Annotated in this window: 56 protein-coding genes and 1 pseudogene (1 of these 57 running past the window's edge); 15 read left to right on the top strand and 42 right to left on the bottom strand. The window is 62.4% G+C overall.

Features of this window, described 5'->3' with window-relative positions; all coding sequences use genetic code 11:
- From G3O06_RS14420 to urtB, 16 genes are all read right to left on the bottom strand, one after another.
- Positions 1-172 carry the 5' portion of a VirB3 family type IV secretion system protein gene (locus tag G3O06_RS14420; RefSeq protein WP_205816475.1) on the bottom strand. Its footprint begins 149 nt before the window's first position, so 172 of the gene's 321 nt are visible here — the first part of the coding sequence; the start codon lies at positions 170-172; its stop codon lies beyond the left edge, outside the window.
- Positions 173-189: 17 nt separating this feature from the next.
- Positions 190-531: a TrbC/VirB2 family protein gene (locus G3O06_RS14415; RefSeq protein ID WP_205816474.1), complete on the bottom strand. Its 342-nt coding sequence runs from the start codon at positions 529-531 to the stop codon at positions 190-192.
- Between the two features lie 47 nt (positions 532-578).
- A complete protein-coding gene (locus tag G3O06_RS14410; protein WP_205816473.1) occupies positions 579-1256 on the bottom strand; it encodes a lytic transglycosylase domain-containing protein in 678 nt (225 codons plus the stop codon).
- Positions 1256-1621, bottom strand: coding sequence for a hypothetical protein (locus G3O06_RS14405; protein ID WP_205816495.1), 366 nt, complete (start codon positions 1619-1621; stop codon positions 1256-1258). Before G3O06_RS14405 ends, G3O06_RS14410 begins: the two co-directional genes overlap by 1 nt.
- Entirely contained in the window at positions 1614-2459 is an 846-nt protein-coding gene (locus G3O06_RS14400) for a ParA family protein (protein ID WP_205816472.1), read from the bottom strand. Before G3O06_RS14400 ends, G3O06_RS14405 begins: the two co-directional genes overlap by 8 nt.
- A gap of 473 nt (positions 2460-2932) precedes the next feature.
- Positions 2933-3226 carry a hypothetical protein gene (locus tag G3O06_RS14395; RefSeq protein WP_205816471.1) on the bottom strand — a complete coding sequence of 98 codons (294 nt, stop codon included), beginning with the start codon at positions 3224-3226 and terminating at the stop codon, positions 2933-2935.
- Entirely contained in the window at positions 3213-3464 is a 252-nt protein-coding gene (locus G3O06_RS14390) for an AlpA family phage regulatory protein (RefSeq protein ID WP_205816470.1), read from the bottom strand. Before G3O06_RS14390 ends, G3O06_RS14395 begins: the two co-directional genes overlap by 14 nt.
- A gap of 264 nt (positions 3465-3728) precedes the next feature.
- Positions 3729-4187, bottom strand: a complete 459-nt coding sequence (locus G3O06_RS14385; RefSeq protein WP_205816469.1) for a hypothetical protein — start codon at positions 4185-4187, stop codon at positions 3729-3731.
- Between the two features lie 152 nt (positions 4188-4339).
- Entirely contained in the window at positions 4340-5377 is a 1038-nt protein-coding gene (locus G3O06_RS14380) for a porin (RefSeq protein ID WP_205816468.1), read from the bottom strand.
- 61 nt (positions 5378-5438) lie between these two features.
- Complete coding sequence (locus G3O06_RS14375) at positions 5439-5993, bottom strand: amino acid synthesis family protein (RefSeq protein WP_205816467.1); 555 nt, start codon at positions 5991-5993, stop codon at positions 5439-5441.
- A complete protein-coding gene (locus tag G3O06_RS14370) occupies positions 5990-7402 on the bottom strand; it encodes an amidase family protein (RefSeq protein WP_205816466.1) in 1413 nt (470 codons plus the stop codon). Before G3O06_RS14370 ends, G3O06_RS14375 begins: the two co-directional genes overlap by 4 nt.
- A 52-nt stretch (positions 7403-7454) precedes the next feature.
- Positions 7455-8633 carry an ABC transporter substrate-binding protein gene (locus G3O06_RS14365; RefSeq protein ID WP_205816494.1) on the bottom strand — a complete coding sequence of 393 codons (1179 nt, stop codon included), beginning with the start codon at positions 8631-8633 and terminating at the stop codon, positions 7455-7457.
- Positions 8634-8641: 8 nt separating this feature from the next.
- The gene (locus tag G3O06_RS14360) at positions 8642-9412 is read right to left on the bottom strand and encodes an ABC transporter ATP-binding protein (protein WP_205816493.1); all 771 of its coding nucleotides are present in this window, start codon (positions 9410-9412) and stop codon (positions 8642-8644) included.
- A complete protein-coding gene (locus tag G3O06_RS14355) occupies positions 9399-10133 on the bottom strand; it encodes an ATP-binding cassette domain-containing protein (RefSeq protein ID WP_205816465.1) in 735 nt (244 codons plus the stop codon). Before G3O06_RS14355 ends, G3O06_RS14360 begins: the two co-directional genes overlap by 14 nt.
- Positions 10133-11206: a branched-chain amino acid ABC transporter permease gene (locus G3O06_RS14350; RefSeq protein WP_205816464.1), complete on the bottom strand. Its 1074-nt coding sequence runs from the start codon at positions 11204-11206 to the stop codon at positions 10133-10135. Before G3O06_RS14350 ends, G3O06_RS14355 begins: the two co-directional genes overlap by 1 nt.
- A 3-nt stretch (positions 11207-11209) precedes the next feature.
- Positions 11210-12085, bottom strand: coding sequence for an urea ABC transporter permease subunit UrtB (gene urtB, locus G3O06_RS14345; protein WP_205816463.1), 876 nt, complete (start codon positions 12083-12085; stop codon positions 11210-11212).
- A gap of 251 nt (positions 12086-12336) precedes the next feature.
- Between urtB and G3O06_RS14340 the strand changes: the two genes are divergently transcribed.
- Positions 12337-12576 carry a helix-turn-helix transcriptional regulator gene (locus tag G3O06_RS14340; protein ID WP_205816462.1) on the top strand — a complete coding sequence of 80 codons (240 nt, stop codon included), beginning with the start codon at positions 12337-12339 and terminating at the stop codon, positions 12574-12576.
- A 343-nt stretch (positions 12577-12919) separates the two neighbouring features.
- Positions 12920-14344 (top strand): amidase family protein, encoded by a 1425-nt coding sequence (locus tag G3O06_RS14335; protein WP_205816461.1) that lies wholly within the window; start codon positions 12920-12922, stop codon positions 14342-14344.
- A gap of 212 nt (positions 14345-14556) precedes the next feature.
- Here G3O06_RS14335 and G3O06_RS14330 read toward each other — a convergent pair whose 3' ends face one another.
- The gene (locus G3O06_RS14330; protein WP_205816492.1) at positions 14557-15390 is read right to left on the bottom strand and encodes an FCD domain-containing protein; all 834 of its coding nucleotides are present in this window, start codon (positions 15388-15390) and stop codon (positions 14557-14559) included.
- Between the two features lie 231 nt (positions 15391-15621).
- On the opposite strand from G3O06_RS14330, the gene G3O06_RS14325 reads away from it, so the two are divergent.
- The 12 genes from G3O06_RS14325 to G3O06_RS14270 all read left to right on the top strand — a co-directional run bounded on the left by G3O06_RS14325 (position 15622) and on the right by G3O06_RS14270 (position 27739).
- The gene (locus G3O06_RS14325; RefSeq protein WP_205816460.1) at positions 15622-16881 is read left to right on the top strand and encodes an acyl-CoA dehydrogenase; all 1260 of its coding nucleotides are present in this window, start codon (positions 15622-15624) and stop codon (positions 16879-16881) included.
- A gap of 31 nt (positions 16882-16912) precedes the next feature.
- On the top strand, positions 16913-17191 hold the full coding sequence (locus tag G3O06_RS14320) for an acyl carrier protein (RefSeq protein ID WP_205816459.1): 279 nt from the start codon (positions 16913-16915) through the stop codon (positions 17189-17191).
- 121 nt (positions 17192-17312) lie between these two features.
- A complete protein-coding gene (locus tag G3O06_RS14315; protein WP_241019969.1) occupies positions 17313-18212 on the top strand; it encodes a 3-oxoacyl-[acyl-carrier-protein] synthase III C-terminal domain-containing protein in 900 nt (299 codons plus the stop codon).
- Entirely contained in the window at positions 18209-19156 is a 948-nt protein-coding gene (locus G3O06_RS14310; protein ID WP_205816457.1) for a 3-oxoacyl-[acyl-carrier-protein] synthase III C-terminal domain-containing protein, read from the top strand. Before G3O06_RS14315 ends, G3O06_RS14310 begins: the two co-directional genes overlap by 4 nt.
- Before the next feature lie 50 nt (positions 19157-19206).
- The gene (locus G3O06_RS14305) at positions 19207-20826 is read left to right on the top strand and encodes an acyl-CoA ligase (AMP-forming), exosortase A system-associated (protein WP_205816456.1); all 1620 of its coding nucleotides are present in this window, start codon (positions 19207-19209) and stop codon (positions 20824-20826) included.
- A complete protein-coding gene (locus tag G3O06_RS14300) occupies positions 20823-22031 on the top strand; it encodes a pyridoxal-dependent decarboxylase, exosortase A system-associated (RefSeq protein WP_205816455.1) in 1209 nt (402 codons plus the stop codon). Before G3O06_RS14305 ends, G3O06_RS14300 begins: the two co-directional genes overlap by 4 nt.
- Before the next feature lie 28 nt (positions 22032-22059).
- The gene (locus G3O06_RS14295; RefSeq protein WP_205816454.1) at positions 22060-23169 is read left to right on the top strand and encodes an acyl-CoA dehydrogenase family protein; all 1110 of its coding nucleotides are present in this window, start codon (positions 22060-22062) and stop codon (positions 23167-23169) included.
- On the top strand, positions 23166-23759 hold the full coding sequence (locus G3O06_RS14290) for a GNAT family protein (protein WP_205816453.1): 594 nt from the start codon (positions 23166-23168) through the stop codon (positions 23757-23759). Before G3O06_RS14295 ends, G3O06_RS14290 begins: the two co-directional genes overlap by 4 nt.
- Positions 23760-23956: 197 nt before the next feature.
- A complete protein-coding gene (locus tag G3O06_RS14285) occupies positions 23957-24796 on the top strand; it encodes a 3-oxoacyl-ACP synthase (RefSeq protein ID WP_205816452.1) in 840 nt (279 codons plus the stop codon).
- Positions 24793-25719, top strand: a complete 927-nt coding sequence (locus tag G3O06_RS14280) for a 3-oxoacyl-ACP synthase (RefSeq protein ID WP_205816451.1) — start codon at positions 24793-24795, stop codon at positions 25717-25719. Before G3O06_RS14285 ends, G3O06_RS14280 begins: the two co-directional genes overlap by 4 nt.
- Positions 25720-26061: 342 nt before the next feature.
- The gene (locus G3O06_RS14275; protein WP_205816450.1) at positions 26062-26880 is read left to right on the top strand and encodes an autoinducer binding domain-containing protein; all 819 of its coding nucleotides are present in this window, start codon (positions 26062-26064) and stop codon (positions 26878-26880) included.
- Positions 26881-27088: 208 nt separating this feature from the next.
- Entirely contained in the window at positions 27089-27739 is a 651-nt protein-coding gene (locus G3O06_RS14270) for an acyl-homoserine-lactone synthase (RefSeq protein WP_205816449.1), read from the top strand.
- 64 nt (positions 27740-27803) lie between these two features.
- On the opposite strand, the gene G3O06_RS14265 is transcribed toward G3O06_RS14270, so the two are convergent.
- Positions 27804-28370, bottom strand: coding sequence for a hypothetical protein (locus G3O06_RS14265; protein ID WP_205816448.1), 567 nt, complete (start codon positions 28368-28370; stop codon positions 27804-27806).
- A 672-nt stretch (positions 28371-29042) separates the two neighbouring features.
- On the opposite strand from G3O06_RS14265, the gene G3O06_RS14260 reads away from it, so the two are divergent.
- Complete coding sequence (locus tag G3O06_RS14260) at positions 29043-29336, top strand: H-NS histone family protein (protein WP_205816447.1); 294 nt, start codon at positions 29043-29045, stop codon at positions 29334-29336.
- A gap of 346 nt (positions 29337-29682) precedes the next feature.
- On the opposite strand, the pseudogene G3O06_RS14255 reads toward G3O06_RS14260, so the two are convergent.
- From G3O06_RS14255 to G3O06_RS14140, 24 genes and pseudogenes are all read right to left on the bottom strand, one after another.
- Positions 29683-30936: pseudogene (locus G3O06_RS14255) on the bottom strand (integrase arm-type DNA-binding domain-containing protein).
- 416 nt (positions 30937-31352) lie between these two features.
- Positions 31353-32735 (bottom strand): NtaA/DmoA family FMN-dependent monooxygenase, encoded by a 1383-nt coding sequence (locus G3O06_RS14250; RefSeq protein ID WP_205816446.1) that lies wholly within the window; start codon positions 32733-32735, stop codon positions 31353-31355.
- 26 nt (positions 32736-32761) lie between these two features.
- Positions 32762-33529, bottom strand: a complete 768-nt coding sequence (locus tag G3O06_RS14245; protein WP_205816445.1) for an ABC transporter permease subunit — start codon at positions 33527-33529, stop codon at positions 32762-32764.
- Positions 33526-34260 carry an ABC transporter permease subunit gene (locus G3O06_RS14240; protein ID WP_205816444.1) on the bottom strand — a complete coding sequence of 245 codons (735 nt, stop codon included), beginning with the start codon at positions 34258-34260 and terminating at the stop codon, positions 33526-33528. The genes G3O06_RS14245 and G3O06_RS14240 overlap by 4 nt, the downstream gene beginning before the upstream one ends.
- 4 nt (positions 34261-34264) lie before the next feature.
- On the bottom strand, positions 34265-35068 hold the full coding sequence (locus G3O06_RS14235) for a transporter substrate-binding domain-containing protein (RefSeq protein ID WP_205816443.1): 804 nt from the start codon (positions 35066-35068) through the stop codon (positions 34265-34267).
- Between the two features lie 230 nt (positions 35069-35298).
- The gene (locus G3O06_RS14230) at positions 35299-36642 is read right to left on the bottom strand and encodes an LLM class flavin-dependent oxidoreductase (RefSeq protein ID WP_205816442.1); all 1344 of its coding nucleotides are present in this window, start codon (positions 36640-36642) and stop codon (positions 35299-35301) included.
- A gap of 162 nt (positions 36643-36804) precedes the next feature.
- Positions 36805-37236 carry a biopolymer transporter ExbD gene (locus tag G3O06_RS14225; RefSeq protein ID WP_205816441.1) on the bottom strand — a complete coding sequence of 144 codons (432 nt, stop codon included), beginning with the start codon at positions 37234-37236 and terminating at the stop codon, positions 36805-36807.
- A gap of 12 nt (positions 37237-37248) precedes the next feature.
- Entirely contained in the window at positions 37249-37671 is a 423-nt protein-coding gene (locus G3O06_RS14220; protein WP_205816440.1) for a biopolymer transporter ExbD, read from the bottom strand.
- Between the two features lie 12 nt (positions 37672-37683).
- Entirely contained in the window at positions 37684-38622 is a 939-nt protein-coding gene (locus tag G3O06_RS14215; RefSeq protein WP_205816439.1) for a MotA/TolQ/ExbB proton channel family protein, read from the bottom strand.
- 73 nt (positions 38623-38695) lie between these two features.
- Entirely contained in the window at positions 38696-39391 is a 696-nt protein-coding gene (locus G3O06_RS14210; protein ID WP_205816438.1) for an energy transducer TonB, read from the bottom strand.
- Positions 39392-39594: 203 nt separating this feature from the next.
- The gene (locus tag G3O06_RS14205; protein WP_241019941.1) at positions 39595-40644 is read right to left on the bottom strand and encodes an LLM class flavin-dependent oxidoreductase; all 1050 of its coding nucleotides are present in this window, start codon (positions 40642-40644) and stop codon (positions 39595-39597) included.
- 67 nt (positions 40645-40711) lie between these two features.
- Positions 40712-42523: an amino acid ABC transporter permease/ATP-binding protein gene (locus G3O06_RS14200; RefSeq protein WP_205816437.1), complete on the bottom strand. Its 1812-nt coding sequence runs from the start codon at positions 42521-42523 to the stop codon at positions 40712-40714.
- 32 nt (positions 42524-42555) lie between these two features.
- Positions 42556-43878: an LLM class flavin-dependent oxidoreductase gene (locus G3O06_RS14195; protein WP_205816436.1), complete on the bottom strand. Its 1323-nt coding sequence runs from the start codon at positions 43876-43878 to the stop codon at positions 42556-42558.
- Between the two features lie 42 nt (positions 43879-43920).
- Positions 43921-44922 (bottom strand): LLM class flavin-dependent oxidoreductase, encoded by a 1002-nt coding sequence (locus G3O06_RS14190; RefSeq protein WP_205816435.1) that lies wholly within the window; start codon positions 44920-44922, stop codon positions 43921-43923.
- Between the two features lie 151 nt (positions 44923-45073).
- Positions 45074-47503, bottom strand: coding sequence for a TonB-dependent receptor (locus G3O06_RS14185; RefSeq protein WP_205816434.1), 2430 nt, complete (start codon positions 47501-47503; stop codon positions 45074-45076).
- Between the two features lie 114 nt (positions 47504-47617).
- The gene (locus G3O06_RS14180) at positions 47618-48502 is read right to left on the bottom strand and encodes an ABC transporter substrate-binding protein (RefSeq protein WP_241019956.1); all 885 of its coding nucleotides are present in this window, start codon (positions 48500-48502) and stop codon (positions 47618-47620) included.
- 87 nt (positions 48503-48589) lie between these two features.
- Positions 48590-49147 carry a GNAT family N-acetyltransferase gene (locus G3O06_RS14175; RefSeq protein ID WP_205816433.1) on the bottom strand — a complete coding sequence of 186 codons (558 nt, stop codon included), beginning with the start codon at positions 49145-49147 and terminating at the stop codon, positions 48590-48592.
- A 219-nt stretch (positions 49148-49366) separates the two neighbouring features.
- Complete coding sequence (locus tag G3O06_RS14170) at positions 49367-50815, bottom strand: MFS transporter (protein ID WP_346779523.1); 1449 nt, start codon at positions 50813-50815, stop codon at positions 49367-49369.
- Positions 50816-50909: 94 nt separating this feature from the next.
- Entirely contained in the window at positions 50910-51449 is a 540-nt protein-coding gene (locus tag G3O06_RS14165; RefSeq protein WP_205816431.1) for a GNAT family N-acetyltransferase, read from the bottom strand.
- A gap of 67 nt (positions 51450-51516) precedes the next feature.
- Positions 51517-52401 (bottom strand): alpha/beta hydrolase, encoded by an 885-nt coding sequence (locus tag G3O06_RS14160; RefSeq protein ID WP_205816430.1) that lies wholly within the window; start codon positions 52399-52401, stop codon positions 51517-51519.
- Positions 52398-54095, bottom strand: coding sequence for an ABC transporter ATP-binding protein (locus G3O06_RS14155; protein WP_205816429.1), 1698 nt, complete (start codon positions 54093-54095; stop codon positions 52398-52400). Before G3O06_RS14155 ends, G3O06_RS14160 begins: the two co-directional genes overlap by 4 nt.
- Positions 54092-54925 (bottom strand): ABC transporter permease, encoded by an 834-nt coding sequence (locus G3O06_RS14150; RefSeq protein ID WP_205816428.1) that lies wholly within the window; start codon positions 54923-54925, stop codon positions 54092-54094. Before G3O06_RS14150 ends, G3O06_RS14155 begins: the two co-directional genes overlap by 4 nt.
- Positions 54922-55923, bottom strand: a complete 1002-nt coding sequence (locus tag G3O06_RS14145; RefSeq protein ID WP_205816427.1) for an ABC transporter permease — start codon at positions 55921-55923, stop codon at positions 54922-54924. The genes G3O06_RS14150 and G3O06_RS14145 overlap by 4 nt, the downstream gene beginning before the upstream one ends.
- A gap of 4 nt (positions 55924-55927) precedes the next feature.
- A partial coding sequence (locus G3O06_RS14140; RefSeq protein ID WP_346779522.1) for an ABC transporter substrate-binding protein occupies positions 55928-57671 on the bottom strand: 1744 nt, incomplete at its 5' end.

Here is a 57671-nt window from a genome sequence, read left to right as displayed (position 1 = left end):
CCGGGATCATCAAAAGGAGGATCGCGACACCCAGCGCAGGGCTGGCCAGCAGTGCCCAGATCGCCGGGATCAGCATGCCGCCGCCGACCATCAGGAAGGGCACCAGTGGCACACCCCAGAGCATCGCGGGACGCGTGCAGCCTTTGAATACGGGATCCTTGAGCGAATACATGGTTCGGCGCCCCCGGATCAGCTCGACGGAATCAGCATGCCGGCGATGACGGTCGCGCAACCGACGAATAGACCGCCGATAAACACGTTCGCGATATCACCGAACCGGGCGTGCTGGAACATCATCCGAAAGCCCGCCCAGATGATGGAAATCGAACAGATCACGCCCCCGACGCTCAGCAGCGTCGTCTGGATCGTGTTGAGCAGCGTATTGACCTGTGAGAGTTGTGCGCAGGCCGGAGACGCGAACATCAGGGACGATGTGACGAGAATGATCGTCAGCGCCATCTTTCGGTCAGACAGCAATCGCATCGTCATTCCGACCAATCGCCGGCATTTAAATCGTATTCCTAAGTACATTTTAGAATCCTGTTCGATATATCGCTGTCTGTTTCGTCAATGGCGAGTTAAAACACCACCGCGCTACTGTTCGGTTTGAGCCGCTCCTGGGTGTCAGGCGAAGCGGTGTTCACACCATCCCGATCCCGCCGCGATAGCTTCCGAACCTCAGGTTCAGAACCGGGAGCGCGAATCGGCGCTGCAGAATCCATCGGTACGACCGGAATAGGTGTAATTGCGGGAACGAACGAATCCGAGGAGGCTTGCGCCGCTGCGCTCTCCACGACACGCTGGACGTACCCCGTCTGGTAGCCGGTCGAGAAATTTCCGCTCTCATAGCAGGAAAGGCTCGCGCGTAGTGCAGCCTGTACATCAGCCTGATAATGGGCGCGTGCGTCGAACTTTCCGGTCGTCACGGCCGCTGTAAAGCAGCGGTGGAGAATGGCGGCGCCTGCTGCCAGGTTGCGACAAGGCTCGAATGCGTTCTCGGCGGTCAGGCCAAAGGTCGGCCAGTTCGCTCGATTCACCTGCGCGAGCCCGACACTGAAATTCCAGCCGCCCGCCTCCAACGCGCGCACTGTCGCGACCGCTTCGGCCATATTCGATGGCTGTCGACGAAGCCGCCCGTGAACGATGCCGATCGCGTAGGGATTGAATCCCGATTCGGTGCGCACGATCGCCGCCATCGTGGCCGGAGCGATCTGCGGCGCGCAGTCGTGCGCGAGCGACAAGAAATCGAGCGGCATTATCGATTCCCCTCTCCTGGGCGGACGACCTGCTGCAGGAGATGCACTGCTGACGTCGCAGGATAGCGGGCGGCATGTGCGTTGTTGCCTGCCGCTTCGTTCAACGTCCCACTTGTAGCAAGATCACAGGTTGGAACAGGATCGCCGTCTCGCAGCGCGGCCCATAGTCTTTCGATCGGCGGCACGCATTCGGCGTACTGCTCCGGGCCATCGGGATTAGACAGACACAAACTCACCTGACAACCCCAATCATCCCCTTGTGCAACGTCGGACCACGCCATCGACATGCCAAGCACGACCGCAATCGCCAGCACGCGACGCCACGCGATTTGTTGCACGTCCGAAAGCAACGCGGAATTACGCATGGCATACCTCGGCTATTTCCGACTGCAATGCCGGTTCATGCGCAGAGCCGAGTCGCCGAGCGAGCACATCGAAACACGCGCGCATGGCTTGCCATTCTCGATTGGCTGCCAAATCGGCTGAGCTGAAGTCCATAATCGAGACCCCGTTCGCCTGCGCCAGCGAGATGGTGTCGAGCCGAGGTAGCAATAGATGGCCGCTTGGGCTCTGATCATGCGGAACAAGCCAGGCAGCCATGCAGGCCTCGAGCCGCTTGAATCGAGTCTCCTGACGCAGGCTCGTCTCGACGCAGTTGGGCAGGATGCCGATAAAGCACAAGGAGGGATTGAGCCGGGCTCGGACGCTACGCACGCCATTGCTGCCATTGACGAATTCGACCACCTGCTCGAGCGTGTCAGGCGACAACAGAACGGGACTGATCAGCGCATCCACGAGCGCCGCTGCACAAATGGCTCGCGAATCAGGCCACGGCGAACTATCGATCAGACATACGTCAAACAACGGCGCGACTTGGGACAGTAGATGTCGCAAGTTGGCGTAGCAACGCGCGCCGACCGGATCGTCTCGATACGCAATACCCGCAATGGCGTCCGCAGCAAGCACGCCAATGCAGGATCCAGTCGAATCGGGCAGTCTCTCAGACCTAACATTGAGCGCCCCGCACTTCATCAACCGTGCGCTTGCGCCGCGTGTAAGCGAAATAGCACTACGCGCCGGCTCGGCCAGATCAAGCACCAACACACGATATCCACATACAAGGCGAAGATAATGGGCGAACTGACACACCACTGTCGTTCTGCCTGTACCACCATGGGCCGAAGCCACCAGAAGCGATTTCATGGTCGTCATTCCTCGGATGGGGCTCCGAGCATCGACGTCCCTGCATGGAAAAGAGGGCTCGCGGCATGTGGAAGGGTCGCGACGTGTTCAACCGGCATTGTCGATACCACGTCGGAAAACAAAAAAGCCTGCGATTGCAGGCTCTCACACGAGCGCTACGGCACATTACGCCATCACACAGACATCAATGCTGCGGGGCCGCTAACGCGTACTCGGTCGTGCTGCGCACGTTGACCGGATCAGATTGTTGGCTTCACTGTAGGCCAGCCGGCACGCCGATTCAAGAGCCGACATGCGTCGACGAGATGGCACGATATCCCTATCATTCCGCGGAGCTTCTCGCTATTCCTATATTTATTTCGCGGTCGGGGTGAACGCGATCTTACCCACGGCTGACCTACACGAGGCGAGCGCGACTCATGCCGCACAAGCGCCCGTACGATGGAAGTCGTCGAACATTCTTCCCGCGAATGTCACTGTTGGGTCTCGGCTTCTGCAAGGGCACGAGCAAGCGCGGACTGTGCCGCATGGAGTTCCAGATCGAAATGTTGACGCGGATGGCGGGCAATCTTCAGTCGTCGACACACGACCTCCCGACTCGCATGCCAGAGATAGATCATTCGCAGAAGGTCCCGATTTCGGGGCGCCAGTGTTCTCCACGCTCGGGTCACATACTCGGCATCAATAGGATCATGGGCACCACGATTCGACTGCCCCCAGTTGCGAAGACGCTCATCAAGCGACGGCGGCGGCTTATCGTTTTTCATCGCTGCCGTCCTGCTCTTCAGGTTCGCGCGCCTGCGACGCTCGATATCGTGCAGGATCTGCCAAAAACTGTTCGATATCGGCCGCCCGCCACCCTACCATTCGCCCGCCAAGCGCAATCGCGCGGGGAAAAGTTCCGTCTTGCATGCGCTTGTAGATCGTCGACCTCGATAGACCAGTGCACTGCTCGACCTGTCGTCGGCGCAAGATTGTCAGCGTTCCGTCATCATTCCAAGACATGATTCGCCCTCCATATCCGGCATGAACGTGGCCGGAAGTGAAAAGCATTCAAGCAGTGAAGATGACGATGGACCAAACCCGTCGCATCGACGGGACATCCCGTCGGTTCAGCGCGGAATCCCGGCGGAAATCGCGGATGGTATGACCGAGGCGCGGTGCGAGGTCATCGCGCGTTGATGCAACGTCCCCGCGGCGGCCGACTTCGCAACTTCCCCAGAGGCAGGGAGGGTGATTTCCGGGTGCTCTACGCAAGACTTGTCGGTCTCACGGCGCCGCGCTCGACGCCGTAATGGGTGACGCGAGCTGCCCCGTCATCAGTCGTTGGAGCTTTTCCCAGGCAGCGCAGTACCTGTGCATCGGCACGGCCGCCAATTGTTCGTCATGAACAACCAAGATCTGCTCGATCGTGGACTGCTCGCGATCGAGCAACAGCCAAGCTGCACCCTGCTCCGCACGAGCAATGCATGCATCCAAAGCGGCCTCGGCTTGCCGATACATACTCAAATCCGCACCCGGTCCGGTCTCGCTGCGCATATAAAACGCGAGATAGACGACCCGGAGCAGACAACTGATTTGCTCTTCTCCTCCATGACCGGCCCGCACAGCGGCCAGCGCCATATGATTTTCGAGGGACAGCGCGCGGACCTTCGCGGTCGGCAATGGCAGGAGATCGCCTTTCGTAAGCGGCTTGCGACCCGAGCGTCGGACTTTCGGCAAAACCATGAGCCATGAAGTGTTCACAATGATGTTGGGACATGATACCGCGAGCCTCACATCAAGCCGAACGCACGCTACCGACTCCAACTCCAGCCAACGCTAGGCTGAAGGCCGGATACCTACTCCGGCGATGTTCGGCTCTAACGGTTCAGTGCTGCTCAGAACTTGACCCTCATCCCGGCACCCACGCTGTTGCCAGTCGACACACCGGTGATCGTGTCGTAACGCCAAGCTGCATACACATCGGTCCGCTTCGACAACGGGTAGTCGTAACCCAGCGCGACCGTCGACCAACGGATATGATCGCCTACCGACGGTCGCCGCCGCGTTCCCGCCCATGACATCAGTACGCTTCCTAACCCTATTCGAACGCTTGCCCCGAGCTGCACCGTATCGTCCGTGACGTGATTGTTGTTGTCCACGCGCTCGTACTGGGCGAACAGCTTGACCACACGCAACCGATACGCGCTACCGACCATCCATGCGGTCTGCGCGGTGGCGCCGTTGAGAAACAGCGATGCCGTATGCAAACTCTGCACGGCAGCCGTCGCGGAAAATGGACCGGCGAAGTACAACACGTTCGCGCTGTAGTTGGCCTGCCCGGCATGGCCCGCAACGCCGGCATTGCTGTACAGCAGGCTTCCGGACAGACCGGCAACCTCAGGGGTCTGATAAAGGAGCGAATTATCGATCGCCGTGTCGCTCTGGAGTGACGCAGCCCCCATGGCCGAGCCAAGGAAACTATGTACGACAATCGGTGAGAAGACAAACGAATTGCCGAACGGATTGAACAGCAGCGTCGACACGAACAGTGGCGCGGTATTGCGCCCCAGCGTCAACTCTCCGAAATGCCCGCTCAGACCAACGAAGGCATTTCGCCCAAAAAATGACTGTCCAGGAAACGAGCCGACCTGGCCGCCGTTGATGCGATAAAAGCTCTCGAGCGTGAAGATGGCCTTCATACCCCCGCCCAGATCTTCCTTACCGGACATCCCCCAATAGGAAGTCGTCATCCCGCCAGAACCGACTTGCCACGCATTGCCGGCTGCACCGGCGGGATGCACTTCGCCAACGAAAGCGTCCGCTAGCCCATACAGCGAGACCGATGATTGCGCATGCGCGATCCCGGCACAGGTGTACATGCCCAATACCACAGCGAACTTACCCGCGCTTCCCCGAAATCTTCTTATCTGCATGATGTCTCCTTCCTCTTTGTGATTGTTTGTTCGTATCGTGCTGTCTTGGAATCGACACGGTTCAGTCCGGTCGCACACGCGCGAGCGGCCGACCGCTGTCGGCCAGCGCGATCGCCACTACGATCTCGTTCGGTGCCGGTGCATCGGCGAGCGTCAGCGAGACCGTGTCGAAGTGGTCAAAGCTCCACATATCGGTGCTGCCGTGCAGCGGAACGTCCACACACGTCCCTGGCGCACCGCGCTTGGTGACTGACGGAATCAACGATGTGGCGCCGGGCAAGCTCTCGCGCATGGCCCTGCCCATGCGAGGATGCAAGATCGCCGCCGCACATTCGAGCGGGACCTCGCTGCCCACAAGCGCTGCCTTGCCGTAGGCCTGGATTGCCGACGGCGGGACATCCAGCGCCCATCGCGCGCGGCCTGTGAGCAACGTGCCGAGCTCAGCGCCCAGTTCATAGAGCGACTCAAGCGTCGCAAGCGGCTCATCCACTCGCCAGCCGTCGAGCCGCAGGACCGCCGCTACGACGACTTGCCGATGCGGCGGGTCAACCGGTACGTGTAGTTCTGCACGTCGCTCGACCAGATGAACCAGGATCCTTGCAATAGGCGGACTCACGTGCGCACCTCCGTGTCCTCGATCCGATCCCGGATCGTCTCTGGCGGAGCCGGGAACGGACCACGTGCGCACTCGTACGCCCGTGCCGCGCGCAGCACCAGCGCATCACCGCCCGACGGGCCGATGATCTGTAGGCCCGTCGGTAACCCGCTGGGCAAACCACACGGCACGCTCGCCGCCGGCAAGCCGGTCTGGTTGCACCACGACGTCAACGGCGGCGCCATGCGCGAGTGCTCGGGCCGCCCCTGCGCGAGCGGTGGGGCACAATGGAATGTCGGCGTGAGCAGTAGGTCATAGTCTTCAAAGAACGCGGCCATCGCGACCGTAAGCGCGTGGCGCGCCTGAAGTGCATCGACGAAGGTCGATGTGGGGACGCTATCGCCCGCCTCGGCCAGCGCACACACATCCGGATCGAGCTGCGGCCGCGCCGAGGGAGGAAGCTGCCGGGCCCTTTGTGCAAAGAAGACGGCCCACTGGATTGCGTGCATGCGGCTCTCCAGATAGCCGTCAAGCGGCTTCACAGCCGTTTCCTCGACATGTGCCCCGAGCGCCTCGAACAGGCTCACCGCCTGACGGACGCTCGAGGTGATGTCGGGCTCGACCTGTACCCCCGCAGGTGCCGGGCAATAGGCAATGCGCAACCCGGCAATGCCATCGTCCAGACCGATGCGCAGATCGGGACAAGCAGAAGCAAGACTTCGCGCATCACTCTGGCGGGCCATCACCGTCAGCATCAGCGCCGCGTCGCTTACGCAGCGCGCGATCGGTCCAAGCGTCGACAGATGAGTCCAACTCACCGCCGTACCAGCTGGCACCCGGTTGAACGACGGTTTCATCCCGACCACTCCGCTCCAGCAGGCTGGGACACGGATCGAGCCGCCACCGTCTGTGGCCAGCGACAACGGTCCCACACCGAGCGCAACCGCTACAGCGGATCCGCCGCTGCTCCCCCCGGACGTGAGACGCCGGTCCCACGGGTTACGGGTAATGCCGGTGAGCGGGCTGTCCGTGACGATCTTGTTGCCGAACTCCGAGGTCGTGGTCTTGCCGAACAGCAGCGCGCCAGCCTGCCGCAGTCGAGCGACCGCGGGTGCGTCATCGGCCTCCGGCGCACTGGGTGACGTGAGTGATCCGTATCGGGTCGGCAGTCCGCGCACGGCGACGAGGTCCTTGACCGAGACCGGCACGCCATCCAGCAATCCACATGGCTCCCCGCGCATCCAGCGTCGCTCCGACTCGCGGGCGGCGGCCAGAACGCCGTCCTCGTCGAGGCTGCACACGCCGTTGACAAGCGGATTGACGAGCGCGACCCGGTCCAGAACCGCGCAAATAACCTCGACGGGCGAGAACGAGCGGCGCCGGTAGCCGACCATTAGTTTCTCGACGTTCATTTCGAGTACATTATTCATATGTAATCCTTAGTAAATAAGAGAAATTTGAACGCGTTGGATTGCCTCATGCCTATCCCGCGCACTGTGATGGAATCGGTCCGGCTGAGTCCAACACCGCGAAACTATTGTCCGGCAGTGCCCTGCCGATACGGGTTTGGCACAACACATGGTCGCCGTCCTGGCTCACGCCCGCCTTGCCACGCGGAAGATTCAACGAGACACCCGGCAGCGCGGCTTTCACATGGGCAACGTCGACGCTGCCGGCCGCCTTGACAGCCGCTGCAAACAGGCGAAGTCCGGCATACGTGCACTCGCCGTGCGGTAACACCACGGCCAACTGCCCTAACCGAGGGTCGTGTGGGCCAGCTTCATGTGCCGTGTAGCGCGCGAGAAAGTCCCGGTTCTCCGGATTGTCGACGCTCATGAAATACGAGGACACGCCGATGATTCCGGTCGACGCGCCGGTGGTTGCGATCGACAACGACTCGTGCGCAATGTCAGTCACCAGTTGCGGTTTCATGCCGAATGAGCGGTACTGTTTGACGAAGGTGACCGGGTCGTCGCCGATGCTGTGCCAGACGATCTGTGGGCGCTGGCTTGCGATCTGCTGAAGCACCGCACCATAATCGCGTGTGCCGAACGGCAACCAATACACGTTGAGAAACTGCCCGCCGTAACGCTTCACCGCTGCCTGCAGTCTGGGCACCAGCACCTTGCGGTTGCTACCGATGTCCGAGACCACCGCGCACACCGTGCGACCACCCTTGCGCATCAGCCAATCAATCAGTGGGTCGACGCGCTGGTTGACAGTCAGGCCCGTAGTGAACAGAGTCGGATCGCAGCGCCCCTCGTCGAAGTTCGGGTAGATCACGAGCCGCCCAGCGGACTTGGCGGCCTGCAACGCAGCTTCGCGCTCGGACGGCAGCACCATGCCGGTCAGGACCGCGACCTCATCGCGCATCAACAGTTGCCGGGCCTTCTGCAACGTCACGGCAGTGGACATCTGGGTATCCTCGACGCTCAGTTGCAACGGACGCCCCAGCAATCCACCGGCGGCATTGATTTCGTCGACGGCTAACTGTGCGCAGTTGCGATTGGTCTCACCCACGCGGGTGAGCGGACCGCTCAGCGGTGCAAGCAAGCCAATCTTGAGCGGCGTGGTGGCCCGTACCAAAGATGGCATAGCAGAAGTGGTGAGTGCACCGACGGCACTGAATAAGGCGGTTCGGGTAAAGGCACGGCGGTTCATCATGTTCTTCATTGGGTGCAGTTCAGGTTGGAATGCGTCGAATGTGGTGCAGAGATTGAAGGCGTGTCAGACTCGGCAGCCGGCGACAGGTATTGCGCCAATGGATGGGCCCCTGCGGCACCGCTTCGCGGCTCGATGCGACCGGCATGGGCAACTCGCCCATTCTTGAGCACGATGCAGCGCTGCGCGCTGCGCAGCACGAGGTCGAGGTTCTGCTCGACCAGGAGCACGGCGAGCTGCGATCGGCGGCACAATGTTGGGATGACCTCGCCGATCAGCTCGACCAGATTCGGCTGCACACCGTCGGACGGTTCGTCCAGCAACAGCAGTTTCGGCCGACCGCACAGCGCGCGGGCAATCGCGAGCACCTGTTGCTCACCGCCGGACAGCGTGCCGCCGTGCTGCGAGAGTCGCGACTTGAGGATGGGGAAATATTCGAAAACCTCGTCGAGAATCGCACCACCGCCAGCAGCCTGCGTGCCCATCATGAGGTTCTCGCGCACGGTCAGCTTGGGAAAAATCCAGCGCCCCTGAGGAACCATTCCGATGCCGCGTCGGGCGATCGCATGGGTGCGCAAGCCGTTGAGGGATTGCCCCTGAAACCGTACGTCGCCTGTCATGCGTGGCAGCAAACCCATGATCGCTTTGACCAAGGTCGTCTTGCCCACGCCATTACAGCCGAGCACGCCAACAACTTCGTTTGGCCCGACGTCAAGGTTGAGTTGATGCAGCACTGCAACGTCGCCATATCCGGCAGACAGATTCTCAATGTGTAGCATGCCCCGCTCCCTGACCGAGATAGATGCGCCGGATTTCTTCATCGCGCGCGATGTCCGCATAGGAGCCGCGTCGAACGATCTGGCCGCGGTGCATGACCCAGGTCTCGCACCGTAGTGCCTCGACAAAGCTCAGGTCGTGCTCGATCGCGAGTACCGCGCAGCGCTCGCGCAGACGGTGAATCAGGCATACGAGCCGCTGCGCATCGGCGACCGACAGGCCAGCGGCCGGCTCATCGAGCAAGAGCAACGCGGGTTGGCACATCATCGCCATCCCGATCTCCAGCCACTGGCGTTCACCATGCGGCAGAGTCATCGCACATAAGTTGGCCTGGTCCGACAGTCCTATCTCGTCCAGAATGGCGTCCGGGTTCGGCATCGGCGTGTCCCGGTACGAGGCAACGCCGAGGCCCGCGACGACGAGGTTCTCGCGCACGCTTATTGAAAGAAATGTGTTCGTGCCTTGGAACTTGCGAACCACACCGCGTCGGCAGAATCGGTGCATCGGCCGACCCGTCATGCGCTCACCGGCGAGGTACAACTCTCCGGCCCCCGGCGCGATCGCACCGGACAATAGCCCGACCAAAGTGCTCTTGCCAGCGCCGTTCGGGCCAATCACGCACAGCAGATCGCGCGAGCCAATCGACACATCGACGTTGTCGACCGCATGAATGCCGCCGAACGCGCGCTGCAACCCTTCCCCCTTTATCAGTGGCATATCCATTACCGGCCTCCTTCCACGCGTTCGGCACGATGTAAGGGGCTACGTCTCGGTCGAATTCGGTTGATCCGACGTGCCCCAGCGATCAAGCCACCGAGTCGTACGCCGTTGGGCAGGAACAGCACGCAGCAGAGGAACAATGCGCCGAGCAGCAGCGGCCATCCGTCAGTAGTTGCGCTCGATACCGTTTGCTTAAGCAGCGTCAACCCGACGGCGGCGAGCACCGGACCACCAAGCGTGCCTTTACCGCCGATCGCCACCCATAGAATGACTTCGGTGGCCAGTACCGGCGAGAACACATCGGGCGCCACAACCCCCGAACAGGCAGCCATCAACGTGCCTGCGATAGCGGCAAGTCCGGCCGATGCGATGAACACAAGCAAAAGGTGCCCGGACGTGTGATAGCCGCACGCCTTTGCGCGCCATTCGTTCGTCGCGATCGCGGTCAAGACTTTGCCGTACCGGCTGCGACATACGAGCCAGGTCGCGACGAGCAGTACGGCAAGCACTGTCACGACCGTGTACCAGGACCCGCGCACTCCGCTCAAATCGAGCGTGTGTCCGACCAGTGAGAAGGACAATCCCGGAATGCCGAGGAGGCCCGTGTCACCGCCCGTGACCGACTGCCAGCTTGTCGCCAGTTGCTGGACGACAATCAGCACGGCCATGCTGATAATGGCGAAAAAATGCAACCGCACACCGGCGAACAACAGGAAATAGCCCAACACGGCCGCGACGACCACGGCACAGACCAGCCCCACGATCACTCCGACGGCGGACGTCTGTCCATATTGCACGGTAGCGATTGCGAAACCGTACGCGCCGAGTCCGAAGAAGGTCGTGTGTCCGAGCGTGAGCACACCAGCCCTACCCCAGAGCAGGTCGTAGCTCAGCGCCAACAGTCCCATGACCAGCGCATCCCGCACGGTGGACAGCGAATAACTCCCTAGGCTAAACGGCAAGATCAATGCTGCAGCAACAATCGCTGCGCCGATTGCCATCGGAGAGATGTCTTCGATACTGATCGCTGGTTGAAACAGCCAGCGGCGCCTACTCACAAGAAGTTGTTGGAGCATGATTCAACCTTTACCGTGGGACTGATGGGCGGCACTGAAACCGGGCAACAGGCCTTGTGGACGAAAACGGATCAGAACGATCGACAGGATCAGCACGATCGCCGAGGCGAGCGACGGATCCACGCGATAGCTAAGCAGCGTTTCAGCTGTACCGACGAAGGCGCTGCCCAGCAGACTGCCGGCGATCGAACCGATACCGCCCAACACGATCACGAAAAACGCCTTGGCCAGATAGGCGACGCCAAGATGGGACTCCACCGATATCATCGGCGCGACAAGGACGCCCGCCAGCGATGCGAGGGCGGCACCGCCACAGAACGCCAGCCGGTTCAGCCGCCGCGTGTCGATACCGACTGCCTCAGCCATCGATGGGTGCTGGATCACGGCACGCAACTGAATTCCGAAGCGTGTATAGGCGAATAGCAGCCAGCAACTGGTCGTCACCACCGCTGCAACGCCAATCACGAAGAGTCGATATGCCGGATAGCTGCCCCCCGGCACGGGAATCGCCCCATCTAAGGGCGCGTACACCAACATCGGATGTGTGCCGAAAATCAATTCGAGGGCTTTTTGGACAATCAAGCTGATCGCGTACGTCGCGAGCAATGTGTCGAGCGGACGGTCGTAAAGCAGTCGGATCACGAGGCGCTCAAGGAACCACCCGAGCACCGCACCAACCACCGGCGCCACAAACAACGCGAGCCAGAACGCATGCGGTCCACCCAACGATTGCGTCACTGCCAACGTGTAGGCCCCGATCGTCACCCATTCCGCGTGTGCGAGGTTCACGATGTCCATCAGGCCGAAAACAATTGCTAGCCCCAAAGCAATTAGCATCAAGATGCTGACGTAACTCAATATATTTAGGATTCCTACCATATATACCTCACAAGCTCACACCACTCAAAAGGGCGCGCGCCATCTCAACGTGACACGTCACCCTAGGGGGGCGACATCCCTTGACTCAAACACCCCCGCCTTCCACCGGTTCAGCACCGGGCCCACATCGCCCACACAAATTCACAATATATTGTTAATTCTAGGACAAAACAAATCGAATTCACAATATATTGTGAATTTCGGAGCGAATGCTCCCCGATACTCGATTTGCCTAATCAAATCGAGTTGGCATGACCACAGAATCATTCATCAAAGCACTCGGCAACGAGATACGCAGCCGTCGCAAAAGAAAAAAGCTGACACAGGTCGGGCTCGCTGTTCGCGCAAACGTCCATCCCAATACCGTCTCGCTCATCGAACGCGCCGAGACGGTTGCCGGACTCGAAGCCCTGCTCGTTCTGGCTGAGGCACTCGACACGCCGCTATCGCAGATAATCAAAGGCGCCGAGGACCGCATCAATCTTCGTTGATCTGTTCTGTTTCGGCTCCCCATCTCTGCGGAGCTATTCCCCCGCCGCAACACTTGCCGTAACCCAAGCCACTAGCGCCGCGCTGTCGGCCGTGGTGACGCGTGCTCGATGGATATATCTGACTTCGCCACCAAGCGAGTTGGTAGCGCTAGACGATACAGGCCGACCTCCGGCAGCGGCGACCCTCTTCGGCAAATTTATTATCACTAATCTACGAGCCTAGAAATCGGCTGTCAACCACCGACATCGTCGCGTTTACCCGATAATTTTCCACCCTCAAACACCCTTGACACACATCATCATCGCACCTACCTTCTATTTATTATAATTAATTGGAGGCGAGATGGCCAACTACCTTTGCGAGCTAACGACGCACGAGCTCAGCGCCCTCTACGAAAACGGTGAAGCCTCGCCGGTCGACGTCATGCGTGACGCGCTCGATCGCATTCAGTCGCTCGACCCGGTGGTCAATGCGGTCTGCGAAATCACCGACACAGCGTTCAGCATGGCAGAGGCCTCCGAGGCCCGATGGCGACGCGGCATACCCCTGGGGCCGCTTGACGGTGTACCGATCACGATCAAGGACAACGTTTCCATCGCAGGCGTCGCAACTCGGTTCGGCTCTCGCGTTACCACGCCGGAAGCGTCTCATTGGGACAGTCCCTGCGTTGCAAGACTGCGTGAAGCGGGTGCAATCTGCTTTGCCAAGACCACCCTGCCCGACTTTGCACATAAGATCGTCACGGACAGCCCCCTTACCGGTACTACACGCAATCCGTGGGATCTCACGCGTACGCCCGGTGGCAGCAGCGGTGGTGCAGCAGCAGCAGTTGCGCTCGGGATGGGCTCCGCAGCAATCGGGACCGACGGCGGTGGTTCCATTCGTATTCCCGCTGCATTCACGGGAACGTTCGGGTTCAAACCAAGCTTCGGGCGCGTGCCCCATGCGCCCCGCGGCCCGTTCGGTTTGCTCAGCCATGTCGGCCCTATGACGCGCTGCGTTGAAGATGCGGCGCGCATCCTGACCGTGATCAGCCTGCCAGACAGCCGTGACTGGTACGCTCTACCGTTCGATGGTGGTGACTACGCACGCGGTCTGCAATGTCGGCCTGTCCCCGACGGCATCCGTATCGCCTGTAGTCCAACGCTCGGGCTGCCGATTGCGGTTGAACCTGGAATCCACGCTGCCGTGATGCGTGCCGCAATCACCCTCCGCGAATTAGGTGCCCGAGTTGATGCTGCCGACCCGCCCAGCATCGATCGATGCAACGCCGTCCATGCGACCCTATGGCGCGCGTTCTGCCGACAGCTCACGTCCAGCCTGCCCGGTGACATCGAGGAACTGGATCCGACGCTGCAGGCACATGCTAGTGAAGGAGATGACGTTTCGCGTGAGGCATTGCTGGGCGCGCTGATCGAACGTGGCGACCTAGGTGCCGCGGTCAATGCTTTTTTCGAGCGACACGATATCCTGATCTGCCCTGTGTACCCGCGTGTCGCCATGCCGCTCGCCGAGGTAGCGTCGAGCAATGAGCTGTTTCCACATTTCACTGCATGGTGTAATCAACTCGGCTTGCCCGCGGCGAGTCTTTACGCAGGCTTAACGGACGACCAACTACCCATTGGTGTACAGATCGTCGGAGGCCGTCACTCTGATGCGTTGGTTCTTTGGGTCAGCCATGTGCTCGAGCTCGCATTGGGAAGAGCGCCATTGGCTGAGATGACGCGCGCTCTGTTGGCTTCTGTCCCTGGCGGGAGACGCGAATGACCTGAGATAGCCGAACAGATTGCACCTCGTTCGCAGCACACGTAAGCTGAGGTGAAATGCGGGTGGCGATGACCGGCCGAACCGACGGCAACGTCCGCGAACATCCAAATTTATCGAATCGACAGCACACTCTGTAGGTCCTGGCGATCCGATGATGTCATTTCCGTGTCCGCGAACCGGCGATCGCAGCGAGCGTCAACATTGACCGCCAATCACGACTCGCCGCGTTCGCTAAGATCCAATTCGGAATCCAGTACCAGCTTCTGCTGCAGCGCAGCGTGCACTGTGCGCAGTTGCACATACGCCTCGTCCATGTGCTCGGTCATGAGCTGTGCGACCGCGTCGGCATCCCGGTGTCGCGCGGCGTCCAGTATCGCGCGGTGCGCGGCGACCGTATGCCGCCCGAATGCCTGATAGTCCTGCTGCGTCACGTTTCCCGCCACGATCACGAGCGTGTGCAGCATCTGGTTGATGATCTGGCACAGGCTGCGCAGAAACGCATTCGGATGCGCAGCAGACAGCACATCGTGGAAATGGATATCCTCATGGCGCTGGTCGAGCGCCTCGGCGTGACGTGCCTCGAACGGCTCGCAAACGGACACACTGCGCTCGAGCGCCTCGAAATCCGCGTCTGTCAGATGGGGGACCGCACCCGCCGCCACCATGGGCTCCAGCGTGCGACGCACCGCATAAATGTCTTCGAGCGTGACGCTCTCGAAAAATAGATAGTTCTGCAGCGACTGAAATGCTCGGGCCAGTGGCACGCGTGTGATCGTTGCCCCGCCATCCGGCCCGGTACTGAGGCTTACAAGCCCTTGTATCTCTAGCGCTTTGAGCGCGTCGCGCATCGAGCCTCGGCTGACATTGAACATCTGCTGAAGCTCAGCCTCCTTGTTCAAGCGTTTCCCCGGTCGCGCCTGCCCGTCGTTAATCCAACGCTTGATCTGCTCGGCCACTTGGTCGCCTCGCTTGATCGCGCGCGAGCCTCGTTTATCCGGCTGCGCCGGCGGCATCTTCTTTTCGGTTGTCGGTTTTCGCCCTGCCATATCGGTCACGTCCGTCGTTGGCCATTCACTGCTGTATCCCGGCGCCATTATCAGGCATCCGCGCCCGACACGGCCAGATTTCCGGCTCCATGCAAGCCTCCCTCCCAACGTTGGGAGTAGCCGGGATAGTGCCCACGACCTACGCTGCAATCCGAACGCCATGCGCCGAGTACCCATCACTTCCCTGCATGTCGGTCACTCGATATTGGTTGCCATCAGGAGAAATCCCTCATGTCACGGTCGGTGAAGTCGTCTCAGGTGCAATCCACGCTTGCGACAATCCGGGCCAACCTCTCGGCCGACGGACTGGAACTAGATCAACTTGCAGCACGCATGCGTTTGCACGGCCCCGAAGCCGACCGGACACGGCAGATTCCAGATGCAGTTTTTGCATCGTCGGACGTACCTGCGCTGAACCTGAATCTCGTTCCAGCCGCATACGGCGGTTGCATGGACGTGCAATCACTGATGTCGCGCACCACACTGATGGAATATCTCGGGTACGCCGACGCGGCGCTAGCGCTCGCGCTGCCCGGCCCCGGCCTCGCAATGCCGCCCGTCCTCGCACTCGGCAGCGGCGAGCAACAAGCCCACTTCTTCAAACAATTTCGCAGCGACACACCCCGGTGGGGTGCGTTTGCCATTACGGAGCCCGACTGCGGCTCGGATGCGACCGCGATGCGGACCACCGCTCGCAAGACGGCACGCGGCTGGGTTCTGAACGGCACCAAGTGCTTCATCACCAACGGCGCACGCGCGGACGATGTGATCACGTTCGCCACCATCAATCGGCACGCTGGTCGTTTCGGCGTTCGAGCGTTCCACGTCGATCGCAATATCCCAGGCTTCTCTGTCGATCGCGTCGAGCAAATGGTGGGGCTGCGCGCCAGTCAGCTCGCGGTTCTCTCCTACACCGATTGCGAAGTACCTGACGACGCGCTTCTCAGACGCGGCGACGAAAAGCCCCTCAACGACGCGTTTTCGGGCGCACAACACGCATGGGACTACTTCCGCCCCCTACTTTCCGCAGTCATGGTCGGCGCATGTCGACGAGTACGCGACGATCTCGCGGCCTACTTCAAGGGAGGCGGAGATCCTGTGGATCCACGCCAGCGCACGGTGAATGTGAACGAGGCCCTGCTCGATATCGATCGGCAAATCGCTACAGCCCAGTTGCTCTGCCGACACGCGGCGTGGAAAACCGATCAGGGCATCGCGAATTCCATGGATTCGTCAATGGCCAAGGCGTATGCGTCACAAGTAGCCGCCCGCGTCACCCGAGCGGCGATCGATCTCGCCGGCCTTGATGGTATCGCTGCCTTTCCGTCGCTCGAGCAAAGCTATCGCGATGCAAAGGCCTTCGACATCATGGAAGGTACCGGGGACCTGCAGCGGCTCATGATTGCTCGCTCCGCACTACGCTCGGCATCTCTTCCCTGGGAGGCCATCCCTTCCGCGTCGCACCGCTCTACAGAAGCGCACCCATCCTGACCCCGTCCGAAATTCGCACTGGAGATCGCTCATGGCAACCCACCCCGCCTCCCCCAGCTCCGCCGGCGTGTCCGAGACAGTAAAAGCCTGCTTGCTATCGGTACTTGGCAGCACCCTAAGCACCGATCTCATCATAGATGACACCAATCTCTTCGATGTCGGCGTAGACTCGATGAATATGACGGACTTGCTGCTTCAACTCGAACAGCGCTTTGGCTTCACGCTGGCCCCCGAAGATCTATCCGCCGATCTATTCCTGCGTTTCGGCAATCTCGTCTCGTTCGTCGAATCCCATGCGTCCTTCGACTGACTTCACTGGCGCCGAGCCGCGCATTGTCGCCACGGCACGATATATCCCACAGCACGATGTCCCGGCCGATGCGCGTATCGAACCATTCATGGTTTCGGGTGGGTCCGCACGAGAGGACGTGATGCAAGCAGTGTATGCCGATACGCTGCGGTGGCGCGACAGTGGTGCCCCATTCGGCGTGGCCGGTATTCCGTTGCCGCAAGCATCACGAGCAACTGATAACCGGGTCGCTGTAGAACCCGACCAGACATTGTCCGACATGGCACTTGCCACCGTGCGAACGCTGCTTGATTCGTCGTCTCATATCGACGCGTCCACCCCCGATCAAATCATCGTATGCACAACGAGCTTCGAGCATGATCTGGCATTGTCGTGTGCCTGCCGTCTCCACAGCGAACTTGGATCAAGCCAAGCACCGCTGGCGGTCGGCCAGCTTCAAGGCGTGTCGTTCCTGATGGCGTTGGATATTGCCGTGGCGATGATGGCCGCTGACATCCGACTGAATACCGTCGTGATTGTCGCCGCGGAACGCTGGCGCCGGCCGTTCTCACGTCGGGTCAGTGCATTGACCGACATGGGTGACGGAGCCGCTGCCGCACTGATCGCGAGACACCCCGGTCCGGGATGGCGCATGAGCGGGCTCACCGTACGGACGCCCGGAATCCCACCTCTCGCAAGTGAGTGCGAACCCGTCTACATATCGACGCTCACGGACGTCATTAGCGAGACGTGCGCAAGCGCAGGTGTGCAACCTGCCAATATCGACTGGATACTTCCGGCGCCAATCGACACTCGCCTGGCTCACGAAACCAATACACGTTGCGGACTGCGGCCCGAACGGGTCTGCCACATACGCATGGACGCGTCCGGTCATTTCTGCGCCGCCGACACGCCTGCACGCCTCGACGCGCTGCTGCGGTCGATCAACCCTAGCGAGGGACAACATGCCCTCGTTTGGTCCACCGGCTTCCAAGGGCAGGCCGGTTGCGCTCTCCTTGAATTTCGCGGAGGTGGATCATGATTGCGTCGCAAGAGAATAACTCCCTTGCGCTGTCTGGCATCGCATTCAGTCTGCCAAATCGAACTGTGGATGCGCATCATTGGGCGGAGCGCTGCGGTCAGCCGTCGACGCGTGCGCGTGCACTGATCGAAAACGGCGTAACGCAGTTTCACGATGCGGCTGGCGAATCGCCCGTGAAGCTCGCCGTTGACGCTATATCGTCTCTCCTACGCGACACCGGAATAGCGCCTGAAACGATCGATGCGTTCGTGTACACACACACGATTCAGACCAGCGTTATCGCGCCACCAGCAAGTACCGCCCAACAGATTCAGTCCCAAACAGATCTGAACCGTGCGCTGGCATTTTCAGTCACGCAGCAGCACTGCGTCTCGCCAATGGCCGCGATCCGTGTATTGCAGGCGCTCGCCATGCGACGGCCCTCCATCCGGCACGCGATTGTGGTCTGCGCCGATGTGATCGGATCCCACTGCGACCGACTGCGAGCCATCCAGGATCTTGCCCTCCATAGCGACGGTGCCTGTGCGCTATTGCTCGAACGCGACGGTCATCGCAACGCCATTGCGGGCCTGCACGTTTACACAGACGGACGATCCTTCCGCGGCACCGACGAGGATCTGCAGCCGGTTCCCGACGATCGGTACTACTGGTCTGCATTCACGACCATGCGGGCCGCCATCCAACAAGCAGGGATTACGACACGCGAGATCACGCATGTACTGCCTCATCACGCCAATCTGCCGGGCTGGTCCAGGCTGATGGCAATGCTAGCCATCCCTCGTGAGCGGCTTTTCACGGCGAACTTCGCGCCAGTCGGCCACGTCTTTGGCGCCGATCCCTTCATTAACTTCCAGACCTGTTCGAACCGGGAACCGGGTGGTTGGTCGCTGCTGTTTTCGTGTGGTCTCGCTGGCTGCTTCGGTGCCATGGTGGTCCGCCACTGATCACCTGAACGATTTCCTTTCAACGCTCGACATTCGATCCGGATACCATCATGAGAAACGTCCTCGACCTCGTGCAAGCCGCTGCAAACCGCACACCAGACGCGGAAGCTCTTGTCTGCGGTTCCGCCCGAGTAACCTATCAGGACCTGACTCACCGCGCGCGAGGCATGGGCAATGCGCTCTACGCGCTTGGATTCACCGCCGGCGCGCGCATTGCGATCTATCTGGACAAACGTGTCGAAACCGTCGTGTCGATGCTTGGTGCAGCTGCCGCGCAATGCGTATTCGTTCCGATCAATCCGCTCCTCAAACCCCAACAGGTCGCTCACATCCTGCTCGACTCCGGTGCCGATTGCCTGATTACCAGCGCGCTGCGCGCGCGGGTCCTTGACGAACATGGTCTTACCGGCGTTTCCAACACAATCATCGTGGACGATGCCGGCTCCGCAAGCCGACATCTCCGAACAACAACCCACGTTCAAAGCTGGCCCGCGTCCGCAAGCGGAAATCGCACGGAACGGGATAGTGAAAAGCCACTGCACTCACCGGCATGGGCCAATGTCGACACGGATCTGGCCGCCATCCTGTACACGTCAGGCTCGACCGGACTGCCCAAAGGTGTGATGCTCAGCCATCGCAACCTGCTCGAGGGTGCCTGGAGCGTTGCCCATTATCTGAACCACGCCTCATCCGATCGAATCCTCGCCGCCCTGCCACTCAGTTTCGATGCGGGCCTGAGTCAGCTCACATCCACCTGGGCCGCGGGGGCCACCGCCGTGCTCATCAACTATCTTGCGCCGCAAGACGTCATCGATGCCTGCGCGAGCGAACGTATTACGGCAATCACGGGCGTGCCGCCTTTATGGATGCAACTGGTCCGTGCGGCTTGGCCCGAGCCGGCACGCCGGACATTGCGCTACTTCGCGAACACTGGCGGCAAGCTGCCGGCGCCCGTCTTGCAGCAACTCAGGGCATTGTTTCCGCAGGCCAAACCCTATTTGATGTATGGCCTGACCGAGGCATTTCGTTCGACTTTTCTCGATCCCTCAGAGGTAGACCACCGCCCCGATTCAATCGGAAAAGCCGTCCCTAATGCCCGGATTCTGGTCGTGCGCGATGACGGCTCTCCTTGCGGACCCGACGAAACCGGAGAACTGGTCCATATCGGAGCCTGCGTCACGCTCGGTTATTGGAACGACGCGACGCGCACAGCCCAGCGCTATCGACCTTCGCCCGAACTGAAACCGGGCGGCGCCCCACGAGATCGTGCGGTCTGGTCAGGCGATCTGGTACGGAAAGATGCAGAAGGATTCCTGTACTTCGTCGCGCGCAACGACGCGCAAATCAAGAGCTCCGGTTATCGCATTAGCCCTGAAGAGATCGAAGAAGTCGTTCATGACAGTGGCCTTGTCACGGAAGCGGTTGCCTTCGGCATCGCTGACGATGAACTTGGCGAAGCGATCGTCTTGTTGGTCGTGCCGGCCGCCACGGGCTTCGATGCTCAAACGCTTCAGGTCTGGTGTGTGGAGCATCTGCCGCGCTACATGGTGCCGCATCGCATCGTGGTTCGCGAGACGGTTCCACGCAACCCCAACGGGAAATTCGATCGGGCCGCATTGCGCGCCGCCTTCTCGAGCCCTGACGCCGCCTCCGAAGTGAGGCAGTCATGAACGGGCTGTTTAGGGAGCACAATGGCGTCCTCACCCTCGGTGGCGTCGAGATCAATCGCCTGGCCGACCGCGCGGGGCGCACTCCGTTCTTCGCCTATGATCGCGCAACGCTCGACGAGCGTGTATGCACGCTGCGCGATACGCTGCCAGCCGGTATTGACCTACATTACTCGATCAAGGCCAACCCAATGCCCGCGGTCGTCCATCACCTCGCGCCACAGATGGACGGGTTCGACGTCGCATCGGCCAACGAGATGGCACTTGCGCTGAATGCGGGCATGCCCGCAGAACTGATTGGCTTCGCCGGCCCAGGCAAGAGCCGCGACGACTTGCGTCGCGCCGTCGCGAGCGGTGTCAACATTCACCTCGAATCGGTCACCCAGTTGCACCTCGTGACAGCACTCGGCTGGGAGCTCGGTGTGCAGCCGAAGGTCGCCATACGAGTCAACCCGGACTTTCACGTCGATCATAGCGGCATGCGCATGGGTGGCGGGGCCACCCCTTTTGGGCTCGATGCGGAGCAGGTGCCCGAGCTACTGCGCGAGCTCGATGCTAGAGAAGTGACGTTGGCCGGTTTTCACATTTTTTGGGGATCCCAGTGTCTGCACGCCCCGACCGTCATCGAGGCTCAACGGAAAAGCGCGGATCTCGTCGTGAGATTGGCCGCTGGCCTGTCGCTCGCTCCGCAATACGTGAACTTCGGAGGCGGTTTCGGCATCCCCTATTTCGCGGGGGAAACGCCACTTGACCTCGCCGCGGTCGCCGATGCCATGCACGATTGGCTCGGCGTATTCCGCGATCGTTTGCCGGACACACGCACGACCCTGGAACTTGGACGATACCTGGTCGGAGAAGCCGGCATCTATGTGTGCCGCGTCATCGATCGCAAGGTATCCCGAGACCGAACGTTCCTGATCACCGATGGCGGCCTGCACCACCACCTGGCTGCATCCGGGAACTTCGGGCAGATCCTGCGCCGCAATTTTCCGGTCGCGATCGGGAATCGCCAGACACAAGCCCCTACAGAGCGTTGCCACATCGTCGGATGCCTATGCACGCCGCTCGACCGGATCGCCGATGACGTGCTGCTTCCCGAGGCACGCATTGGGGACTTTGTGGTCGTCTTCCAATCGGGTGCGTATGGACGCTCGGCTAGCCCTGGAGACTTTCTCGGCCACCCGAATGCGATCGAGATGCTCGTCTGATCACCCTCGTACTTTGTGGAGGATTGTGATGTTCTCCCCGGATTCCTTCCCGTCGGGGCCGGCCCCGTCGCCGTGGGCACTGACCGATGATCAACACAACCTCTATATCGCGAGCCAACGCTTCGCGCGCGACCGACTGGAGCCCTTGCTTACCGGCTCACCCAGCGTAGCAGCATGGCAAGAAACCGTCAGACTCGCAGCCGCAACACTTGATCTTGGAGCAATGGTCCTACCCGAGGAACACGGCGGCCTGGGAATCGACCGTCACGGTCTGGCACTTGTTGTCGAAGCGCTCGCCGCTGGACCGCTTGAGCGTGCATTGGAGTTGACGCTGACCGCACCCACGCTCATGGTGCTCCGAACGCACAATGCGCTCGGTCCGGTTCTGGCTCGGCCTGTTCAGGCGTATTTCGATGGCACAACAGCGATCGCGTTATCCGTGCCCGGCATCGACAACGCAACAATATGGCAACTTGGTCCACTGGGCGGCGCGGCGACCCTCACCATGCGAATAGATGACAAGCGGCGACTCCTCCTCACCGAGCGCTCCCGTGATCAGCGATCTTCGAGCTCGACAGGCATCGCCACGCTCGGCGCCCTCGTGTTGGAGCAATTGCATTCTGACGAGGCCGCGGCCGAAACGCCGCTTGCCGTGATTGCGCGAGCCGGCAGCGGTAGCGCTCCTCCCGCGCAAATGTACCTGACGGAAATCGGCCTCTATCTCGCTGCGCTCTTGACGGGCGCCATGCAACATAGCATCCGGTTCGCGTTCGATTACGCGGCGACTCGGCAAGCGTTCCGAAAGCCGTTGGCAAACCATCAACTCGTCGCGGCGCGATTGTCCGACATGCTGATCGCCGCCCATGGCACCCATCTTTTTCTGCACGCTGTTAGTGCAGCCCGCCCGTCGCCGCCGGTCTTGCTGGTCCGTCAGTTACTACGACACGTCGCGGCCGAGTCGGTCAACGTCGGTCGTGAATTCGTGCAGCTTTGCGGCGGCCACGGTTATGTTGAAGGCCTCCCGCCGGCAGCCCGCTTCCAGACCAGCCATTGGTTTGCCCAACTTCTGCTGCAGATCGACACAGCGCTCGGCTGGCTCTCGGAGCCGCGGGACGCGAATGAGGAGGTCGACGTATGAATGGCTGCGCCCCTACGGATGGCACGCTTCAGCCCTCAATGGACAACGCTGCATCACATTCAACGTCCGCCACTTGCTGGTTACGCGAACCAGGGCCGAATGACATCGACGACATCGTCGCCTGGCTCGCCCAGCCGACCATCAGTCGGTGGTTCGACTTCGGGCTCGGCCGCCAAGCCCTGCCTGCATTGGCGGTGCAAGCGATGGTCCATAGCAGACAGCATCGAATACGCGTATTCGGTTCGGTTGGCTATATCGTGCCGAGCGGTGTGGTCGCCGTCAGTGATGTCACGCACCGCTTCGCGACGGGCTCATTCTGGATCCTTCGCGACCGGTTGCGGCCAATCTGCGTCAATATGGCCTACAACGCCGCGGCATACCTCCTTCAGGAAGCATTCGTCCGTGATCGGCTGCGGTGCATCACTGCATGGGCCGTCGACTGCAATGTTCCGTCGCAACGTCTGCTCGCGCGCTTGGGTTTTCGTCTGATCGGACTGCAACGAGACTGTCATCTCGTCGATGGCACGCCCGTCGGTCGGCTCCTTTATGACCTGCTGCCCGAGGACCTCGCGCTACCACGCGCACTATGAATACAACCGTGATCACGGCACTTGCCAGCTATGTGCCGCGCACAGTCGCGGTACCTCGTGGGTGCGGAACAAAGCCAACGCGTGGTGCTCCGATACGGTCCGATTGGCACGCTTGGGTCGCGTCGTGGCAAGCCGATTACGCCCCCCACTCCACAAAGAACGCGGCTGAAGCCAGAAGCGCTGCAGTTAACGCAGCGGTGGACGAAATTCGTTGTGTGCCGGTTGAGCGCGATACCGATCTATCCGGGCTCGCCGCGAAAGTGGCACAGTCAATATGTGCGGCGCGGCCAGCCGATGCAGCGCCGATCGATATTGCCATGTTCTGCCACAGTAGCCTCAACGAGCATGTATCCACAACGACTGCTGGACGCTTGCGCGCAGTAATTGGCGCGCCGTGCTTCCCGTTCGCCGTCTCCCAACAGCAGGGAGCCTCCACGTTCACGGCGCTGCAGCTGGCCAGCGATCTGCTGATTGCTGAGCCCGAAATCCGCACCATCTTGATCGTCGCTGCAGAAAAGTGGGGGGCGCCGTTTTCGCGATGGACCGACCAGGGAATCGCGCAGGGCGATGCAGCCGGCGCCATCCTGGTGGAGCGCTCCGGACCTGCGTCTTGCGGACTGATGGTGATCGACGCTCGCGCCAGCCGCCTCCATCGGCTCGCGACACCCGCCCCGCTCTCAAGCCAAGATATCCGCACAGATTGGGTTCGAGCGCTGCGATCGACGATCGACGCGATACTGCTCCGACACTCGCTTCAACCCAACGACGTTGGCACCGTCGTAGGAGCAGGAATAGATCCGCAACTTGATGAAGCCATTTGCCGCCATCTCAGTCGCCGTCTCATTGAATTTTCCGACCACCGCCGCGCCTATCTAGGCGCAGCCGAACCTATCGTGCAGCTCGCCGATGTACTCGAATCTCACGACCTGCCAGTGTGCGAGCGAATCCTGACGTGGGGCGTCGGCCTAGGCGGCTTTGTCGGTTGCGCATTGTTCGAATCACATGGCAGGCCGCTCGTATATCTCAACCCGCCATGAGCGTATCCATCGGGATCGTCCATACCGCTTACTACCTGCCTGAGCCGGTCGATGACGTTCGCAGCTGGGGCCAACGAACGGAGCAGTCCGCCGAAACCATCAAACGCCTCGAAGAAGCAGGGGTGTGCGCCTTCTACGACGCTCGGGGACACACTGCGCTCTCGCTAGCCGCTAACGCCATCAAATCGCTCACTCGTACGATCCAGCTTGCGCCCGACACGATCGACTTTCTTGTCTACGTTCATACGCTTCAAGGCAGCGTCGCCCCACCACCGCTATCCTTGCCTCGCCTGCTATGTGAACGCTTTGGTTTCGAGCAGGCGGAAACATTCTCGTTTGCACAACAGCATTGCGCCTCATCACTGGGCGCGCTACGGATCATTCGCGCAATGTTTGCCGCCCGTCCGGCCATCAACCGAGGCCTGCTGGTCGGCGCAGATGCCATGCCCATCGCAAGCGACCGGTCGATAGCCGCGGCCGGATTACTCAGCGATGGCGCATGTGCTGTGCTTGTCGAACGCGATGCCTCGGTCAATCGACTGGTCTCGCTCGCGTTTCACGCGAGTGGAGACGGTTGGCGCGGCACACTGGGAGAAGATGAATCGCGTTTCGCAGCTCAGTACTTCTTTGCGGCGCGTCGGCTCGCGACGCAAGCCAGCGCCGAGGCAAATGTGGCGCCAGCCGAGATTCAGCGCATCTTGCCCTCCCATCTGGATTTGCCAACCTGGCGCCGAATTGTCGCATCGCTTGGTCTTCCAGCACGATGCCTGTTTACTGACAACTTCGCCCGCATCGCGCATGTGACGGTCAGCGATCCATTCATCAATCTCGTCGACTGCGACGATCTGATTCCCGGTAAGCCTTTCCTACTATGCGCCCGAGGAGTGGGAGGATTTTCCGCAGCGGCGCTCTTCATTCGCTAACAGGATCGTTGAATTCAGGAAATTTCGCCGATGGCGCGGCACGTGATCGCAAAATACATCGCAATATCGTTCCTGTTCCGGACAGTGACTTTAAAAAATAAATCACGTATTAAACTATTACAATCTATTGGATGACGTTCTGATCCCATCCATTAGACTCCACACTAGCTACGCGCCCAACGTCCATCACGACGCAACTTCCGGCGTCCGCCATAGCATAGCGGGTGCGCGGGCATTCAGAGCCCCACTACCATACTGTTTGTCCGAGTCGCTGCCACCGAGCCGGCGCCCTGCTCCAGAATTTCTCTCGAATACCACTAGGCAATAAGCGAGGCATAAGTCATGAGAACACGATTTCGGCACCGCACACACAAAAAAGCATCCAAGCCACCACCGTGGAATGTTACATTAGCCACTCGAATGGCGCCTATTCTGTCTCTCTTTACCGATGCAAAGGATATTTCCTCGCTTTCTGACTTACTTGGCAATGCGGTGCTTCCATTGGGTTTTCCATGTTACGCCGTCACCCGGATCTCCCTGACTTGCATTCGCTCTCGACCCAGCATGTCTATGGAGGCAATTTGCTCGCATTATCCCAATAACTGGGTGCAGCACTATCTACAGCACGACTACGGCCTTGTCGATCCCGTACATCGAGCGGCTTTTACCTCTTCCGGACCTTATCACTGGGGTGATATTACCGACTTGAACCACGCTGAGCGACATGTGCTCGTGGAAGCATGCGACGCCGGACTCAAAAATGGGCTTAGCATTCCAATTCGTGAGGTTGGCGGCAGTGTTTTGCTCATCAATCTATCAGGCCGGTCATCCCCTATCAATGCAGAGACGAGCCGGCAACTCGCGAGCGTAATCAGCACTCTATTTCGTTTGGAGCTGGATCGGTTCGCCCCTCCCCACCCGAAGGTACTCGTTGAGCTATCTCCACGTCAGCGTGAGTGCCTTACATGGGTCGCACAAGGGAAGACATCGCCGGACATCTCCCTGATTCTCGGAGTATCCCGCCATACAGTCGAATACCATATCGCTGAAGCAATGAAGGTCCTGAACGTAAATAGCAGAATAGCAGCTGCCGTCATTGCCGCCCATTACGGCCTGCTTGATTACCCCCTTATTTCAGACAAAAAAATCCCTGAAGAATGAGCAGGCATGCTCCCGGTATGATTTGACCATGCCCACAGATCCCTCAAATCCCATATATTGAATAATTCTGGACCAGCTGGAGATCTTCAATATTGCACTGATAATACCCGGCCAATATTCATTTTGCCCCTCCTCCCTACCTAACTAGTTCCAGCTGTTGTTTCGACTTGATACGGTAGCGCCCATCACTAAACGATGGGGAACACAAATGCCACTCATTATCGCCGGTCGATTGATCGACTTGCCACTTGAGCTTCGTGAAGGACTCGGCACGTTCCGATATGACGTGTTCGTCCGCCGCCTCGGCTGGCCGTTGCCCGACATTAAGGAAAATGAAACCATCGAGTGGGATCACTTCGATGGCGAAAACACCGTTCAGGTTGTTGCACTGACTTCCGAACGACAGATATATGGTTGCGCACGCCTGATGCCAACTACCTCTCCGTACCTGCTCCGAGAACTGCTTCCTCGATCGTCGAACCTCGACCTTCCCTCCTCACCCACCGTATGGGAGCTATCGCGGTTCGCCGGCTCGGACATGCAACTCTTTCCCTATGTCATGGCCGTCGCTGCATCGCTCGGCGCGAATCGCATCATCGGTGTCGTCACCCACGCCATTGCACGACTGTACCGCCGCTTTGGCCTTGATCTGCAATATGTTGGACCGCACCAGGACACAGCTACCGCTCCGTTCCTGGCCTGTGCTATTGATCTCACCCCCGCCACGTTCGCCAGCCTTGGAGCCAACCTCGACAACCTCCGATCGTCAATCACATGGCATCAGTCGCTCACACCGAATGTTCCGGGCTCGCTGAGGACACGGCCATGCGCTAGGCGTTGCTCAACAGACATGCGATAGCCGTTCTTCCCGGCAGGAGCCGTCACGCTCCGCCGAGATTGGCACTCGGCAGCCAAGACCACGACTAAGATGCGGATCGCCGACGGTGATGCCGATTATCCGCATCCTTTACCCAATCTGGCCGGATGGCGGATGCGTAGGCCTGACCGGTGCGCGAACCTTCGCCGCTTGCCTGTGCGCGCAGTCCGAGGCGTTCATCAATGGCATGAGCGACAGTCGAAGATTTTGGCAGGCGGCCGTCGTCGCAGTCCGCCCAGAACACGTGCATCGCGTCGAACAACACTGAGAGGATCGCGGTCAGGTAAGGCAGCCGAACGATTACACCGCCCCCCATTGAATCGCCATCAACAGGACCGTAGTGCTCGCTCGGCACGTCGGCCGGCAGGTCAATTCGTAGCGCATCGAGCTCACGCTGCAATCGCTCTTCAACGCAATAGTGCGCGGTCGCCGAGTTCGCCAGGACCTTCCCAAGCTCGCACAACCTCTCGTCTTTCAGTTGAACGCATCTTGTGAGACGACGAATCTGTGCTTCGGCGTGTCGCAAGCGGATCTGCAAAGCCTCGCAATCGCAGGCCGGTGCCAAGCATGCGTTTGTATCGCTCGATCGCCAAACATTATCGCGTTGCTCCATAGCAGGCCTCGCCTCGAACGTGGCGATATGTACTCCACACACCGCGAGAAATCGGATCGCTGATGCACCGAACTGACTGGACGCACCGCGCCTGCGAAAATCGGTGAGTCTTTTTTCGTTCCTTCTCGCAACAGTGTCAACTGTGAAGATTGGGGGTGCACTGATCAGCGCGCCTGTGCAGTTGAACGATATGGAAAAACGAAACACTCCACCACAACATCGGCGCGGAATTGGTCTATCAGTTGCACGAGATCATGCACGTGCAAAAAAATAAGAAGGCTTGTCTGAAGTTTTACGCTTTGGCGGAGCCGACGATTTCAAAATGGGCCTCCTCATAGTCCCTCCGACGCAATCCAATGGAGACGGCCCCAATGCGCCCTGGCAGACCAGACCGGCGAGCACAACGGGCGACCGCCCAACAAGCCACTGATGATCGTCGGTAATTCGCGTACCCAACCGCATAGTCCAATGTACGGCTTCGATTGTTCCACCAGGTCGGCGGCCTCGGACGCGATAAATGGTCGACTCCTGGTCCAAACGATGAGAAAATCGCGCAATCATCCCCATTGCGCTGCCGACAATGACATGTCGCAGACCCGATGCGTCGCGCCGAATTGGACTCTTCGAAGCGACCATTTCAATACTGTTTCTTTTAACCACGTGGAGTGAAGAATGGCCACCTATCAAGAGTTGAAAGCCAAGGCTGATGCACTGCTCGTGCAAGCGGAAGAAGCTCGGCAGGTCGAACTAGAGACCGTGCTCGAAGAAGTTCGCGCCCGTATTCAAGAGTATGGTCTCACGCCGGAACAGGTCTTCGGCCGTAAGCGCACACGTAGCACGAATGGCAGCCAATCCGCGACGCCGAAGTATCAGGATCCGAAAACGGGCAAGACGTGGAGCGGGCGTGGCCGCGAACCGTCATGGATCAAGGGTAAGAAACGTGATCGCTTCTTGATCGCCGAATGATCACCGCAGCGTAGCGATCGGTCGCCCTACGGACACTCTCTGGGCTTGCAGTTTCATGCTGCAGGCCCATTGAATCTGCATCAAGCCGCGCCGGCCCAAGCGCTTCAGATCCGCCTTAGTTGCCCAACGTTGAAGACTCCCCGCGGTCCTTTGGAATCCATGCCGCTCGTCACCGCGGCGACTCGATTTCACATATAGCAGTGATACCGCCAGATGTCGATGAATTCGGCCTGTATTGCATTAGGATCAAGCGACATACCGACGACACAGCCTCGCACTCGCGATATCGGGCGCGTACAAACCGACCCGGCCCGCAGCACCGTTTCAGAACAGAAGCAGCGTCGATTTAGGCAGCGAACGTTTGCGGCATGACCGGCGCCATTGACTCTTCAAGCATGCGTCCGCTTGAACAATACGCACCCCAGTCTTCCATCATGAGCCGCCGTCTTTCGAGTTGATCGCGACGCCGATAAGCCGCGATCGTCTGCGAAGTAATGATGTGCGCCAAGGCTTCCTCTGCCAAAGAATCCGGATAGTCGGTGCATTCGGCAACCCAGTCACGAAATGTCGACCGAAAACCGTGGACGGTGATCCCGGAATACGACATGCGTTTCAGCAGGGACAGCATTGCCATGTTCGACAGTGGGCGCCCTTCCGTGCAACCGGGAAACAAATATCCATACTTCGCCTTCGACTGCGCACTGCGTACAATCTCGACGGCCCGCTTGCAATGCGGCACGCGCAGCGTGCCGACCGCTTTTCGTGCGATCGCCCGGGATACTCCCGACACGGTTGTCGAGATCAAACTCATCAACCCGCGCAAATCGCGCCTCATTCGTGCGAGTCGCCGTCAGGACAAGCAAGTGCAACACTCTTGCCGCCCGTCGCGGGCGTTGTTCCAATTCCTGAATGAATGTGGGGAGGTCTTCCCAAGGCAACGCAGCGTGATGCCGGACCTGCGAGCGCTTCTTCGAGCGCGGCAATACTAGTTGCAGATGGTCAACGTATCGTGCCGGGTTACTACCGGTTCGGTGCCCCATCACGGTCTCTGCGTCCAGGATCGCCTTGATGCGCCCCCGCACACAGCGCGCCGTCTCTGCCTTTTTGGTCCAAATCGGCTGCAGAATGCGGACAATCATCGCTGTGTCGATGTCGCGCACACGCACATCGCCGATGATGGGATAGGCGTAAGTCTTGAGCGTATTGCCCCATTGCTGACTGTGCTTCCGGTTTCGCCACTCCGGTTCGTGCGCTCGAATGAACGCTTCAGCAGCCTCACGGAACGTCACGTTGGCATCGATGGAGATGTCGAGCAATCGGCGGCGCTGCTCTTCGCGCCGCGCGAGGATGGGGTCAATCTGCTCCCGAACCATCTCGCGGTATTGAGTGGCCAGCTTTCGCGCTTCACCAAGCGAGACTCGTGAAAGCGGTCCGAGGCCCATTTCGCGCACTCGCCTGTCGAGCGTGAAGCGAAACACCCACGAGCGTGCGCCACTGCCGGCATCTGCATGAAGAGGCCACCGCCGTCGGCATAATGTCCCGGATCCACCGCCTTCGCGACACGCAGCGCGCTAAGCCGATGCAATTGTCGTCCTGCCATGCCGCCCTCCTTTCCCACCCACAAAACCCCGTAAAATCATGGGCTTGCGGACTTTCAGAGGAAGATCAAGGAACGCCGCGGAAGCCCGGCATGGCGGAAGGCAGCCGACGCCAACCACCTCTAGGACAGGCCCGCCAGGTAAGACTCCCTCCGTCTCAGATGGCTCCCTACCCACGATTCTACCCATATTTGGCTCAACGGCAATCTAATGTCGGCCGCAATGCCTTGATGGCAAAGGGATACCAAGCAGATTTCCGACAAAAAGCACCACCGGTTGCCGCCACGGTTTCTGTTACGTTCGATGCCCTCCCTAAAAGCCGCAACGGTGTGGCAAGCAGTGCTGCCATGTGGGAGTGCGCTGCCGTAGCCGACAAGCCGGCAGGCAACCACCGTGTTCAAGCGAAATGCAGCGTTTGTCAGCGCCCGGTCACGCCAGATTGCCGGAATGACGCGCCATAGGCACTATCCGGCAGGCGATCGCCACCGCCGAGTCGCGAGCGGAAGGTACCGGCCGGCGACGTCGTCCTGTACAAGCCGCGCTTTTTCAGTTCCGGCACAATCAATTCGGCAAAATCGTCGAGCGTACCCGGGCTGATCAGCGGATTGAGCATGTAGCCGCTCGTCGTCGATTGCCGCGCATGCTCGGCGAGTTGGGCGGCGACTTCGTCAGGCGAGCCGACGAGGATCAGGTCGGTGCCGCGCGTGACGCTGGCGAACTTGCGCCGCACGTCACCTGCGGTCAGCGGCTTGCCGCTGCCGTCCGGCCGCACGACGTAGGACGTGAGCCCTTCGGTTTGCGTCGTCAGCGGCTCGTCATCCGCATAGCGGTCGATGTCGATGCCGGTATCGCCGGCATAGCTGACGAGCTGCGCCTGCAGGTGATAGTGCTGCTGCAACGCGTGGTACTTCTCCTTTGCGTCGGCCGACGAACGCGCAGTCACGATGCGCAACACCGTGAGCGCATTCACCTCCTCCGCTGCACGACCGTTGTCGACCGCCAGCCGCCGGATTTCATCGAGGCCGGTGCGAATCTCGTGTGGATTCGACTTCGCGACGAACACCACTTCGGCATGCTTCGCCGCGAATTCACGCCCACGCCCCGACCAGCCGGCCTGGATCAGCACCGGCGAGCGCTGCGGCGACGGCGCACAGACGTGCGGACCGCGCACGCGATAATGGGTACCCACGTGCTCGATCGGCCGCACACGGTCGCCGCGCGCGTAGCGCGGCTCGAGCTTGTCGGCCACAACGGCGTCGTCCGCCCAGCTCCCTTCCCACAGCTTGTACACGACGTCGAGAATCTCCTCCGCGCGTGCGTAGCGTTCGTCGTGGCCGATCATCCGGTCGAGCCCGAAATTGCGCGCCGCGCTCGTCAGGTAGGAGGTCACGATGTTCCAGCCGATCCGGCCGTTGCTCAGGTGGTCGAGCGTGCTGAAGCGCCGCGCGAGCGCGAATGGATGCTCATACGTCGTGCTCGCGGTCACGCCGAATGCGAGCCGCTCGGTCTGGGCGACGAGCGCGGGGATCAGCATCATCGGATCGTTCGCGGGCGACTCCACCGCCCATTGCAGCGCCGCATCGGCCGACCCGCCATAGATGTCATACAGACCGAGCACGTCCGCGAAGAACAGCATGTCGAGATCGGCCTGCTCGGCCTTGCGCACGAGATCCGACCAGTACGCGAGCGTATTCGCGCGTAGCCGTTCATCGGCAGGATGGGTCCAGAGGCTCGGCGCACCGCCGCAGCCGACGCTGGCCTGTTCATAAAGGGAAAACAGCAAGGGGCGAGGATCGGACATCGTCGTGTTCAGTGCAAAAGCAGGAATCAGTTGGGTGCCGCCCACGCGCCGGACGATGCGCCGCGGCGCCGTGCGGGCGTGCGATCGTCGGGCTCGCGCGTCAGGTAGCGGTTGAGGTGCTTCTCGAGACGGGCGGCGGGAATCGTCAGCAGCGCGACCAGCACGACATAGACGATCGCCGCGCCGGCCAGCGGTTCGCAAACTCGCAATGTTTCGAAGCGAAGCGTATTCGCCGTCCCCATCACGTCGAACACCGTGACGGTCGACGCGAGGACGGTCGATTTCAGCAGCAGGATCGCTTCGCCGGTGAGCGCGGGCAGCGCGAGTCGCCACGCACGCGGACCGACGATCCGGCGCAGTACACTCGCCCGCGTCATTCCGTATGCATAGCCGGCCTCGATTTCGCCGGCCAGCACCCCGGCGATCGCGCCGCGCAGGATCGTCGCGACATAGGCTCCCTCGTTCACGCTCAACGCGATGACGGCATACCAGAACGCGTCCCGCAACAGCGGCGACGCCCAGCTGTCGCGCATCCATTCGCGCGGGACGATCTGGCCAAAGCCGTAATACAGCAGATAGAGCTGCACCAGCAGCGGTGTACCGCGAATCAGCATGATCCAGCCGCGCGCTGGCCAGCGGCAGGGTGCGTGACGCGAACCGGCCGCAAGCGCGAGCGGAATGCCGATCACCACGCTGGCGATACCCGACAACAGCAGCAACGCCAGGGTCGTCGGCACCGCAGCGAGCAGCTTCGGCATTACCGTGTCGAGCAGGAACGTCAGCGAAAAACTCATGCGGTGGTGAGCCTCGTGCCACGATTCACGTACCGTTCGAGCATGGCGAAAAGGCCCATCGACGCGACGCTCAACAACAGGAACAGCGCGGCCGTGACCAGGTAAAAGAAAACGTAGTGCCGCGTCGCACCGGCGGCGAGCTGGCTCGCCTTCAGCAGATCCGTGAAAGACCCGAGCACGCTGATGAACGACGCATCCTTGGTCGCGTTCAGCCATACGTTACCGACGCCCGGCAGCGCGAGCCGCGCCGCAATTGGAAGCCGGACGCGTGTCAGGGTTTGCCACGGGCTCATTCCGTACGCGTGCGCGGCCTCGATCTGCCCCACCGGTACGTTGACGAGCGCCGCGCGGAAGATGTCGGTCAGATAAGCGCCCTGGATAAAGCCGAGCGACAACGCCGCCACCACGAACGGATCGAATGCAAAGCCGTCGGATACCAGACCGCTACGATGCAGAACGGCCTCGAGCGCGGGTGCGACCGCATAGAAAGCGAGCAGCAGGCACAACAGTTCGGGCAGCGAGCGCACGAGTGTCGTGTAAAGCCGTGCGAGCCACGTCAGCCACGCGTGCCGCGACAGCTTGCCGAGCGCACCAACAATGCCGAGCAGCGTCCCGGCGCAGAACGACGCCGACGCGACGCCGAGCGTCAGTGCGAACGCGCCGGCGAAGATGCGGCCGTAACCGCCGTCGCCGAACGCAAGCAATGCCAGCAGCGAATCATCCGCGGCCATCGGCTCAACGACCCTTCTCGATCGTACCCTTCAGGTTGGGATAGCGCGCGGTGATCGTATCCCACGTGCCATCCTGCTGCAGTTGCGCAATCACGGTCGACAACCGGCCACGCAATGCATCGCCTTGCCGCACGCCCGCGCCGATACCGAGACCCAGCACCGGGTTGTCCGCGCAGGTAGCCTTGACCTCGAAATCCTTCCCGTCGCGCGACGACAGGAAGGCCGTAAACAAGCCCTTCGCTTCCTGCACGTAATCGACCCGGCCAGAGACCAGATCCGCGAGCGCGTTGTCGAATTTGTCGAACGCCTTGATTTGCGCGTCACGCTTGAAGCGTGCATCGAGGAATGCCGAGAAATTCGTGCCGGCCTCCACGCCGATCACGCGATCCTTGAAGGTTGCGGGCACCGCACAATCGATACGACGTCGATCGCTTTTCGCGCCGACGAATACCGTCGGCGATTCGTAATAGGCGCGACTGAAGTCGATCGCCTTCTGCCGTTCGCCGGTGATCGTCATCGACGACCAGATCACGTCGATCTTGCGGTTCTGCAGCGCCGGGATCAGCCCGTCCCATGCGATGTCGGTGAGTTCGCAGCGCACATTGAGCTTGCCGCATGCGGCGTCGAGCAGGTCGACTTCCCAGCCTTTCCACTTGCCGGCTGCATCCTTCGAGAAGAACGGCGGGTACGACTCGGCGTCAATGCCGACGCGCAGTACCGGTTGAGCCGCATGGACTACCGGCACAAGACCGAGTACGAACAGCGCGGCCGCAGCATGGCGGACCGTTGAATACATCGAACGATTCATTTGGCAGGTTTCTCAGATAACGTCGACATCGCCGGTGTCGCACCGGCATCGGGATGCGTGACTTTAGTACCTGCCGATGCGTGTACCAAATGGTTATTTTTTCGATAGTTATCTGATCGGGCGATATGCGGAAAAGGGCACGTTGATCGAACCGGTCCGCGCCGAGCAGCCGGGTTGCGGATCGTTGCACGATCGCGCCAGCCCGGCTGGCGAGCAAGTTACCGCCAAGTTCATGCCGCCGCGTAGCGATTGCGCGGATAGCGTACATCGAGATGGTCACGTAAGGTCGTGCCTTCGTACTCGGCGCGAAACAGGCCGCGTTCCCGAAGGATCGGCACCACCTGTTCGACGAAGTCGGTGAACGCCGCAGGCGTACCGCCACCGACGATGAAACCGTCCGCTGCGTCCGCCTCGAACCATTCCTGCAAGCCATCCGCGATGCGCTCCGGCGTGCCGATGAAACGCGGACGCGGTGCAGCCGACTCGAGGGCGACCTGGCGCAACGTCAGTCCGCGCTCGCGAGCATTGCGCTTGATCTCGTCCGTCCCGCTGCGGAAGCTGTTGCTTCCGAGGTCGCCGATCTCCGGAAATGATTCGTCAAGCGGATACCGGCTGAAATCGTGATGCTCGAAAAACCGGCCGAGATGATCGAGCGCGCTCTCGATCGTGATCAGTTTCAGGCTCTCCTGGTATTGCCGTTCCGCCTCCTCGGCTGAGCCGCCCACGATTACACCAATCCCCTGGAATACCTTCAGGTCGTCGGGGTGCCTCCCCTGCTCGATCACCTGGTGCTTGAGATCGGCATAGAATTCGCGCGCCTGTGCCAGCGTATCGTGATGGGTGAACACGGCATCTGCATGCCTCGCAGCGAGTTGCTTGCCGGCATCGGACGCGCCGGCCTGAAACAGGATGGGGCGAGCCTGCGGCGTACGCCCCACGTTCAGCGGCCCCTCGACAGAGAAATACTTGCCTTTGTGATTGAGCGTATGGAGCTTGGCCGGATCGAAGAACACCCCGCTCGCGCGGTCGCGCACGAACGCATCTTCCTCCCATGAATCCCAGAGACCCTTCGTGACCTCGAGATATTCGTCGGCGATCCGGTAACGTTCGTCATGCTCGGGATGCTCGGTGCGCGAAAAATTCCGTGCGGAACCTTCGAGCGGGGACGTCACGACGTTCCAGGCCGCGCGCCCCCGGCTCAGGTGATCCAGGCTCGCGAACTGCCTCGCCACCGTGAACGGCTCGCTATAGGACGTCGACAAGGTACCGACTAGCCCCACCCGTTCCGTGACGGCCGACAGTGCCGCCAGCAGCGTGAGCGGCTCGAAGCGGTTCAGGAAGTGCGGAATCGACTTCGTGTTGATATGCAGGCCGTCCGCAACGAACACGAAATCGAACTTGCCCGCCTCGGCCTGCCGGGCAACGTTCTTCGCGAAGTCCGGGTTGATGCTTGCGTCGATCACCGCGTCAGGATGACGCCATCCCGCGTAATGCCCGCCGGGCCCGTGAATCGTCGCGCCGAGATGAATCTGCCTGGAACGCCCGTTCTGCCGCACCGCCTGCGTTTCGCTCATGATCACATTGTCTTTTGTTGTACTGATGTTAATGGAAGGAATTCTGTGCTTTTCGCACCACCATCATGGGTATCGCGGTGCGGAGAACGATCGCTCGCCCCGTGATTGACGGTCGGCCGTCCTGCCCTGACGGTGAAGCGTTCATCAGGGCTTTCACAAGATTCACTGCATGAACTGCTCGTTGCCGATCAGCCCGATCTTCGTCGCCCCTTCGCGCTGGGCCGAGGCCAGCACTTCGGCCACCGCCCGGTAAGGTGCCGCCTTGTCCGGGCGCAACCGGATCTCGTCCTGGTCGGACTCGGCCGCCACCTCGCGAAACTTCGCGTCCAGAGCCGCCCCTCCGCGCACGGCCGCACCGTTCCAGTTGACCGAGCCGTCCGCGCCGATGTCGATCTGCACGACCTGAGGCGGATGCGGCGGGACAGGCGGATTCCCCACCGGCAGGTTCATCTTCACCGAATGCATCTGGATCGGGATGGTGATGATCAACATGATCAGCAGCACCAGCATGACGTCGATCAGCGGCGTGGTGTTGATGTCCACCATCACGTCCGGCTCGTCCCTGCTTGCACCGGAACCTACGTTCATACCCATCGTTCGAACTCCCTAGCTGCCCCGTGCGGGCGGCTCCGTAATGAAAGCAACCTTGCCGATCCCTGCCCGCTCGCACGCCGTCACGACCTTGCCGATGTACTGGTACGGCGTGGCCTGGTCGCCGCGCACATGCACGTCCGGCTGCGGCGCCTGCCCGGAAACGTCTTTTAGCCGCGCCACGAGCGTCTGCAGGTCCACATGCTCGGTGCCCCAGAAGATGTCGCCCTGCCGGTTCACCGCGAGCTCGATGCTTTTCGGCTGCGTCTGCAGCGGCTGTATCCGCTCATTCGGCAACTTCACCTGGATCGTATGGGTCACCACCGGGATCGTGATCAGGAAGATGATCAGCAACACCAGCATCACGTCCACGAGCGGTGTCGTGTTGATCGCCGAGATGACCTCGTCGTTGTCGTCACTGCCGACACTGATCGCCATGACAGCCCCCGCTCATGACTGAACCGCCAGCGCCTGCGGCGACTGTGCCGCAGGCGTCGCGATGCTGCCGGCCGCCCGCCGACCGCCCGCGAGCAATACCGTATGCAGCTGTGCGCCGAAGTCGCGCACGCGCTCCATCACGGACTTGTTCCGGCGCACGAGGAAGTTGTAGCCGAGGACGGCCGGCACGGCCACCGCAAGGCCGATCGCGGTCATGATCAGCGCCTCGCCCACCGGGCCGGCGACCTTGTCGATCGATGCCTGGCCCGCGATGCCGATGGCCGTCAGCGCGTGATAAATACCCCACACGGTGCCGAACAAGCCGACGAACGGCGCCGTGGACCCCACCGTGCCCAGAAACGCCAGGCCGTCCTGCAGCCGGTTCGACACGTTGGTGATCGAACGCTCGATGTTCAGGTCGATCCAGGTATTGCGGTCGACCGAATCGAGCAGCGCCGTGTCGTGATGCTCCCCGGCCTCGATCGCGTTCTCGGCGATGAAACGGAATGGCGACGCATCATCGAGCTGGGCCGCGCCCTCGGCCAGCGTCGGCGCATTCCAGACCTGCTCGTCGGCCGATTTCGCGCGGCTGTTTGCCCGCACCTGCTCGAGGAATTTGGTGATCATGATGTACCAGCTGCCGAGCGACATGACCACGAGCAGCCCAAGGACGAAGCGGGCCACGAAGTCACCGTTTGCCCACAGGGCACCGAGGCCGTATGGGTTCTCGATGGTTGCCGACGTCGCGGGCGCGGGCGGCGGCACCGCTTGATCGGCCGCACTTGCGGCAGCCGGTGCCGGCGCGGTCAGTGCCGCGCCGGATGCCGCCTGGCCCGGCGCCGATGCCGCTCCTTCCTGTGCGAGCACGGCTTGCGGTGCGACCAGCGTGCCGCCGATGCCGGCGGTGATCATCAAACTTGCCGCGAGTGCGGCGCGAAAGCGCTTTTTCATAGGGACTCCATCTGTATACGTCGTGTGTCGATTCGTGAAACTGGCCAAGTCGAACGACCTGCCGTGGCCTGCGTCAATTCAAATTGAAGGAAAACGGCACCCGCACCCGCACGGGCTGCCCCTGCGCGATGCAGCGAAAGCGCTTGACCGCATTGAGCGCCGCACGATTGAGCACCGGGTCCGCCGGCTGCGCGAGTCGCAGGTTCGAGACGCGGCCGTCCGGGTCCACCGTAAATTCGACCGTCACATCGCCCGTGATGTTGTTGTCCTGCGCCTCCGGCGGATACACGATCGACGAGCGGACCTCGTCCGAATTCGGGCAGACGACACCGATCTCCTGGTTCACCGGCCTGGCGACCGGCGCCGGCACAGGCGCGGGGGGCGCCTCGTGCACGGGTGCGCTCGGTGCCGGCGCGGCCTGGTGCGTAATGGTCGGTTGCGGCGGAGCCTGCACGTGCACCTCCGGGGGCGGCACGAACGGCGGGGGCGGGGGCGCAACCCGCGGCTTCGACACAACCTTCTCGACCGGCTTCGGCGGCGGGGGCGGTGGCGGCGGTTTCACCGGGACGATGATGCGGGTCTCGATCGGTTGCTGAACGATCTGAACGACCCGGGTCGCCAGGCCGTTCACCAGCGCCCATATCAGGACGAGATGCAGGCCAATGGCAATCGCGATGCCGCCGAAGCGACGGACCGGGTGAGTCCGTTTTTTGCCGAACTGGCGCGGACGGCCGATTGCCGCGTGTCGGGTTTGAGTGGCGCTAGTCATGTTCAATCCAAAGGCAATAAGGTCGGGTGTCCGGCGCCGCCTTTGCATCGGCGGGCCCGCGCACAAACGACAGCGCAAGCGATTCGTCGGCGCTTGACCGTCCACGCATGCGTCGGCAAGACGGTCCCGGTCCGATGGGCCACATCCGGCCCGTCGCCAATATCAGTCGTGAACGCCGCCCGACGCATGTCGTATCGATCCCGTCAGGCCGCGACCGGTTCTCGCCGGTCGGCCGGACGCCAGCCGAGTGCCGGAGCGATATGCGCAACGAAATCCTCGAGGATCTGCCGGTAATTCTCGAACGGCAGGTCGTAAGGCAATTCGAGGCGCAGTTCCCGCACTTGTCCCACTACAGGGTCGGCAAGCAACCGCTCCACGATCTCGTCCGAAGTGCCGACGAGATCCGGTGCGAAGAGCGTGCGCCGTTCGCCCTGCGGCGCCAGCGTGCGGGCATGGCGCGCGTCGGCAAACGCCTGATAGCGTTCGCGGTCCCGCGCATTCGCACTGTCGGTCGGCACGATCACACGCCCCAGCGCGATACGCGGCGCGGTGGTGGCGCTCCAGTGACGGCGGTACAGCTCGAGTTGCCGAAGCTGGGCGTCGACATAACTGTCGGTCCCCTCGCCCGTGGTCAGATTGCCGATCAGCAAGTTGAAGCCGTTTCTGGCAGTCCACTCGATCGAGCGCCTGGAACCCCCGCCATACCAGAGCCGATCCGTCAAACCTGGCGCATGCGGGCTCACCCGCGGCCGCACCCGGCCGGCGGCGGATTCCACGAACGTGTCGTCGTCACCCAGCCAGTCGCCTGCGAGATTGCGACGCAGGCGAGCCACACGCGCATGCGAGAAGTCGACCAGGTCGGGATCGGTATCGAACAGACGCTCGCCCAGCAGCGCGCCGTGATTCGGTGCGCCCGCGCTGAGTCCGACATTGAGCCGCCCGTTCGACAGCACGTCCACGGTCGCCAGATCCTCGGCCAGCCGGAACGGATTCTCATAGCCCATCTGGATCACCGCCGCACCGAGTCCGATCCGGGTCGTCCGCTGGCTCGCCGCGGCGAGGAACGTGGCGGCCGAGGACACGGCGCGCTCGAGATGACGCTGCCGTACCCAAGCACTGTCGTAGCCGAGCGTCTCGCCCACGCGGAACAGTTCGAGCGTGCGCTCGAATCCGGAGGCTGCGTCCTCGTCGGGATAATTCCCCGGCGTGAGAAATGCAATGTGATCAATTCGTCCGTTGCTCACCTTTTCCATCCTTCGTCATTTGCCACGGTGCCCATGCGATGTCGTGCCCGCCGCGAGCGGGGGGAACGACACATGGCTACGACAGCACCTTGGACAGGAATTCGCGCGTACGCGGATGCGAAGGTGCCGCCAGCACCGCCGACGGCGGCCCAGACTCCACGACGCGCCCGCCATCCATGAAAACGATCGTGTCGGCCACTTCTCGCGCAAAGCCGATCTCGTGCGTTACGATGATCAGCGTGGTTCCGGAGCGGGCGAGCTGACGAATCACGTCGAGAACCTCGTTGACGAGTTCCGGGTCGAGCGCGGAAGTCGGCTCGTCGAACAGCAACACCTTGGGCTTGAGCGCGAGTGCGCGTGCGATCGCCACGCGTTGCTGCTGCCCGCCGGACAGCTGACGCGGCCATGCATCGGCCTTGCCGGCCAGACCTACGCGGGCGAGCAGCGTACGTGCTTCCGCTTCCGCACGGGCGCGCGGCAGCCCTGCCGCAACCGGTGCCTCGATAATGTTGTCGAGCACGGTCAAATGCGGGAACAGGTTGAAGCTCTGAAACACCATGCCGACCTCGGCACGGCGACGCAGGATGTCCTTTTCCTTGAGTTCGTGGAGCGTGCGCCCGTCACGGCGATAACCGACCAGTTCGCCGTCAATGTCGATGAAGCCCTCGTCCACACGCTCGAGGTGATTGATGGTGCGCAACAGCGTCGACTTGCCGGAGCCCGACTGCCCCAGAATGACCGTCACGCTCCCGGACGGGATCGTCAGCGAAACGTCGTCGAGTACTTTCTGCGGCCCAAAGCGCTTCGATATGCGATGAATGCCGACGGCCGCCCCGACGCGCTGCTTCGCCCAACCGGTCGTCTCGGCGCCCGCCGCCGCGGCGTTGTCTGGCTGCTTTCCCGCCACCACGCCCCTGGAAAACAGCGTCTCGACCGCATGAAAGCCTTTGCGCAGAAGCACGGAGATGGGCGATACGGCCACCTGGTCGCGTGTCGCACCGCGCGCATAGTGACGCTCGATATGCACCTGGATCGCCGACAAGGCGGTCAGGATGACCAGATACCAGACGGTCGCGACCATCAGCATCGGAATCACTTCCAGATTGCGGTGGTAGATGATCTGGACCGTGTAGAAGAGATCCGGCATCGCGAGGATATAGACGACGGCCGTCCCCTTCGCCAGGCCGATCACATCGTTGAACGCGGCAGGCAGGATCGCGCGCATCGCCTGAGGCAGCACGATGCGCCAGGTCTGCCGCGCGCGCGGCAAACCGAGCGCCGCCGCGGCCTCGCGTTGCCCCTGGTCGACCGACAGGATGCCGCCGCGGATCGCTTCCGCCGCGAACGCGGCCTGGGTCAGCGTCAGCCCCAGGATCGCCGCCATGAACGGCGTAATCAGGTCCGTGGTCGGGCCGTGCAGGAACACGATATTCGTGAACGGGATCCCGAGCCTGACCGTGTCGTACAGATAGCCGAGATTGTTCAGCAACAGCAGCAGGACGATGGTCGGAATCGAACGAAACAGCCAGGTATATGCCCACGCGCACGAGGACAACAGCGGCGAACGCGAAAGTCGCGCCAGCGCGAGCGGAATGGCCAGCGCGAAGCCGAGCACCGCACCGAGCGCCGTCAACAGCAGCGTCTGCCCGAGCCCCGCGAGCACGGCCGCGGAGAAAAACCACTGCGCAAAGACGTGCCAGCCCCAATGCGGGTTGTCGAGCACCGAATAGAAAACGGTAGCGATCAGCACGATCGCCGCGACGGTCCCGATCGCCCTTGCGGGATGGCGTGCGGGAACGACACGGTATTGCGTGTAGTCGGGTGCCGCCGATGACGCGCCTTCGGCCACGAAGGGCGCATGCCCGGCGATCCTGGAAATATCGTTCATCACGCTGCCTTTGCGCATGTCAAGTCGACCGATCACGCAGTCTCTGCGGTTGCGTAGCGGCTCGCGCGGCGCGGCAAGCCGAGATGGTCCCGCAGCGTGGCACCCGGTAACGCACGGTGGTAGCGGCCCCGCGCCTCGAGCGCGGGAATCACGTAGCGGACGAAATCCTCGAGTCCTTCCGTCTGCACCTGGAAGCCGAGGATGAAGCCGTCGGCCGCACCCGCGTCGAACCAGCGGATCAGTTCCTCCGCAACCTGCTCCCCGGTGCCGATGAACCCGGGCTTCGGCGTCGCCACGTCGAGCGCCACTTCCCTGAGCGTCGAACCGTTTCGCCTGGCCTCGTCCTTGATGCGATCGGTGGTGGAACGGAAACTGTTCCTGCCGAGCTCGCCCAGCTCCGGAAACGGCGCGTCGAGCGGATACTGCGAAAAATCGTGATGCTCGAAGAAGCGGCCGAGATAGGCCAGCGCCTCGTCGATCGTGAGCAGGTCGCGAATCGCGCGGTACTTCTCCTCGGCTTCCTCGCGCGTCGCACCGACGATCGGTCCGATACCGGGGAAAATCTTCACGTCGGTGCGCGCGCGGCCGTGTGCCACCGCGCTATCGCGCACACGTTCGGCAAATTCACGTGTCTCGTCCAGCGACGGCGCATGGGTGAACACGGCATCGGCATACTTGCCTGCCAGCCCGATGCCGGCATCCGACGATCCCGCCTGGAAGATCACCGGCTGCCCCTGTGGCGAACGCTGGATGTTCAGCGGCCCGGCCACCTCGAAGAAGCGCCCCTTGTGGTTCAGCGTGTGGAGCTTGTCGCGTTCGAAGAAGCGGCCGCTCGTGCGATCGCGCACGAAGGCGTCGTCGTCCCAGCTGTCCCACAGGCCCTGCACCGCCTCCAGATATTCATCGGCGATCTCATAACGCAGCGCATGATCCGGATGTTCGCCGCCGTAGTTCTTCGCGGAGCCTTCGAGCGGCGAAGTCACGACGTTCCACCCGGCCCGACCGCCGCTGATCAGGTCCAGCGACGCGAACTGGCGGGCCACCGTGAACGGATGGCTGTACGACGTGGACAACGTGCCCGCCAGTCCGATGTTCGATGTGGCCGTCGCAAGCGCGGAAAGAATCGAGATCGGCTCGAAGCGGTTCAGGAAATGCGGGATCGACTTCTCGTTGATGTAAAGGCCATCCGCGACGAACACGAATGCCACGCCGTTGGCTTCGGCCTTCTGCGCGATCCCGGTTACGAAATCGATGTTGACGCTCGCATCGGCGGGACCGGCGGGATGCTTCCAGGAATTCATGTGGCCGCCTGCGCCATGCAGTATCAGGCCGAAAGTGAGGTTGCGTTGGGTCATGTTCGAATCCGCGTGCTGAAGAATGAAAAGAACCAGGCGCCATCAAGCGCCGACCGGCTGATCGACACCTGCCAGCGCCTCGAGCGATGCGAGGCGCCTGGCGTAGTCCGCCACCGGGTTGTCGATGACGAACTCCTCGATTCCGAAGCGCTCGTGCAGCGCATCGAGTTCCCGACGCACCTCTTCCGGCGTGCCCGCCAAGACCTGCGGATGCAACTCGTCGATCCGATAGTCGGTGACACCGATCTGGTGCGCAAAATCGGCCGCCGCCTCCGGACTCTGCAGATTGACGCTCTGCCCGCTCCCGAATCGCAGCTTGAAGATTCTCAGCACGCCCACCTGACGTTTCGCGTCCTCCGACGATTGCGCGGCGACCGCGAACAGTGCGAGCAGCGGCACGCGGCCCGTCGCGCTGCGATAGACGTCGATCGATCTTTCGATATTGCCGATGTCGCCGTTGAAGTGGCCCGCATAGCAGAACTGCCAGTCGTGCCGGGCAGCCAGTTCGGCACTTTCCGGACTACCGCCCAGCAAGATGCGCTGCGGCGATTCCGGCGGCGTGGGCAAGGCCACCGCACCAGCCAGCGGGTGATCCGGGGCGACGCCGTCGCCGAGAAACGCATCGAGTTCGGCGAGTTGCCCGGCGAAGTCAGGCTTCTTCGCCTTGTCGTGAAACCATTGCAATGCCCGTGTCGTGAGCGGCAGCCCGCCGGGCGCCTTGCCGATGCCCAGGTCGACGCGTCCCGGTGCGAGCGAAGCCAGCGTCCGGAACGATTCGGCGACTTTGTAAGGTCTGTAATGCTGAAGCATCACCCCGCCCGAGCCGACGCGAATCCGCGACGTATGCGCAAGCAAATGCGACACGATGATCTCCGGTGCCGAGCTCGCAAGGCCTGGCGCGCCATGGTGTTCCGCAATCCAGTAGCGCTTGTAGCCGAGCGTTTCGGCACGCTTCGCCAACGCGATCGTGAAGTTCAACGCGTCATGCGCGGTCGCCCCTTCTGCAATCGGGCTTTTGTCGAGAATCGAAAGGGAATAAGACATGATGCTCAACCTTGTAGGGCGATCGACCCGCTCAAATAGAACGGTCGTCGGCGGGTGCCGATACAGCGAATAACGTCGGGAAGATCATTCATTATGGATAACGGATCATCTGCCCGTTGCGGTCAATTCTGCTATGAATATGGCCGATCGATCAGAACAGATAGCGCGCGCGCAGATAATAGAAACCACCATTGACGCCGATCGTGCTGCCACCGCTGTACTGGATGCCCTCCAGTTGGGCCTCGTACGGCAACTTGCTCGGGCGGACGTCGAACAGGTTCTGTGCACCGGCCGCGATCTGGAACTTCTTGGTCACGTCATAGCGCACCTCGACGTCGGTGACATACCGTGCGGCCTCCTCGTAGTGAACGAACTGCGAGGTCGAGAATGCGTTCGGGCCGACGATGTAGGTCGCTTCCCCGGATGTCTTCCCGTAACGTGTCTCGTGGAGCGTCACTGCCCACTTGTCGAGACGCCAGGTACCGCCGACGATGATCTTGTTCTTCGGCGTCGTGGTGGACAGCGACGCGATCTGTTGCCCGTTCAGCGACGGCTTGCCGTTCGATCCGTTTGCCACGTGCGTGAACGAGGTCGTATTGAGGTTCACCCCGAAGTCCCAGTCCACCTGGCCGTACCGGCCGAAACCGGTGTGGTAGGTACCCGCAAGATCGATCCCTCGCGTGCGCGTATTGGCGCCGTTGGTGAAATAACTCGCGCTGACCGCCGACGCGGGCACCGATCCCGGGACCGTCAGCCCCGCGCCCTCGAGCGCAGCGATGGCCGCCGTGCCCGACGCGGTTCCGCCGAGAACGATCCGGTTGCGGATATTGATCTGGTACGCATCGATCGTCAGCTGCAGGTTTCGAACGGGATTGAGCACGAGCCCGAAGTTGTAGCTGGTCGACTCTTCAGGTTTCAGCGCCTGTGCGCCGATCAGGCGCGCCCCGGGTGATGTCGTCGCCAGGATGCCCCCCACCGAAGCCGGCGACGTGGTCACGCTGGTATAGGACTCCTGGGCCAGCGACGGCGCACGAAAGCCGGAGCTGACGCTGCCGCGAACCGCAATGGCCGGCGAAAACTGGTAGCGGGTGGCAATCTTGCCATTGGTGGTGTCGCCGACGTCGTTGTAGTGCTCGTAGCGACCCGCCAGATTCACCTGCCATTTCGGCGTCAGATAGGTCGACAGATCGATGTACGTGCCGATCACGTTGCGCGAGATGTCGCTCGCGCTGACGGGCGCCAGACCCGGCAACGCGGCCGAGCCGCCGTAGATCCACGATGCCTGCTCGCCACTGCGGATCGTATAGGTTTCGCGGCGCTGCTCGACGCCCACTGCGACGTTCAGCGGCGCGGGCAGCAGCGGGACATTGAACGCCCGCGACAGGTCGAGGTTGTTCGTCAGCTGGGTATTGCTGACGGTCGACAGATGGAAGGTGGACGGCGTATAGCCCGATGCCGCATACAAACCCAAGTTGGCGGAATTGCGCATCCCGAACACGCCGTAGTCCCCGCCATAGGTCGTGCTCAGGTCCCACGCCCAGCCGAACAGGTTCTTTCCCTTGATCCCGGCCGTCACCGAGTAATCGTTCTCGTTGATCGTTTCAACCGGCACGAACCCGTTCGGGTAGACCTGCGGCAACACGAAAGGCGGACGATAGTTCTGGTACGCATCGCCGTTCCGGTGGGCGTAGGTGCCGAACCCGTAGAGTTCGACATCGTCGCCCAGGTAGTAACCGGCATTGAAGCCGACCGTTTCGCGCGAACTGGCCGGATCGCCCAGGATCGGGTTGTAGTAGCCCTGTCCCTGCGGAAAGCGCCCGAAATAATCGTCCGGTCCGGTGCGGATCGTATGGTTCTGCCGATCGAACCCGGCGCTCAGGTCGAGGAAGCCCTTGTCGGCGAGATTCAGGCCGATCGTGGCCGACTCGCTCGTCTTGAAGCCGTCGCCGGAGTATGTCTGCCCATTGGTCGTGGCGAGCTCACCGCCGCGCGCATTGCGCTTCAGGATGATGTTGATCACGCCCGCGATCGCATCCGAACCGTACTGCGCGGACGCACCGTCGCGCAGGACTTCGATATGGTCGATCAGGCCGACCGGAATGGTATCGATGTCCACGCCGGTCGAGCCCTGGTTCAGGCCCGGGTCGAGCGTGATGTTGGCCGTGGTATGGCGGCGCTTGCCATTCACCAGCACGAGCACGTGGTCGGGCGTGAGGCCGTGAAGCGACAGCGTATCGGTCAACACGCCCGTGTCGCCGGAGTACGAAGTCCTTGTGATCGACGGCGAAAGTTTCACCAAGGCGTCGCGCAGGTTGGTTTGCCCCGTCGCACGCAATTGATCGCCGCCGATCACGTCGATCGGCGTCAGGCTCTTGCTCGCACGCGTCTCCGTACGCGAACCCGTGATCACGACCCGGTCCTGAATCTGTACCTTGCCGTCCGGCGCGGCCGAAGCCGCTCCGTCCCCCGCTCCCGCTTCCTGTGCCCAGGCCGCGCCATGAAAAACGCCTGCCGCGACCGCCACCGACATCACCGTTCTGCGCGTCTTCAGCGAAACCCCTTCGCCCCGTATGTGCCGCATGATTTCTCCGCTCTTTGCCGATTGAAGGCGCGCTGCACGCTGCCTTTTAGTAGTACAGATGATTGTTCAAATAAGTTTCCGCATGGCGGCTGTTCCTCATCAGCTCAAACCCGATCAGAGATCGGGAAGTCCAGGAGGATTCGTCGAGGCCTTCGTGATCGCCTCGCTGTCGAGATTCCAGCGGCCCAGCACCTCGTGGTACTTGCCGTTCCGGATCAGATCGTTGATCGCATAGGTGATGGGTGCGGCGAGCCCGCCGCCCTTGCGGGTGGTGACGGCAACTTCGGCAGTACGAGGCCACCCACCGCTGACCGTGCCGACCTGCCTGATCTTCACACCCTGACTCACCTGATAAACCAGGGCGGCATTGACGCTGAAAATCGCGTCGGCGCGCCCCGATACAAGCGCCAGCGTCCGCACCGACGGGTCCTCGTAATACAGCACGTGAATCGGCTTCAGCCCATGCGCGACATTTTCCTTGTCCCAGGCCAGCAGTATCTTTTCCTGGTTGGTTCCGGAGTCGCCGATGACGCGCAGCCCGGCGATATCCCTGGGCTCACGAATCTGCTTGATGGCGCTGTTCTGCTCGACGTAGAAGCCGAGCACGTCGCGGCGATAGGTCGAGAAATCGAATTTCTGCTTGCGCGCCTCGGTCACCGTCACGTTCGACAGCACCGCGTCCACCTTGCCGGACGCCACCGCGAGCGGCCAGTCCACCCATGCGAGCGGCACCAGCTTGAGCTTCAGGCCGAGTTCGTCCGCAACCAGTTGTGCGAGATCCGGATCGGCACCGACGATCGCTTTCGCATCCGTCGCATACGCACTGATCGGCGGAAATGCCACTGCAATCCCGACGGTCAACACGCCTTTTTCGGCGAAGCGGAAATTCTCCGGGATCAACTTGATCGCCTCCGCATCCGGCGTGACACGCGGGCGATCATGCTGATCGGGACTCAGGTTGAACGACGTCGCCGACTGCGCGAGCCCGACAACTCCCATTACCACAACGGCAAACGCACCGGACAATGCCAGGCCGATTCCGCGACGACGATTCATTTTTCGGTATCCCGTGGAAGTGTTCATTCGTCATGCGCCGAACGGCCGGCCCAGCGGCCTGTCCGGTTTCAAGTCCTGCAAATGATCGGTACGACCGGGCGCGAGCAGATCCTTGGCAAAAGGCAGTCGCCAATGCACTTCCAGTGCGATCGCCGGATCGTATAGCGGTTCGTAGCCGGTGCCGAGATAGAGCGCCGACGCCTCCGGTTGACGAAATCCAGTCGTGAGATAAACCCGCCGGTATCCCTGCTTCAGCGCACGGGATTCGAGCTCGGCTACCACGCGGCGTGCGACGCCTTGGCGACGAGCGCCGGAATGCGCCCAGATGCGCTTGAGTTTGGCCGTCGTTTCGTCGTAGCACTGAAATGCACCGCCGCCCACGACTTCGTCACCTCGTCGAATCAGGACGAAAGCGCCGTCCGGTGGCGCAAACAGCGCCGCCGGATACGTGAGGAGTTCGTCACGCACGACTTCCGCGGGCACCGAGCGGAAGTCCTGGTAGCGCGTGGAATATTCGACCGACAACTCGTTGAACATGGGTAGCGCGAGCGGGTCGAGCGGGGATGTGTCGATTACTTCGTCAGTCACTGATACGCCAGATGCTTCGAGTCATCTGCCTCTGATTTGCCAGGATCGGTTGATTCGTTCGACACGTTTATTGCTGTGTATCGCGTCGTGCAATAGTGCGCGTTAACCCTTCACGCGCAAACCAAGCATTTTCGAAATCGTTATGCACACAGATACACATAATCAGGATTACATATCGTAAAAATCAGACTGCATGCCAAATGTGACCCACCATGCAAGTCACGCCATCGGACGCCGATAATGCTTGCTCATCCAGTCGGCACATGCCGCCGCGAATGCGCCGCCCACCAGCAGCAAAATCGGCATCAACACTTCGACGAATGCATCCCGGTATGCCGTCAAGCCGGCCGAAGACGATGCCTGCACCAGGAATACGCCGGTTCCCCACGACAAGCCGATCGAGCAAGCGAGCCGCTGCGACAACTGCAGAAATCCTGCAGCCAGCCCACGCCCTTCATCCTGGCCGAGCTCCGCGAGTGTCATGGCCTGGTTCGGCGCATGGATCAGGCCGCTGGCGAACCCCTGCAGCAGGACGATCACGGGATACGCGAACACGATCCAGCGAACCTCGAAGTATTCGGTCGCCAGCCCTTGCGCGGCGACCGCGAGCGCATAACACGCTATTGCGCACACCGTCCCAGCACGGCCGAAGCGCCCGACGAATCGCCAGCTCCACATGGTCGATGCGATCGAGGCCAGCGCGGCAGGAATCGACAGCGCGGCAAAAAGCAGCGGATCGAGATGCAGGCCGTCGAGAAAGAACAATGCACTGACCATCCCAAAAGTCACGCCCGCCGCGAACTGGCACATTGCCACGAGCGTGCCGAAGACATACCCGCTCGACCCGACAAGACCGCGGGACAGAATCGGCGTGCCGCCGCGACGCTGATATGCCGTCTCCCACGCAAGAAACAGCGGCAATCCGGCAATCGCCACCGCGAGACAGACACGTCGCGGCGGGATCCCGGCGCCGCCGACCAGGGTGGCGAGCATGAGCGCGAGCGTGATCGCGGAGAGCAGAATCAGGCCGACGATATCGATCGAAAACCGGGCATCCGACAACCGGTGGCGCGGCAGATGCCGAAGCGCCAGATAGAACACGACCATTCCGAACGGAGCATTGACGAGGAACAGCAGCCGCCAGCCGATATCCGGCGGAACCGATGCAAGAATCAGCCCGCCGAGAATCGGTCCGACGAGGCCCGACAAACCGCCTGCCGACGCGTATCGCCCGAGCGCCCGGGCTTGCGCCGTGCCTTTGAACAGATCCTGGATCAAGCCGAATATCTGCGTATTGACTATCCCCGCGCCGAGCCCTTGCAGCACGCGCGCGACGATCACCGTCCGCGCATCATCCGCCAATCCGCCCAGCACGCTGAAACCTGAAAACATCGCGAGCCCGACCAGAAACAACAAGCGGCGCCCGATCACGTCGCCAAGCCGGCCTGCCGGGACGAGCGCAATGCCGAACGCAATGGAATAGACCGACGTGATCAGCTGTATTTCGGCTGTCGACGCATGCAGTTCGCTCCTGAGCGTAGGTACCGCCAGCGTGAAAATCGCCTGATCGAGGAGCGTGGTAAAGCCCATCGCGACGCAGATGCCCAGCACGATGGGCGCACTGGCACTCGCGCCATTCGAACCGCCGCGGGCATCACGCTGGCGCACCCACCACCCGTTCAGGCGCGAAGGCCGGCCGGGGACGACAGGTTGCGCAAGGTCTTCGTGCACGGGCGCGGGCGGCTCGTCTCGAATCATCGATTCAATCCGCGCTGCCCGCGTGCCGAACCGGCAACAGATATTTCTCGAACAGGACGCCGGGAGGCGCGTCCTCGCCGAAATCGTGCGACGACAGCAGCGTATAGCCCGACGACCGGTACAGGCCCACCGCTTCGGGTTGCCGCGGACCGGTTCCCAGATGGACGCGCGTGTAGCCTTGCCGGGCAGCCTGCGCCTCGAGCTCGGCCAGCACGCGCCGCGCGAGCCCCTGACGGCGATGTGAGCGGCTGACCCAGATACGCTTGAACTCCGCCGTGGCAGGAGTGTGATGGCGCATGAAGGCGCCGCCGGCGATGGCCCGCCCTTCTCTCAGCAGCAGCAGGAACGCGCCCTGGGGCGGCGCAAACGCTTCGACCGGATAGCGCACCAGTTCCCTGCCGAGTTCCTCTTCGGGAATATAAGCCGCGTAGCGGCTGCTGTACTCGTGCGCCAGCTCGTCGAAGAGCGGCCGGGTGAGCAGGTCCGTCGCAGACACATAGACAAAATGATCGTGCCGATCCGGCAAAGATACGACTTCAGACATCGACTGCCTCCTCACGAACCGTTACCCGGATTCCGGGCCGGCTGTTTCATGGTGCTTCGGTGGGCGCTCATCGCACGGCCGCCGCACGAACGGTGCGCTCGAGCAGGGCACGCAATGCGGCGCTGACCGCATCCGGCCGCTCGAGCATCAGTTGATGACCGCAGGCGGGCAGCACGTCGAACGACGCATTCGGCAACGCATCGGCCAGCGCACGTCCGCCGGCGGGCGCCGTCAGGCCGTCGGTGTCGCCGGCCAGCACGGCGACCGGCAAGTCGAGCGCCGACAGACGAGTCAAATCGGGCCAGGGTGCATCGCGCACCACGGCCTGAAACGTCGTCATCCGGTTGTGGCGTGCGATGCGCGATTCGTACGCGACGAGTGCCGGATCGGCCTGCGGATGCCACGCGAGCCGCCGGAAGCGCCGTGCGAATACGGGTTTGATCCATTCGAGCAGCCAGCCCGGCAGCGCCGGCGGCCGCGCCACCGGGCGCACGAGTTGCGTGCCGAGCAGCAGTGCGCCGCTCGCTTCGTGCAACCGCCCGAGGGCTGCCAGCCGCGTGAGCAATGCAAGCGTGCTGCCCGTGCCGAGCGAATGGGCGACAAGCACATTGTGCGTGCCCTTGAAGCGGTCGAACAGCGCGAGATAATCGCGAAGCGTTTCGTCGCCGTGGTAAGCGCCGCTCCCCGCAGATGGCCGCGGGCTGTCGCCGTGGCCCAGAAAATCCCATGCCACGAGCCCATAGCCCGCGTCGGCGAACGTTCGCCACTGATCTCTCCACTGGTTCTTGTTTCCGCCGCCACCATGCGCGAAGAACAGCACGGTGGCGGCATGCGGCGAACCCGGCGGCGCCGCGCGATGCGCGACGCTCAGCGTGCGCCCCGCGCGCACCTCGACCGGCACGCCGGCCACGACGGCCGAAGCGGCGGCCGCGACGTTCGAAACGGACGTCATGATTGTTCCTCGTTGATTCGATGAGCGCGCAGTGCGGTATCCATCGTGCCGGTCGCGGCCATGCGCTCCGGCAACACCGGTATCGCATCAAGCAACGCGCGCGTGTACGGATGACGCGCAGCGCCGAAAACCTGCGCGGTATCGCCCAGCTCGACGACGCGTCCCGCCCGCATCACTGCGATCCGGTCACAAATCTGCGCGGCCACGCGCAGGTCGTGCGTGATGAATACGATCGCCATCGCGCGTTTCCGCTGCACCGACGCGAGCAGTTCGAGCACTTGTGCCTGCACCGACACGTCGAGCCCCGAGACCATTTCGTCGGCCACGAGAATCGACGGATCGAGCGCGAGCGCACGTGCCAGGCTGATGCGTTGCCGCTGCCCGCCGGAGAATGCGTGCGGATACCGGTCGAGCGCATCCGTCGGCAAGCCGACCTGCGCGAGCAGGTCGGCCGCGCGCCGATACGCGGCAGCCCGGCCGACGCCCTGCGCGATCGGACCGGTCGCGACGATCTGCGCGATCGTCTGACGTGCGTTCAATGATGCATACGGATCCTGGAACACCATCTGGATGTCGCGGCGCAGCGGCCGCAACGCCCGTTCGGGCAGGCGCGCGAGATCGTGCTCGCCGCGCAGCACGATGCGCCCCGCATCCACCCGTGCGAGCCGCACCAGTGCGCGCGCGAGTGTCGACTTCCCCGAACCCGATTCGCCGACGATGCCGAGCGTCTCGCCGGCATGCAGCGTGAAGCCGACGTCGATCAGCGCATCGACGCCACGCCGGCCGCGCGCCGGCAGGAACGGCCATGCGCGGCGCGGCGCATGGCGCTTGTACAGACCCTGCGCCTCCAGCAGCGGCACGCCGCTGCGGATGACCACACGCGGCTCGACGCGACCGTGCGGCACGGCATCGAGCAGCGCGCGGGTATAGGGATGACGCGGCGCGCGCAGCACGTCGGCCGCGCGGCCGCTCTCGACCTGTTCGCCATCGCGCAGCACCACGACGCGATCGGCCACGCGCGCGACCACGCCGAAGTCGTGCGTGATCAGCAGCACGCCGGACCGCTTCGTACGGGCCGCCTGCTCGATCAGCGCCAGGATGCGCGCCTGCGTGGTCACATCGAGCGCGGTGGTCGGTTCGTCCGCGATCAGCAATGCCGGCTCGAGCGCGAGCGCCATCGCGATCAGCACACGCTGGCGCTGGCCGCCCGACAGCGCGTCGGGATACGCATGGCGCAGCCGATCGGGCTCCGGCAGGCCGACGTCGCGCAACAGCCCCGTCACGCGCGCGGCGCGCGCCGCTCCCTCGCGATGCCCGCTCGACACGCGATGGACACGCAGCACCTCGTCGACCTGCGCGCCGATCGTCATCAGCGGATTCAGCGCGGCGAGCGGCTCCTGAAAGATCATCGACACGTCGCGCCCGCGAACCGCACGCCACTCGGCGTCGGTGCAATGCGCGAGATCCCGGTCACGCAACACGATGCGCCCGCCTGTGTGCCGGACGCCGCGCGGCAGCAGTCCGGCGATCGCGGACGCAAGCAGCGACTTGCCCGACCCGGACGCGCCGACCACGCACAGCACCTCGCCGGGCGCGATCGTCAGCGACACGTCGCGCACCGCATCGAGACGCTCGGCGCCGGCCGGCAATCCGAGCGTGAGCCCCTCGATCGACAGCAGCGGCACGCCGCTCATCGCACACGCTCCGCAATCGCCGACGCGTGGCGCAACCCTTCGCCCACGCGATTGATCGCGAGCGCGGTGGCAACGATCGCAAGCCCCGGCCAGATGCTCAGCCACCACGCGTCGCGCATCACGTTGCGCGACGCGCCGATCATGAAACCCCAGCTCATCTGGGACGGATCACCGAGCCCGAGAAACGACAGCGCCGACTCGGTGAGGATCGCGGTTGCGACCATCAACGCGGCCAGCACCGCGAGCGGCGGCCACACGTGCGGCAGGATCTGGCGCCATACGAGCGCGGCTGGCGACTCGCCGGCGAGCCGCGCCGCCAACACGAACTCCCGGCGCGCCAGCCCGATGAACTCTCCCCGCACGAGCCGCGCGATCGCCGGCCACGACACGGCGGCGATCGCGACGATCGTCGATTCGAGCGACGCGCCGAGCACCGCCGCGATCGTGACGGCGACCGCAAATTGCGGCACGGTCTGGAACAGCGTCGTGATCGCCATCAGCGCCCTGTCGATCCCGCCGCCGCACCAACCCGCGAGCGCGCCGACCGACACGCCGAGTGCGAAGGTCACGCCGGTCGCCGCGAGCCCGACGAATAGCGACACGCGCGCGCTCCACAGCAGCCCCACCAGCACGTCGCGCCCGAGCATGTCGGTGCCGAGCGGGTAGCCGGCGTGCTGCAGCGGCCGCAGCAATGGCTCGGCCGCCATGCGCCACGGCGACGGCAGCCATAGCGGCGCGGTCAGCGCGACGAGCGCGACGGCCACGAGAAAAAGGGAACCGGCCGCGGCACCGGGCGTGCGCGCGAAGCCCCGCAGGAAGCGCCCCGTCATCGTGCCTCCCGCGTATCGATGCGCGGATCGACGATGCCGTACAGCAGATCGGTCAACGCATTGAACATCACCACGAGCGCCGCGACCACGGCCAGCAGCCCGAGCAGCACCGGATAGTCGCGTTGCAGCAGCGCGTCGTACATCAGGCCGCCGAGCCCCGGCCACGCAAACACGATCTCGGTGACGAGCGCGCCGCCCGCGAGCTGCCCGAGCTGCAGCCCGCCGAGCGTGACGACCGGCAACAGCGCATTGCGCAGCACGTGACGGATCATGATGCGCGGCTCGGACGCGCCTTTCGCCCGTGCGGTTCGCACGAATTCGCGTTCGATCACCTCGAGCATCGAGGCGCGCGTGAGCTGCACGTAGATCGCGCCGTACACGAGCCCGAGCGTCGTGGCGGGCAGCACCAGATGCGCGGCCACGTCGAGCACGTGGCGCCATCCCGTATAGCCGGCGCCGACGCTCTCCATCCCGAAGGACGGCAGCCAGCCGAGCACCACCGAGAACGCGATCACGCTCATCAACGACAGCCAGAACAGCGGCGTCGCATAGACGATCACCGCCAGCGCGCCGATCGCACGTGCCGCACGACGCGCCCATGGACCGCCGCGCGCCTCGCCATACGCGGCCACCGCACCTACCGTCACGCCGGCGACGACGGACACCGCGAACGCGGCCGCCATCAGCAGCAACGTCGCGGGCAGTCGCTCGGCGACGAGCTGCAGCACCGGCAACTGGTTGCGGTACGAGAAGCCGAAATCGATGCGGGCGAAATCGCGAAGATACAACCCGAACTGTTCGACGAGCGGCCGGCTCAGGCCGAGCTGCGTGCGCAACCGCTCGACGTACGCGGCGTCCCCCGAGCCCGCATCGCCGGCGAGCATGAGTGCGGGATCTCCCGGCGCGAGCCGGACCAGGAAGAAGTTGACGACCAGCACACCGAGCACGACCGCAAGACCCCGCAGCACCGTCGATGTCACACGAAGCGCCGTATTCATCGCGTCATCCGATCCACGTGTCCTCGAGGCTGTCGTTCACGCTGGTGGCCGTGCGCAGCAGGTTGTGGACATTGCGCCGGTACACCGTCGGGTTGACCATCTCGAAGATGTTCGCGATTGCCGCGTCGTTGGCCAGCGTGGTCTGGAGCTGTGCATAGCGCGCGCGACGCGCGGCCGGATCGGTGTCCAGCGCAGCCGCATCCCACAGTGCGTCGGCCGTCGGGTTGCGGTAGCCCTCGACATTGCCGAACGGTGAACCCTTCGAGATGCCGTCGATCCGGTACAGCGGCGCGACGCCGAAATCCGGATCCGCGTTCTGGAACAGGAAGTTGTAGCTCAGGTCGAAATCCCAGTTCGCGACGCGCGCATACCAGCCGGCCGCATCGGTCGTCTGCACGCGCAGCCGGAAGCCTGCCTGGCCGAGCGCCTGTTGCGTGTATTCGGCGACGCGTTCCCACGCACCGCCCTTCTCGCCGTTGATCAGCACCAGCGGAAACTTGCCGACGTCGACGCCCGACTGCCGGATCAGCGCGCGCGCCCGCTCCGGGTCGTACGCGAAGCGCGGCACGTTCGGGTCGTAGAACGGCGACGACGACACGAACGGCCCGTTCGCGACCTTGCCGTAACCGAAGAAGATCCGGTCGACGATGAACTGGCGATCGAGTGCGTGCAGCACCGCCTGCCGCACGAGCACGTTGTCGAACGGCGGCTTGCGCTGGTTCAGTTCGAGAAAGGCCATCCCCGTGAACAGCTCCCAGCCCTGCGTCGTGATGGCGACGCCCGGCAGTTTCGCGAGCCTCGCGATGTCCGAGTAGTCGACGTCGCCGGCGCGCAGTGCGTGGATCTGCCCACGCTCGAACGCGATCGAGCGCGCGGCTGCGTCGGGCACGACGTTGAATACGATCCCGTCGAGATACGGCAACCCCTTTTTCCAGTAATCCGGATTGCGCGCGAGGCGGACATAGGCGCCGCGTTTCCATTCGCGGAAGACGAACGGCCCGGTGCCGACCGGACGCTGGTTCGCCGGATTGCTCCGCGGATCCTTGCCCTGGTACAGGTGCGCCGGCAGGATCGGCAGCAACCCGCTGCCGAGCAGGTTGATCAACCCGGCGTAAGGCTTCCTGAGGCGGATCGTCACCCGAAGCGGGCCGCTCGCTTCGATCGACGCGACGTACTTGTCGAACGTCACCTTCGTGCGCGGCAGCGCCTGCGGCGCGATTTCGTTCAGCGTGACGACCACGTCGTGCGCGCCGAACGGCTGCCCGTCGTGCCAGCGCACACCCGGCTGCAGCTCGAACGTGTAGTTCAGCCCGTCGGCCGACGCATGCCAACTGCGCGCGAGCACCGGCACCGCACGCAGCTGCGGGTCGAAGCCGAGCAACCCCTGGAAGATCTTGCCGCCGACGTACTGCGACGCAACGTGCGGCGTCAGCGCGTTGACCAGCGACGGCGGCTCCGGCGCGGGGCCGCCCTGCGCGCGGATTTCGTTCACCGTGACGCCCAGGTCGTGCGCGCCGAACGGCTGCCCGGCGTGCCAGCGCACACCCGGCTGCAGCTCGACCGTGTAGTTCAGCCCGTCGGCCGACGCATGCCAACTGCGCGCGGGCACCGGAACCGCACGCAGCTGCGGGTCGAAGCCGAGCAACCCCTGGAAGATCTTGCCGCCGACGTACTGCGACGCAACGTGCGGCGGCAGCGCGTTGACCAGCGACGGCGGCTCCGGCTGCGCGAACAGCGACAACGTGCCG

It is taken from the genome of Burkholderia sp. Ac-20345 (assembly GCF_017104825.1).
GTDB lineage: Bacteria > Pseudomonadota > Gammaproteobacteria > Burkholderiales > Burkholderiaceae > Burkholderia > Burkholderia lata_B.
Note: the sequence above shows the minus strand (reverse complement) of the source record. Positions and strands in the feature narration are given on the sequence as shown.

Coding starts and splice junctions, on each gene's coding strand:
- G3O06_RS14415 (WP_205816474.1), bottom strand. CDS start 531: ATGTACTTAGGAATACGATTTAAATGCCGGCGATTGGTCGGAATGACG.
- G3O06_RS14410 (WP_205816473.1), bottom strand. CDS start 1,256: ATGCCGCTCGATTTCTTGTCGCTCGCGCACGACTGCGCGCCGCAGATC.
- G3O06_RS14405 (WP_205816495.1), bottom strand. CDS start 1,621: ATGCGTAATTCCGCGTTGCTTTCGGACGTGCAACAAATCGCGTGGCGT.
- G3O06_RS14400 (WP_205816472.1), bottom strand. CDS start 2,459: ATGAAATCGCTTCTGGTGGCTTCGGCCCATGGTGGTACAGGCAGAACG.
- G3O06_RS14395 (WP_205816471.1), bottom strand. CDS start 3,226: ATGAAAAACGATAAGCCGCCGCCGTCGCTTGATGAGCGTCTTCGCAAC.
- G3O06_RS14390 (WP_205816470.1), bottom strand. CDS start 3,464: ATGTCTTGGAATGATGACGGAACGCTGACAATCTTGCGCCGACGACAG.
- G3O06_RS14385 (WP_205816469.1), bottom strand. CDS start 4,187: ATGGTTTTGCCGAAAGTCCGACGCTCGGGTCGCAAGCCGCTTACGAAA.
- G3O06_RS14380 (WP_205816468.1), bottom strand. CDS start 5,377: ATGCAGATAAGAAGATTTCGGGGAAGCGCGGGTAAGTTCGCTGTGGTA.
- G3O06_RS14370 (WP_205816466.1), bottom strand. CDS start 7,402: ATGAATAATGTACTCGAAATGAACGTCGAGAAACTAATGGTCGGCTAC.
- G3O06_RS14365 (WP_205816494.1), bottom strand. CDS start 8,633: ATGAACCGCCGTGCCTTTACCCGAACCGCCTTATTCAGTGCCGTCGGT.
- G3O06_RS14360 (WP_205816493.1), bottom strand. CDS start 9,412: ATGCTACACATTGAGAATCTGTCTGCCGGATATGGCGACGTTGCAGTG.
- G3O06_RS14355 (WP_205816465.1), bottom strand. CDS start 10,133: ATGGATATGCCACTGATAAAGGGGGAAGGGTTGCAGCGCGCGTTCGGC.
- G3O06_RS14350 (WP_205816464.1), bottom strand. CDS start 11,206: ATGCTCCAACAACTTCTTGTGAGTAGGCGCCGCTGGCTGTTTCAACCA.
- urtB (WP_205816463.1), bottom strand. CDS start 12,085: ATGGTAGGAATCCTAAATATATTGAGTTACGTCAGCATCTTGATGCTA.
- G3O06_RS14340 (WP_205816462.1), top strand. CDS start 12,337: ATGACCACAGAATCATTCATCAAAGCACTCGGCAACGAGATACGCAGC.
- G3O06_RS14335 (WP_205816461.1), top strand. CDS start 12,920: ATGGCCAACTACCTTTGCGAGCTAACGACGCACGAGCTCAGCGCCCTC.
- G3O06_RS14330 (WP_205816492.1), bottom strand. CDS start 15,390: ATGGCAGGGCGAAAACCGACAACCGAAAAGAAGATGCCGCCGGCGCAG.
- G3O06_RS14325 (WP_205816460.1), top strand. CDS start 15,622: ATGTCACGGTCGGTGAAGTCGTCTCAGGTGCAATCCACGCTTGCGACA.
- G3O06_RS14320 (WP_205816459.1), top strand. CDS start 16,913: ATGGCAACCCACCCCGCCTCCCCCAGCTCCGCCGGCGTGTCCGAGACA.
- G3O06_RS14315 (WP_241019969.1), top strand. CDS start 17,313: ATGCAAGCAGTGTATGCCGATACGCTGCGGTGGCGCGACAGTGGTGCC.
- G3O06_RS14310 (WP_205816457.1), top strand. CDS start 18,209: ATGATTGCGTCGCAAGAGAATAACTCCCTTGCGCTGTCTGGCATCGCA.
- G3O06_RS14305 (WP_205816456.1), top strand. CDS start 19,207: ATGAGAAACGTCCTCGACCTCGTGCAAGCCGCTGCAAACCGCACACCA.
- G3O06_RS14300 (WP_205816455.1), top strand. CDS start 20,823: ATGAACGGGCTGTTTAGGGAGCACAATGGCGTCCTCACCCTCGGTGGC.
- G3O06_RS14295 (WP_205816454.1), top strand. CDS start 22,060: ATGTTCTCCCCGGATTCCTTCCCGTCGGGGCCGGCCCCGTCGCCGTGG.
- G3O06_RS14290 (WP_205816453.1), top strand. CDS start 23,166: ATGAATGGCTGCGCCCCTACGGATGGCACGCTTCAGCCCTCAATGGAC.
- G3O06_RS14280 (WP_205816451.1), top strand. CDS start 24,793: ATGAGCGTATCCATCGGGATCGTCCATACCGCTTACTACCTGCCTGAG.
- G3O06_RS14275 (WP_205816450.1), top strand. CDS start 26,062: ATGAGAACACGATTTCGGCACCGCACACACAAAAAAGCATCCAAGCCA.
- G3O06_RS14270 (WP_205816449.1), top strand. CDS start 27,089: ATGCCACTCATTATCGCCGGTCGATTGATCGACTTGCCACTTGAGCTT.
- G3O06_RS14265 (WP_205816448.1), bottom strand. CDS start 28,370: ATGGAGCAACGCGATAATGTTTGGCGATCGAGCGATACAAACGCATGC.
- G3O06_RS14260 (WP_205816447.1), top strand. CDS start 29,043: ATGGCCACCTATCAAGAGTTGAAAGCCAAGGCTGATGCACTGCTCGTG.
- G3O06_RS14250 (WP_205816446.1), bottom strand. CDS start 32,735: ATGTCCGATCCTCGCCCCTTGCTGTTTTCCCTTTATGAACAGGCCAGC.
- G3O06_RS14245 (WP_205816445.1), bottom strand. CDS start 33,529: ATGAGTTTTTCGCTGACGTTCCTGCTCGACACGGTAATGCCGAAGCTG.
- G3O06_RS14240 (WP_205816444.1), bottom strand. CDS start 34,260: ATGGCCGCGGATGATTCGCTGCTGGCATTGCTTGCGTTCGGCGACGGC.
- G3O06_RS14235 (WP_205816443.1), bottom strand. CDS start 35,068: ATGAATCGTTCGATGTATTCAACGGTCCGCCATGCTGCGGCCGCGCTG.
- G3O06_RS14230 (WP_205816442.1), bottom strand. CDS start 36,642: ATGAGCGAAACGCAGGCGGTGCGGCAGAACGGGCGTTCCAGGCAGATT.
- G3O06_RS14225 (WP_205816441.1), bottom strand. CDS start 37,236: ATGGGTATGAACGTAGGTTCCGGTGCAAGCAGGGACGAGCCGGACGTG.
- G3O06_RS14220 (WP_205816440.1), bottom strand. CDS start 37,671: ATGGCGATCAGTGTCGGCAGTGACGACAACGACGAGGTCATCTCGGCG.
- G3O06_RS14215 (WP_205816439.1), bottom strand. CDS start 38,622: ATGAAAAAGCGCTTTCGCGCCGCACTCGCGGCAAGTTTGATGATCACC.
- G3O06_RS14210 (WP_205816438.1), bottom strand. CDS start 39,391: ATGACTAGCGCCACTCAAACCCGACACGCGGCAATCGGCCGTCCGCGC.
- G3O06_RS14205 (WP_241019941.1), bottom strand. CDS start 40,644: ATGGAAAAGGTGAGCAACGGACGAATTGATCACATTGCATTTCTCACG.
- G3O06_RS14200 (WP_205816437.1), bottom strand. CDS start 42,523: ATGAACGATATTTCCAGGATCGCCGGGCATGCGCCCTTCGTGGCCGAA.
- G3O06_RS14195 (WP_205816436.1), bottom strand. CDS start 43,878: ATGACCCAACGCAACCTCACTTTCGGCCTGATACTGCATGGCGCAGGC.
- G3O06_RS14190 (WP_205816435.1), bottom strand. CDS start 44,922: ATGTCTTATTCCCTTTCGATTCTCGACAAAAGCCCGATTGCAGAAGGG.
- G3O06_RS14185 (WP_205816434.1), bottom strand. CDS start 47,503: ATGCGGCACATACGGGGCGAAGGGGTTTCGCTGAAGACGCGCAGAACG.
- G3O06_RS14180 (WP_241019956.1), bottom strand. CDS start 48,502: ATGGGAGTTGTCGGGCTCGCGCAGTCGGCGACGTCGTTCAACCTGAGT.
- G3O06_RS14165 (WP_205816431.1), bottom strand. CDS start 51,449: ATGTCTGAAGTCGTATCTTTGCCGGATCGGCACGATCATTTTGTCTAT.
- G3O06_RS14160 (WP_205816430.1), bottom strand. CDS start 52,401: ATGACGTCCGTTTCGAACGTCGCGGCCGCCGCTTCGGCCGTCGTGGCC.
- G3O06_RS14155 (WP_205816429.1), bottom strand. CDS start 54,095: ATGAGCGGCGTGCCGCTGCTGTCGATCGAGGGGCTCACGCTCGGATTG.
- G3O06_RS14150 (WP_205816428.1), bottom strand. CDS start 54,925: ATGACGGGGCGCTTCCTGCGGGGCTTCGCGCGCACGCCCGGTGCCGCG.
- G3O06_RS14145 (WP_205816427.1), bottom strand. CDS start 55,923: ATGAATACGGCGCTTCGTGTGACATCGACGGTGCTGCGGGGTCTTGCG.